Origin of the sequence: Pseudomonas marginalis (genome assembly GCF_008692035.1) — a bacterium.
GTDB lineage: Bacteria > Pseudomonadota > Gammaproteobacteria > Pseudomonadales > Pseudomonadaceae > Aquipseudomonas > Aquipseudomonas marginalis.
Window position 1 is genome coordinate 1,592,925 of the sequence record NZ_VTFG01000002.1, and the last position, 57,671, is coordinate 1,650,595.

The 57,671-nt window shown below is 62.8% G+C and carries 50 protein-coding genes (2 of these 50 cut by a window edge); 32 read left to right on the top strand and 18 right to left on the bottom strand.

The genetic code is table 11. From position 1 onward, the window contains the following. Window positions 1-581, top strand: the 3' end of a protein-coding gene (locus tag FX984_RS27635) for a heavy metal translocating P-type ATPase (RefSeq protein WP_146478247.1). The gene continues 1,621 nt to the left of window position 1, outside the view; only the last 581 of its 2,202 coding nucleotides appear in the window; its start codon lies beyond the left edge, outside the window; the stop codon is at window positions 579-581. Then, window positions 578-979, top strand: a complete 402-nt coding sequence (gene cueR, locus FX984_RS27640; protein ID WP_027607960.1) for a Cu(I)-responsive transcriptional regulator — start codon at window positions 578-580, stop codon at window positions 977-979. Before FX984_RS27635 ends, cueR begins: the two co-directional genes overlap by 4 nt. An 80-nt stretch (window positions 980-1,059) precedes the next feature. On the opposite strand, the gene FX984_RS27645 is transcribed toward cueR, so the two are convergent. After that, window positions 1,060-1,959: a PA4780 family RIO1-like protein kinase gene (locus FX984_RS27645; protein ID WP_027607961.1), complete on the bottom strand. Its 900-nt coding sequence runs from the start codon at window positions 1,957-1,959 to the stop codon at window positions 1,060-1,062. Between the two features lie 133 nt (window positions 1,960-2,092). Then, window positions 2,093-3,370: an acetyl-CoA C-acetyltransferase gene (locus FX984_RS27650; protein ID WP_027607962.1), complete on the bottom strand. Its 1,278-nt coding sequence runs from the start codon at window positions 3,368-3,370 to the stop codon at window positions 2,093-2,095. A 103-nt stretch (window positions 3,371-3,473) separates the two neighbouring features. Here FX984_RS27650 and FX984_RS27655 point away from each other — a divergent pair, with 103 nt between their 5' ends. Beyond that, window positions 3,474-4,817 (top strand): 3-oxoacyl-ACP reductase, encoded by a 1,344-nt coding sequence (locus FX984_RS27655; protein ID WP_027607963.1) that lies wholly within the window; start codon window positions 3,474-3,476, stop codon window positions 4,815-4,817. A 2-nt stretch (window positions 4,818-4,819) separates the two neighbouring features. Beyond that, a complete protein-coding gene (locus FX984_RS27660) occupies window positions 4,820-5,668 on the top strand; it encodes a MaoC family dehydratase (RefSeq protein WP_027607964.1) in 849 nt (282 codons plus the stop codon). A gap of 128 nt (window positions 5,669-5,796) precedes the next feature. Here FX984_RS27660 and FX984_RS32550 read toward each other — a convergent pair whose 3' ends face one another. After that, entirely contained in the window at window positions 5,797-5,970 is a 174-nt protein-coding gene (locus FX984_RS32550) for a hypothetical protein (protein WP_155954386.1), read from the bottom strand. Here FX984_RS32550 and FX984_RS27665 point away from each other — a divergent pair. After that, window positions 5,969-7,438, top strand: a complete 1,470-nt coding sequence (locus FX984_RS27665) for a collagen-like triple helix repeat-containing protein (RefSeq protein WP_146478249.1) — start codon at window positions 5,969-5,971, stop codon at window positions 7,436-7,438. The two genes, FX984_RS32550 and FX984_RS27665, sit on opposite strands and share 2 nt — an antisense overlap. A 185-nt stretch (window positions 7,439-7,623) precedes the next feature. Then, window positions 7,624-9,306: a ShlB/FhaC/HecB family hemolysin secretion/activation protein gene (locus FX984_RS27670; RefSeq protein WP_146478251.1), complete on the top strand. Its 1,683-nt coding sequence runs from the start codon at window positions 7,624-7,626 to the stop codon at window positions 9,304-9,306. A gap of 8 nt (window positions 9,307-9,314) precedes the next feature. On the opposite strand, the gene FX984_RS27675 is transcribed toward FX984_RS27670, so the two are convergent. Both FX984_RS27675 and FX984_RS27680 read right to left on the bottom strand, forming a co-directional pair. Continuing rightward, window positions 9,315-9,719 (bottom strand): response regulator, encoded by a 405-nt coding sequence (locus FX984_RS27675; protein WP_027607967.1) that lies wholly within the window; start codon window positions 9,717-9,719, stop codon window positions 9,315-9,317. A gap of 53 nt (window positions 9,720-9,772) precedes the next feature. Beyond that, window positions 9,773-9,970, bottom strand: coding sequence for a Flp family type IVb pilin (locus tag FX984_RS27680; protein ID WP_027607968.1), 198 nt, complete (start codon window positions 9,968-9,970; stop codon window positions 9,773-9,775). 319 nt (window positions 9,971-10,289) lie between these two features. Here FX984_RS27680 and cpaB point away from each other — a divergent pair, with 319 nt between their 5' ends. Genes cpaB through FX984_RS27720 form a run of 8 tightly spaced genes read left to right on the top strand, consistent with a single transcriptional unit; the run spans window position 10,290 to window position 17,688 of the window. After that, on the top strand, window positions 10,290-11,222 hold the full coding sequence (cpaB, locus tag FX984_RS27685) for a Flp pilus assembly protein CpaB (protein WP_027607969.1): 933 nt from the start codon (window positions 10,290-10,292) through the stop codon (window positions 11,220-11,222). 19 nt (window positions 11,223-11,241) lie between these two features. Then, the gene (locus tag FX984_RS27690) at window positions 11,242-12,459 is read left to right on the top strand and encodes a type II and III secretion system protein family protein (protein WP_146478253.1); all 1,218 of its coding nucleotides are present in this window, start codon (window positions 11,242-11,244) and stop codon (window positions 12,457-12,459) included. Further along, a complete protein-coding gene (locus FX984_RS27695) occupies window positions 12,456-13,649 on the top strand; it encodes a CpaE/TadZ family protein (RefSeq protein ID WP_092358917.1) in 1,194 nt (397 codons plus the stop codon). Before FX984_RS27690 ends, FX984_RS27695 begins: the two co-directional genes overlap by 4 nt. Then, complete coding sequence (locus tag FX984_RS27700) at window positions 13,646-14,914, top strand: TadA family conjugal transfer-associated ATPase (RefSeq protein ID WP_027607972.1); 1,269 nt, start codon at window positions 13,646-13,648, stop codon at window positions 14,912-14,914. The genes FX984_RS27695 and FX984_RS27700 overlap by 4 nt, the downstream gene beginning before the upstream one ends. A 10-nt stretch (window positions 14,915-14,924) precedes the next feature. Continuing rightward, window positions 14,925-15,806 (top strand): type II secretion system F family protein, encoded by an 882-nt coding sequence (locus FX984_RS27705; protein ID WP_027607973.1) that lies wholly within the window; start codon window positions 14,925-14,927, stop codon window positions 15,804-15,806. A 1-nt stretch (window position 15,807) separates the two neighbouring features. After that, on the top strand, window positions 15,808-16,695 hold the full coding sequence (locus tag FX984_RS27710) for a type II secretion system F family protein (protein WP_146478255.1): 888 nt from the start codon (window positions 15,808-15,810) through the stop codon (window positions 16,693-16,695). Window positions 16,696-16,706: 11 nt separating this feature from the next. Continuing rightward, on the top strand, window positions 16,707-17,417 hold the full coding sequence (locus FX984_RS27715; RefSeq protein ID WP_027607975.1) for a tetratricopeptide repeat protein: 711 nt from the start codon (window positions 16,707-16,709) through the stop codon (window positions 17,415-17,417). Between the two features lie 10 nt (window positions 17,418-17,427). Continuing rightward, the gene (locus FX984_RS27720; protein WP_027607976.1) at window positions 17,428-17,688 is read left to right on the top strand and encodes a DUF3613 domain-containing protein; all 261 of its coding nucleotides are present in this window, start codon (window positions 17,428-17,430) and stop codon (window positions 17,686-17,688) included. A 10-nt stretch (window positions 17,689-17,698) separates the two neighbouring features. Here the strand turns inward: FX984_RS27720 and FX984_RS27725 are convergent, their stop codons facing one another. Next, on the bottom strand, window positions 17,699-18,478 hold the full coding sequence (locus FX984_RS27725) for a response regulator transcription factor (protein WP_146478257.1): 780 nt from the start codon (window positions 18,476-18,478) through the stop codon (window positions 17,699-17,701). A 126-nt stretch (window positions 18,479-18,604) separates the two neighbouring features. After that, a complete protein-coding gene (locus FX984_RS27730; protein WP_027607978.1) occupies window positions 18,605-19,054 on the bottom strand; it encodes a prepilin peptidase in 450 nt (149 codons plus the stop codon). Between the two features lie 72 nt (window positions 19,055-19,126). On the opposite strand from FX984_RS27730, the gene FX984_RS27735 reads away from it, so the two are divergent. Then, entirely contained in the window at window positions 19,127-19,570 is a 444-nt protein-coding gene (locus FX984_RS27735; RefSeq protein WP_065925547.1) for a TadE/TadG family type IV pilus assembly protein, read from the top strand. After that, window positions 19,567-22,305 (top strand): PAS domain-containing sensor histidine kinase, encoded by a 2,739-nt coding sequence (locus FX984_RS27740; protein WP_092358928.1) that lies wholly within the window; start codon window positions 19,567-19,569, stop codon window positions 22,303-22,305. Before FX984_RS27735 ends, FX984_RS27740 begins: the two co-directional genes overlap by 4 nt. Here FX984_RS27740 and FX984_RS27745 read toward each other — a convergent pair. The 6 genes from FX984_RS27745 to pbpC form a co-directional block, all read right to left on the bottom strand. Then, window positions 22,290-24,239, bottom strand: coding sequence for a pilus assembly protein TadG-related protein (locus FX984_RS27745; RefSeq protein ID WP_146478259.1), 1,950 nt, complete (start codon window positions 24,237-24,239; stop codon window positions 22,290-22,292). The two genes, FX984_RS27740 and FX984_RS27745, sit on opposite strands and share 16 nt — an antisense overlap. Window positions 24,240-24,324: 85 nt before the next feature. Continuing rightward, window positions 24,325-24,882 carry a DUF4136 domain-containing protein gene (locus FX984_RS27750; protein ID WP_027607982.1) on the bottom strand — a complete coding sequence of 186 codons (558 nt, stop codon included), beginning with the start codon at window positions 24,880-24,882 and terminating at the stop codon, window positions 24,325-24,327. Between the two features lie 44 nt (window positions 24,883-24,926). Continuing rightward, entirely contained in the window at window positions 24,927-25,529 is a 603-nt protein-coding gene (locus FX984_RS27755) for a DUF4136 domain-containing protein (protein ID WP_027607983.1), read from the bottom strand. Between the two features lie 24 nt (window positions 25,530-25,553). Then, window positions 25,554-26,303 (bottom strand): methyltransferase, encoded by a 750-nt coding sequence (locus FX984_RS27760; protein WP_027607984.1) that lies wholly within the window; start codon window positions 26,301-26,303, stop codon window positions 25,554-25,556. Next, window positions 26,296-26,604, bottom strand: coding sequence for a MazG-like family protein (locus FX984_RS27765; RefSeq protein WP_027607985.1), 309 nt, complete (start codon window positions 26,602-26,604; stop codon window positions 26,296-26,298). The genes FX984_RS27760 and FX984_RS27765 overlap by 8 nt, the downstream gene beginning before the upstream one ends. Window positions 26,605-26,699: 95 nt before the next feature. Beyond that, window positions 26,700-29,030: a peptidoglycan glycosyltransferase PbpC gene (gene pbpC, locus FX984_RS27770; RefSeq protein WP_146478261.1), complete on the bottom strand. Its 2,331-nt coding sequence runs from the start codon at window positions 29,028-29,030 to the stop codon at window positions 26,700-26,702. A gap of 90 nt (window positions 29,031-29,120) precedes the next feature. Here pbpC and FX984_RS27775 point away from each other — a divergent pair, with 90 nt between their 5' ends. Further along, entirely contained in the window at window positions 29,121-29,414 is a 294-nt protein-coding gene (locus tag FX984_RS27775) for a hypothetical protein (RefSeq protein WP_027607987.1), read from the top strand. Between the two features lie 138 nt (window positions 29,415-29,552). On the opposite strand, the gene FX984_RS27780 is transcribed toward FX984_RS27775, so the two are convergent. Continuing rightward, complete coding sequence (locus tag FX984_RS27780) at window positions 29,553-34,448, bottom strand: alpha-2-macroglobulin (RefSeq protein WP_146478264.1); 4,896 nt, start codon at window positions 34,446-34,448, stop codon at window positions 29,553-29,555. Between the two features lie 213 nt (window positions 34,449-34,661). Between FX984_RS27780 and FX984_RS27785 the strand changes: the two genes are divergently transcribed. After that, complete coding sequence (locus tag FX984_RS27785) at window positions 34,662-36,011, top strand: MATE family efflux transporter (protein ID WP_027607989.1); 1,350 nt, start codon at window positions 34,662-34,664, stop codon at window positions 36,009-36,011. Between the two features lie 95 nt (window positions 36,012-36,106). Then, window positions 36,107-36,418 carry a hypothetical protein gene (locus tag FX984_RS27790; RefSeq protein ID WP_027607990.1) on the top strand — a complete coding sequence of 104 codons (312 nt, stop codon included), beginning with the start codon at window positions 36,107-36,109 and terminating at the stop codon, window positions 36,416-36,418. 52 nt (window positions 36,419-36,470) lie between these two features. Here the strand turns inward: FX984_RS27790 and speA are convergent, their stop codons facing one another. The 4 genes from speA to FX984_RS27810 all read right to left on the bottom strand — a co-directional run bounded on the left by speA (window position 36,471) and on the right by FX984_RS27810 (window position 40,597). Then, window positions 36,471-38,384 carry an arginine decarboxylase gene (gene speA, locus FX984_RS27795; protein ID WP_027607991.1) on the bottom strand — a complete coding sequence of 638 codons (1,914 nt, stop codon included), beginning with the start codon at window positions 38,382-38,384 and terminating at the stop codon, window positions 36,471-36,473. Between the two features lie 143 nt (window positions 38,385-38,527). Beyond that, window positions 38,528-38,899: a translation initiation factor Sui1 gene (locus FX984_RS27800; protein ID WP_027607992.1), complete on the bottom strand. Its 372-nt coding sequence runs from the start codon at window positions 38,897-38,899 to the stop codon at window positions 38,528-38,530. A gap of 181 nt (window positions 38,900-39,080) precedes the next feature. Then, on the bottom strand, window positions 39,081-39,617 hold the full coding sequence (locus FX984_RS27805; RefSeq protein WP_027607993.1) for an NUDIX hydrolase: 537 nt from the start codon (window positions 39,615-39,617) through the stop codon (window positions 39,081-39,083). Between the two features lie 2 nt (window positions 39,618-39,619). Beyond that, window positions 39,620-40,597 carry a DUF2333 family protein gene (locus FX984_RS27810; protein WP_370671257.1) on the bottom strand — a complete coding sequence of 326 codons (978 nt, stop codon included), beginning with the start codon at window positions 40,595-40,597 and terminating at the stop codon, window positions 39,620-39,622. Between the two features lie 389 nt (window positions 40,598-40,986). On the opposite strand from FX984_RS27810, the gene FX984_RS27815 reads away from it, so the two are divergent. The 13 genes from FX984_RS27815 to FX984_RS27880 form a co-directional block, all read left to right on the top strand. Beyond that, on the top strand, window positions 40,987-42,657 hold the full coding sequence (locus FX984_RS27815) for a response regulator (protein ID WP_027607995.1): 1,671 nt from the start codon (window positions 40,987-40,989) through the stop codon (window positions 42,655-42,657). A 53-nt stretch (window positions 42,658-42,710) separates the two neighbouring features. Beyond that, window positions 42,711-44,672, top strand: a complete 1,962-nt coding sequence (locus FX984_RS27820; protein WP_027607996.1) for a methyl-accepting chemotaxis protein — start codon at window positions 42,711-42,713, stop codon at window positions 44,670-44,672. 307 nt (window positions 44,673-44,979) lie between these two features. After that, a complete protein-coding gene (gene aroQ / locus FX984_RS27825; RefSeq protein WP_146478267.1) occupies window positions 44,980-45,435 on the top strand; it encodes a type II 3-dehydroquinate dehydratase in 456 nt (151 codons plus the stop codon). 24 nt (window positions 45,436-45,459) lie between these two features. Then, window positions 45,460-45,921, top strand: coding sequence for an acetyl-CoA carboxylase biotin carboxyl carrier protein (accB, locus tag FX984_RS27830; RefSeq protein WP_027607997.1), 462 nt, complete (start codon window positions 45,460-45,462; stop codon window positions 45,919-45,921). A gap of 17 nt (window positions 45,922-45,938) precedes the next feature. Next, window positions 45,939-47,300 carry an acetyl-CoA carboxylase biotin carboxylase subunit gene (gene accC, locus FX984_RS27835; protein WP_027607998.1) on the top strand — a complete coding sequence of 454 codons (1,362 nt, stop codon included), beginning with the start codon at window positions 45,939-45,941 and terminating at the stop codon, window positions 47,298-47,300. A gap of 281 nt (window positions 47,301-47,581) precedes the next feature. Beyond that, window positions 47,582-48,460 (top strand): 50S ribosomal protein L11 methyltransferase, encoded by an 879-nt coding sequence (prmA, locus tag FX984_RS27840; RefSeq protein WP_027607758.1) that lies wholly within the window; start codon window positions 47,582-47,584, stop codon window positions 48,458-48,460. Window positions 48,461-48,490: 30 nt separating this feature from the next. Continuing rightward, on the top strand, window positions 48,491-49,729 hold the full coding sequence (locus FX984_RS27845; protein ID WP_027607757.1) for a DUF3426 domain-containing protein: 1,239 nt from the start codon (window positions 48,491-48,493) through the stop codon (window positions 49,727-49,729). 185 nt (window positions 49,730-49,914) lie between these two features. After that, window positions 49,915-50,928, top strand: coding sequence for a tRNA dihydrouridine synthase DusB (gene dusB, locus FX984_RS27855; RefSeq protein ID WP_027607756.1), 1,014 nt, complete (start codon window positions 49,915-49,917; stop codon window positions 50,926-50,928). Further along, a complete protein-coding gene (gene fis, locus FX984_RS27860; RefSeq protein WP_002555375.1) occupies window positions 50,925-51,245 on the top strand; it encodes a DNA-binding transcriptional regulator Fis in 321 nt (106 codons plus the stop codon). Before dusB ends, fis begins: the two co-directional genes overlap by 4 nt. Window positions 51,246-51,326: 81 nt before the next feature. Further along, window positions 51,327-52,934 carry a bifunctional phosphoribosylaminoimidazolecarboxamide formyltransferase/IMP cyclohydrolase gene (gene purH / locus FX984_RS27865; protein WP_131696714.1) on the top strand — a complete coding sequence of 536 codons (1,608 nt, stop codon included), beginning with the start codon at window positions 51,327-51,329 and terminating at the stop codon, window positions 52,932-52,934. Between the two features lie 184 nt (window positions 52,935-53,118). Then, complete coding sequence (gene purD, locus FX984_RS27870; protein ID WP_027607754.1) at window positions 53,119-54,411, top strand: phosphoribosylamine--glycine ligase; 1,293 nt, start codon at window positions 53,119-53,121, stop codon at window positions 54,409-54,411. A gap of 102 nt (window positions 54,412-54,513) precedes the next feature. Continuing rightward, window positions 54,514-57,285, top strand: a complete 2,772-nt coding sequence (locus tag FX984_RS27875) for a hybrid sensor histidine kinase/response regulator (RefSeq protein ID WP_027607753.1) — start codon at window positions 54,514-54,516, stop codon at window positions 57,283-57,285. A 148-nt stretch (window positions 57,286-57,433) separates the two neighbouring features. Continuing rightward, window positions 57,434-57,671, top strand: partial view of a MarC family protein gene (locus FX984_RS27880; protein WP_003217330.1) — the 5' end (the start) only. Its footprint extends 359 nt past the window's final position; the window shows 238 of its 597 coding nt (coding positions 1-238); the start codon lies at window positions 57,434-57,436; its stop codon lies off the right edge, out of view.

Below are 57,671 nucleotides of genomic sequence, written 5' to 3' on the forward strand. Positions count from 1 at the left end.
GTGTGCTCGGGCTGTTTGCCTTTGGTGACACGCTCAAGCCTGGCGCGCTGGAAGCGGTGGCACAACTCAAGGCCCGACACATCGGCAGCCACTTGCTCACCGGCGATAATCGCGGCAGCGCCCGCGTCGTCGCCGAAGCGCTGGGCATCGATGACGTACACGCCGAAGTCCTGCCCGCCGATAAAGCCGCCACCGTCGCCGAACTGAAAAAAACCGGCGTGGTGGCCATGGTCGGCGACGGCATCAACGACGCCCCGGCCCTGGCTGCCGCCGACATCGGTATCGCCATGGGCGGTGGCACGGACGTGGCCATGCATGCCGCCGGTATCACCCTGATGCGCGGCGACCCACGCCTGGTCCCGGCCGCCCTGGAGATCAGCCGCAAGACCTACGCCAAAATCCGCCAGAACCTGTTCTGGGCCTTTGTGTATAACTTGATCGGCATTCCCCTGGCCGCATTCGGCCTGCTCAATCCGGTGCTTGCGGGTGCGGCCATGGCCTTGTCCAGCGTCAGTGTCGTGAGCAATGCCTTGCTGTTGAAAACTTGGAAACCCAAGGAATTGGAGGATCAACGCCCATGAACATCGGCCAAGCCGCCCGGCAAAGCGGGCTGAGCGCGAAGATGATTCGCTACTACGAATCCATCGGCCTGCTCAAGGCGGCCCATCGCACCGACAGCGGCTACCGCATCTACGGCACCGACGACCTGCACACCCTGGCGTTTATCAAACGCTCGCGGGACCTGGGGTTTTCATTGGAAGAGGTGGGCAAACTGCTGACCCTGTGGCAGGACCGGCAACGGGCCAGCGCCGATGTGAAAGCCCTGGCGCGCCAACATATCGATGAGCTGAACCAGAAGATCCTGGAGTTGGGGCAACTGCGCGATACGTTGCAGGACCTGGTGGAACACTGCCACGGGGATGACCGGCCGGATTGTCCGATTCTCAAGGAGTTGGCGTCGGGAAGCTGCTGCGCGTGAGGCTCTAACTGACTAACTACAAAACCAATGTGGGAGGGGGCTTGCCCCCTCCCACATTTTGATCCTCATCCAGCCACGGATCACTGCATCCAGGGCGGCGGCGGCGGTTCTTCCGACGCTTTGCTCGGTGGCGCATCATCCGCCGCCCGAATGGCCTGGCGCCGTTCTTCATCCAGCCGCGCCGCTTCGATCTCGCGGATCACACCGCCCACGTCCGCCAGCTCTTCCGGCTCGTCGAACTCGCCGGTCAATACGCTGGCCGGGTGCAAGGTGCCGGCTTCATAGAGCGCCCACATTTCCTTGGCGTACTTGGTCTTCTTCAACTCCGGGGCAAAACGCCCGAAGTAGGAAGCCATGTTGCCCACATCCCGCTCCAGCATGTTGAACGCGTGGTTGTTGCCCGCCGCATCCACTGCCTGGGGCAGGTCGATAATGACCGGGCCGGTCGGCGTGAGCAGTACGTTGAACTCGGACAGGTCACCGTGCACCAGGCCGGTACACAGCATCAGCACGATCTGGGAAATCAGGAAGGCGTGGTATTCACGCGCCTGGTCCGGCTCCAAGGTCACGTCATTCAGGCGTGGCGCGGCATCGCCGTACTCGTCGGCCACCAGTTCCATCAACAGCACGCCTTCGAGGAAGTCGTATGGCTTGGGCACGCGAACGCCCGCACCGGCCAGGCGGAACAACGCCGCTACTTCGGCGTTCTGCCAGGCATCTTCGGTTTCTTTCTTGCCGAATTTCGAGCCCTTGGCCATGGCCCGGGCCTGCCGGCTGTTACGGACCTTACGGCCTTCCTGGTATTCGGACGCTTGACGAAAACTTCGTTTGTTCGCCTCCTTGTAAACCTTGGCGCAACGCAATTCATTGCCGCAGCGCACCACATAAACAGCTGCTTCTTTACCACTCATGAGTGGGCGCAGCACTTCGTCGACCAGACCGTCTTCGATCAGGGGTTCAATGCGTTTAGGAGTCTTCATCAGCTTTTATTGTGGGTCCTTTATTACCAAATACGCGTATGGCACTCGTTATACGGCAATCGGCTCGCCGGTGGGAGGGGCTACCGACCTCTGACCACTCAAGAATGCATCCAATATGCCAATTTCGGCGAATTCACCGTTCGATGATCGCCGTCACGCCCTGGCCGCCGGCGGCGCAGATCGAAATCAGCCCGCGCCCCTTGCCCGCCGCGTCGAGCAACTTGGCTAGGTTGGCGACAATGCGCCCACCGGTGGCGGCAAACGGATGCCCGGCCGCCAGGGAACTGCCCTTGACGTTCAGGCGGCTGCGATCGATGGCCCCTAACGGTGCGTCCAGCCCGAGGCGCGTCTTGCAGTAATCCGCATCCTCCCAGGCCTTGAGCGTGCACAACACCTGGGCCGCGAAGGCTTCGTGGATCTCGTAGTAATCAAAGTCCTGCAGCGTCAGGCCGTTGCGCGCCAGCAAGCGGGGCACCGCATACACCGGCGCCATCAGCAGGCCTTCGGCACCGTTGACGAAATCCACCGCCGCCGCTTCGCCATCGCGCAGGTACGCCAGGATCGGCAAACCACGCGCCTGGGCCCACGCCTCGCTGCCCAACAGCACCAGGGATGCACCGTCGGTGAGCGGTGTGGAATTGCCGGCCGTGAGCGTGCCTTTTTCGCTGCGTTCGAACGCGGGCTTGAGCGCGGCGAGTTTCTCCAGGCTCAGGTCGGGACGCAGGTTGTTGTCGCGGGTCAGGCCCAGAAACGGCGTGAGCAGATCGTTATGCCAGCCTTCGGCATAGGCAGCGGCCATTTTCTGGTGACTCTCGAGGGCGAGTTGGTCCTGCTCGGCACGGGGAATCTGCCAGGTCTGTGCCATCAATTCGCAATGCTGGCCCATGGACAAACCGGTGCGCGGCTCGCCGTTACGCGGCAGCTCAGGCCTGAGGTGCTGGGGACGAAGTTGTAACAGGACTTTTAATTTATCCGCCATGGACTTGCTGCGATTGGCTTGCAGCAGGATCTTGCGCAGCCCTTCATTCACGCCGATAGGCGCGTCGGAGGTGGTATCCACCCCCCCGGCAATCCCGCATTCGATCTGGCCCAGGGCGATCTTGTTGGCCACCAGCAACGCCGCCTCGAGCCCCGTGCCGCACGCCTGCTGAATGTCATAGGCCGGGGTTTGCGGCGACAGGCGTGAACCCAGCACGCATTCACGGGTGAGGTTGAAGTCGCGGGAATGCTTGAGCACCGCGCCGGCGGCCACCTCACCCATGCGCAGGCCGTGCAGGTTGTAGCGTTCGATCAGGCCCTCCAGGGCCGCGGTCAGCATCGCCTGGTTGCTCGCCGTGGCGTAAGGGCCATTGGAGCGGGCGAAAGGAATGCGGTTACCGCCAATGATCGCTACACGGCGCAATTGAGTCATGGAAAGCTCCCTGTCGGTTGTGGTCTGGATAACTGAGCCTAGTCGAACGACTGCTACCCTGGGATGGTCAACCCTTTGAACCCCAGCCTTCGGAGAGCGTTCCATGTCTGACCGTTATATCGACTTCGCCAACTCAAGCCTCGGCCATCGCCTGGTCGCCGCCCTTGGCCTGCCGTCACCGGTACGCCTGGAACGCTGGCAAGCCGGGCGCCTGCGCCCGGTGGAAGGTGCGCTGTTACTGGGTGGTGGCGCGCTGGCAACGAACGTGAAAGCATTTGCCAACCGGCTCACCGACGCCATTTACACGTACGGCGCCGACACTTCGACCTGGATTCCCGGCCACGGCCCCAAGCTCAAGGCCGTGGTGTTCGATGCCAGCGACCTGCAACACACCGACCAGCTCAAGCAACTGCGTGAGTTTTTCCAACCGTTGCTGAAAAACCTGGATCACAGTGCACACCTGGTGATCCTCGGCCGCGCGCCGGAAAGCCTCAGCGACCCGTTCGCCGCCAGCGCCCAGCGCGCCCTCGAAGGTTTCAGCCGTTCTCTGGCCAAGGAACTGCGCAACGGCGGCGTGCTGCAATTGCTCTACGTCGGCGACGGTGCCGAAGACCAACTGGAAGGCGCGCTGCGCTTCTTCCTCTCACCGAAAAGCGCCTATATCTCCGGCCAGGTGATTCGCCTGAAGGCCTGTGCCACGCCCGTCGAAGACTGGACTCGCCCCCTCGCCGGGCGCAAGGCATTGGTCACCGGCGCAGCCCGTGGCATTGGCGCGTCCATCGCCGAAACCCTGGCCCGCGACGGCGCCGAAGTCATCCTGCTCGACGTGCCCCAGGCCAAGGCCGACCTCGAGGCCCTGGCCGCACGCCTGGGTGCGCGCACCGTGGTGCTGGATATCTGCGCCGAAGACGCCGCCGGCCAGTTGATCGAACACCTGCCCGACGGCCTCGACATCCTGGTGCACAACGCCGGGATCACCCGTGACAAGACCCTGGCCAACATGACCCCGGAATACTGGGACGCGGTGCTGGCGGTCAACCTCAATGCCCCGCAAGTGCTGACCAAGGCACTGCTGGACAGCGGTACCCTGCGCGACAATGCCCGTGTGGTGGTGCTGGCCTCCATCAGCGGCATCGCCGGCAACCGTGGGCAGACCAACTATGCCGCGAGCAAGGCCGGCTTGATCGGCCTGGTACAGGCATGGGCGCCGTTATTGGAAGAACGCGGGATCAGTATCAACGCCGTAGCCCCAGGCTTTATCGAAACCCAGATGACCGCGCATATTCCATTTGCACTGCGTGAAGCCGGGCGGCGCATGAGTTCCCTGGGCCAGGGCGGTTTGCCGCAGGACGTCGCCGAAGCCGTGGCCTGGCTGAGCCAGCCGGGTTCCGGTGCGGTCAGCGGGCAAGCGCTGCGGGTGTGTGGACAAAGTCTATTGGGAGCGTAAGCATGGATTGGCAAACCTTAGGCAGTACGCCGTTTCTGCCACCGTTGTATTGGCGGGCAGCGCTCAAGCGCAAGATCACCGGCAACACGCTGCCCGAACAAGGCCTGCGCTGTCGGGTAAGCGTCGACCCCAAGCAGGTGGCGGCGTACCGCCAGGTCTGCGGGTTTACCGAGAGCCCCATGCTGCCGGCGACCTATCCGCACATCCTGGCATTCGGTCTTCAGATGCAGTTGCTCACCGATAAGAAGTTTCCCTTCCCTCTGCTGGGATTGATTCACCTGAGTAACCGTATCCGCATCCATCGCCCACTGGGCGGAGTCAGCGAATTGTCCATCGGCGTGCACACGCAGAACCTCAGGCCCCACCCCAAGGGCGCAACCTTTGAAGTAGTCACCACGGTCGAAGATTCCCTCGGCCTGCTCTGGGAAGCCGAGAGCCGCATGCTGTGCCGGGGTGTAAAACTGCAAGGCGAAACGACGGACAATGCGCCACAGAGTCCCACCCAGGTCAACGACCTGACCCGCTGGAAAGCCCCCGCCGACATCGGTCGCCGCTACGCACGGGTGTCAGGAGACTACAACCCGATCCACCTCAGTGCGCTGACCGCCAAACTGTTCGGTTTCCCCCAGGCCATCGCCCACGGGCTATGGAACAAGGCGCACACCCTCGCCGCCTTGGGCGAGCACCTGCCTGCCGCCAATATAGAAATAGACGTGGAGTTCAGGAAGCCCGTGCGCCTGCCCAGTGACGTCAGGCTACTGGCCAGCGCCGCCGGTTCCAGCGGCGAATTCTTATTGAAAGGCGCGGGTGACATCGAGCATATGCTGGGCAAATGGCAGCCCATTGCATAAAAGCGACTGATAAATTGTATATATACACCCTAAGTGATAGCGGGCCTTTTCAGGCTCGCTTTTTATATGCAGGTTTTTGATTTTAAACATATATACAGCCAGAAACATCATGCCCTATACCTTTGGCATTAGTCGCTTAAACGGTACAACCCAGCCGTATATAAATCATTAATACCAAGTTGAGCATTGAGAGAAAGAGCGCCCGGGCCTGTTATAGCCACACGGACAAACGCATCGCTATCCGCAGAAATAGCCAGCGTTTGAGACAACTCAGGTTGTACAGGTGCAAGGAACTCAATCATGAAGACTCAAGTCATGTTCTGGAAAGCAAGTACCACGCTGGCACTGGCAATCGCACTCACACTCGGCGGTTGCAGCAGCGGTGGCGGCGGACATCACAGTGGGGGCTCTGCTTCCTCGGATACTGCCGCTGGCGGTGGCGGCAGCGGTGGTGGCGGTACAGACGGTGGCGGTACCGGCACAACCAGCACCCTGGTAACGGCCAGCGTGGCCGACACCCTCGGCGATACCGTGACCGACCTCGGCGGCACCGTCAGCAGCCTGGGCACAACCCTCGGCAGCCTGCCTATCGTGGGTGCAACTACGCGCAGCCTGGTGCGTGCCACCGGCAACGCCGTCAGCAGCATCGGCGACGGCCTGTCGGATGGCCTCGGTTCACTGGGTACCGACAGCAATGCACTGGGCAACACCGTCGCGGGCGTGGCCGACGGCGTCTCCGACCTCGGTGCAGGCGTGACCGCCACCGGCCAGAACGTCGCCACCTTGCTGGGGCACGTGCCGGTGGTCAGCGGCGCGGCACCGGTGGCAGGCAACGTCGTCGGCAAGCTCGGCAATGCCGTGACCATGCTCGGCGACACCCTCAGCACCGCCAGCACCACCGGCCCGCTGGGTTCGGCCACCCATACGCTTGGCGCAAACGTATTGGTCCCGGTGGTGTCGCTGGTGGAAAGCACCACCGGTAAAGTCGGCAGCACGACCGGCCTGGACAGTCCCGTGGGCGGCCTGCTGCAAAAGCTCGGCGATACCGTCGATAGCCTGGGCAATCAAGTCGCCGACACCGGTGGCAGCGGCAACCCGGCGACCGGCGCCGTGGGCGGCGTGCTCAATGGCGTGGGTACCGTGGTCGGCAAGGCCAGCGGCTATGTCGACGCCACGGGTAACAGTGGCGGCAGCAACCGCAGACCGGGCCTGGCGGAACTCATCGGCGGCGTGATAGCGGGTGCCGGCAGCGGCCTCAATGCCGGCAGTAGCAGCGGCCTGGTCAGCGCCACCGGCGTCACCGGCGTGAAGGCGGGCACTACCGTGGCATCCCTGGGCACCCTTCTGGGCGGCAGTGGCGTCCCCAACACCGCCGCAGGTGCCCCCATTGCCACGTTGACCAGCCAGGTCGGCGGCGCGTTGAACCCCGTCACCAGTGGCGTCACCCGCCTCACTCAAAACGTCGGCAATGCCACCGGCCTGGGCACTCCAATCAACGGCCTGGCCACCAACGCCGGCGGCGCCGTCAGCAGGCTGGGCAGCCAAATCACCGGCACCAACGCCAACCCGGTCATCAACGCCTTGGGGGGTACCGTCAACGCAGTGGGTGGCACCGTGGCCTCGGTCGGAGGATTGGTCAGCGGCGGCCCCAACACCGGTGGTGGTTTGCTCGGCGGCGGCCTGGCGGTGACGAGCTCCGCGGGTGCCAGCACCAGCACGAATGGCGGTGCCCTGGGCGGGCTGCTGGGTGGCCTGACCGGCAGAAAATGATTGCACCTGGCCGATTAGACGGCCTCACCTACAGCGCCTACGCTTGGTTGAGACGAGAGACCAGCTAAGTCTCTCGTCTTTTTTTCATGGGTCAATGATCGCCCCCTGAAAACACCCAGACCGCGCTCCTCGAGCCCGACGGGAACCTGCAAAACGCTGCAGCAGTTTTGACCATGGAGTGTCCTATGCGCGCTTTGACACCATTGTTACTGCTCACCCTCAGTGCTTCCGTCCACGCCGGCCCCCTGCCCAGTTTCCTGAATAGCAACGACACCGTCCGCAACCTGCCCGTGCCTAACCTGCCCGCCGACGCCTATCGACCGGCGCCCCCGCAGACCCGACTGCCCGCCCCTGATGCCAGCGCGGAGCAGCCGTTGCTGATGGACACCAAGGTGACCATTCGAAAGCTGCAGATCGACGGCGGCACGGTCTACCCGCTCAAGGACGTCGCCCAGGCATTCGAACCGCTGATCGGCCATGAGACCAACCTGGCGCAATTGATCGAAGCCACCCGCAGCATCACCCGCCGCTACCAGGAAGATGGCTACCTGCTGTCCTACGCGTTCCTGCCGGAACAGCGCTTCGACGGCGGTCTGGTGCATGTGGTGCTAGTCGAAGGCTATATCCGCGATTACCAGCTGCAAGGCGACATCGGCCCGGTTTCGTCCTACGTCGACAAACTCGCCGAAAAACTCAAGGCCGAACGTCCACTCACCCGTAAGACGTTCGAGCGTTACACGACACTGATGAGCGCCATCCCGGGCGTAACCTTGCAGGCCCAGGTACCGCCGCCCGCCACCACCGACGGCGGCACGCCGATGCACATCACCGCCAGCCGCAAACCCTTCACCACCAGCATGAGCCTCAACGAGGCCAGCCGAGGCGGCACGCAGGCGCTCCTCACCGGCACCGGCAACTCATGGACCTCCATGGGCGAACAACTGAGCCTCAGCGGCCTGTTCCCGCCCGGCGACGACAAAGAACATTACTACCGCGCAGCCTACAGCCAATTCATCAATGCCGAGGGCACCCAGCTCACGCTGGCGGGTGAACGCTACCGCGCCGACCCACGCACCAGCCTGCAACTGGGCGAAGGCCTGGAGCTCAAGCCACACCAGGAAATCGACCGCTACGCCATCGGCTTCAGCCACCCGCTGATCGCGTCGCCCAACGAGTCATTGAACCTGGGCGCGCGCTACTATGCCGTCGACCAGACTACGCGCTACAAGCTCGAAGGTTTCCCGCAACGCCTGGCGCTGCAAACAGACCTGCGCGCACTGGCGTTCGAAGGCGATTGGCGCAAGGCCGACACGACCCAGTTGCGCATCCTCAGCGCCGGTGTGTACCAAGGCATCAACGGCATGGGCGCCAAGACCCGCACAGACTTCGGCGGGCTCAAGCCGGACCTCGACTTCTTCCGCCTGCGCCTCTCCGGCGTGCAGAGCAACAGGCTCTTCGATAACTGGCAAGGTGTACTCTCCGGCGCACTCTACTGGAGCCACCACGACCTGCCCGACAGCGAGCGTGCCACCTTCGGCGGGCAGAATTTCGGCCGTGGCTACCCCGATGACCAGGGCTCCGGCGACAAAGGCTGGGGCGTGGCGTATGAGATCAACTACAGCTACAACCGTGCTGGCGAGTGGGTGCGGATCCTGCAGCCCTATATGGTGCTCGACCGCGCCAGGGCCTGGTTCAACGACCTGCCGGTCAAGGGCAGCGATATGTCATCGGCGGCCCTGGGCCTGCGTTTTGGCGACGCCAGGTACTACAACATTTCCGTGGAAGCGGCCAAGCCGATGGCAGATGTGGCGCGGGATAACTTCGACCGACGGCCGCGGTATACGCTGAGCTTCACTTATCAGCTGTGAATGAGCGCTTAATACCTGGAGTGAGAGAGAGGAAACAGGTTGTTGAGCGTATCGATCAGGCGCACCAGATAGATCGGCTTGCGGAACAGGTCCAGCACCTGCAGGCGCAGCATGTCGCTGACGTCATCCATCTCGGCATGGCCGGACATCACGATCACCGGCAGGTGCGAGCGCGAGGTGTGTTCGCGCAGGCGCTTGATCAAGGAAATGCCGCTTTCCTCAGGCATGCGCAGGTCGGTAATGACCAGGGCGATATCCGGATGCAGTGTCAATTCTTGCAAGGCGAAGGTCACGGAGGTGGCGGTAAAACAGACAAAGCCCTCGTGTTCGAGGGATTCGGCCAGCTCAACCAGAGCATCCTCTTCGTCGTCCACCAATAGTATTTGTTGGCGAGACAAAGAAGATGTGCTCATGGCCGTACCTGGAAGAATGGGGTAATTGGAGAATAGCTGCTGCAACTTGGCAGTCAGGTCGCCGTTGGCAGCTTGGTAGCGATCGACGTGAAAATTCCACTTATCTTGGTGCCCAGGCCGGTTCCGGCACCCACAATGACAAGGGCCACCAGCGCCACGATAATGGCGTATTCAATACCTGAAGCAGCCTCTTTGCGTTTGAAGAACAGTTGTGTTTGAACATATAACTTCAACATCAGGTCAAGGAACATACGACTTCTCCCTAATACGCCACTAAAAGCCAGTACGGCTCTAGCACGATGTTTGCGACGTGCAATTAGAGCATTGCCAACAAACCTCAGCCTCACAACTGTAAGAACTCATTAATCACAAAGTATTAGTCGTCGGCCCATGCCTGACTACCCGGCTGCAAATAGCGTTCAAATAAAATTTTATCCGTGACAAATGGCGTTTCGTCCTGGCTGAGCTACCTTCAAATAGCCAAATCGTTAGATGTTCATCACAGCCAGGTTGCGAATTAGTTCGTTTGGATTGACGAACAGGTAGTGCAACGGGAAAGGGAGAGCCGTCATGAACAGTCGCATCAGCATGGCCCTGGCCGCTGTGCTGCTAATCGGGGCATTGATTGCAGGGTACTGGGGGCTGGTGTTGAGCCGCCAACCGGAGCCCGTCGCAACACCTGTCATTTCTGCCGAAAAGCCCACTGCTGTCGTCGAAGACCAGACCCGCCAACCAGTGGTCGTACTGGCGCATGACGTCCCTGCCTTCGTTGCACTTACCGCTGCCGACCTGGTCGTGGAAAAACTCCGCACGGTGCCGGCCGGCAGCCTGACGCGGCTGGACCAGGCTATCGGCCGCCAACCACTGCGCGCACTGGGAGCAGGTACCTGGCTCAGCGAAGAAAGCTTCAGCGCCGGCGGCCCGCTTGCCCGCATGATTCGTCCCGATGAGCGCGCATTGGCCGTGGCCGTCGACGAGGTGATCGGCGCGGCAGGCCAACTGAGCCCCGGCGACTATGTGGATGTGCTGCTGTTCCTGCGCCAGGATGCTGGCAACGCGGAGCAGTCGGCACAAATCGTCCTTCCGGCCCTGCGCCTGCTCAGCGTCGGTGACCAATTGGGCCTGGCCAACGATGGCTTGCCGGCCGTGCCGCCCGCCACCACGCCCGAGGAGCGCGCCCAGGCTGCCCAGCGTCGCGCTGCTGCACGCACCGTGGTGCTAGCCGTGCCGGAGCCTCTATTGAGCCGCCTGATGCTGGCGTCGCAAGCCGGTACCTTGCGCCTGGCCGTGCGCAGTGCCGAGGAGCAACTGCTCAGCCAGTACTGGGCCGGGGAAAACGACGCTTCGGACAAACTGGCCAATGCCAATCGTGACCTCTACCAATTCACCCAGCTTGCCCTTGTGGGACCGCCCAAAAGCGTCGCGCAAATCAGCGGCGCACCTGCTGTACGCCGGGGCGTCGAGGTGATTCGCGGCGCGCAGGCCACTGAACAAACCCCGTGATTGAGCAAGGATGCCTTGAATGAGCCATCGCTACGCCCTCATGTTCACGCCAATTGCCTGGGCCTTGATGCTGACAAGCCTGCCAGCCGCCATGACCATGGCGGCACCCGGCAATTGCAGCGCCATGGGCCAGTTGCCTGCCGTGGTCGAGGTGGGCGAAGGCTTGCAACAGGAGCTGCAATCGCCGGTGCCAATCACCCGCCTGGCGATTGGCGACCCGAAGATCGCGGATGTGCGCGTCAATGGCGACCGTCAATTCCTGCTGACCGGCGTCGCCAGCGGCGCTACCAGCCTGATGGTGTGGACTGCCTGTACCAAGGCGCCGCGCCAGAGCATGGTGTTCGTCAAGGGCAAGGCCACGTCGGCACTGACCAGTTTGTCGCGGCCACCCTCCGAAGACCCATTGCTGCCCAGCCAGGTGCAGACGGATATACGCTTTGTAGAAGTCAGCCGCACCAAGCTCAAGGAAGCCAGCACCCAGTTCCTGGGGCTGGGCAACAATTTTTTCCTCGGCAGCCCCAACCTTCTCTCCCCGGCAGAAGGCGTGTTCAAACTGCCGGTGAGTGCCGAGTCTTTCAATGTCGGTTTTGGCGGCGGTCGGGTCAAAGCGATGATCAACGCCCTCGAGAGCAGCGGTTTTGCCTACACCCTGGCGCGTCCCAGCCTGGTAGCGCTGAGCGGCCAGAGCGCGACCTTCCTGGCCGGCGGTGAAGTACCTATACCCGTACCCAGCGCCGGCAGTGACACCATCTCCATCGAATACAAGGAATTCGGCATTCGCCTGACCCTCACGCCGACGGTGATTGATCGCAACCGCATCACCCTCAAGGTAGCGCCGGAGGTCAGCGAGCTGGACTACAGCAACGCCGTACAGATCCAGGGCATCCAGGTGCCGGCCCTGACCGTACGCCGCACCGACACCAGCGTGTCCCTGGCCGATGGCGAAAGCTTTGTGATCAGCGGCCTGATCAGCACCAACAACCGCTCCAGCATCAGCAAGTTTCCGGGGTTGGGCGATATCCCGGTCCTGGGTGCGTTTTTCCGCGACACCAATATCCGCCGCGAAGAAAAGGAGCTGCTGATGATCGTCACGCCGCACCTGGTGCAACCGCTGGCGGCCAACGCTCAGCTGCCTTCCTTGCCCGGCGAAAAACTGCGCAACTATGACCCCAACTGGTACCGCCTGTTTTTCCTCGAAAACGGTAATTTCGACCGCCGCAGTGGACTTTCCCAATGAGCGATAGCTTGAGCCAGACGTTCCTCGCCATCACTCGCAACACCATCGACCTGGAGTGGCTGCAGGGTGCCCTGGCGCCCCTTGGCCAAGTCGTGAGCGCTGGCACCGGCAGCCTGGACGAGCTGCTGGCGCTGGTCGACGTGACCTTTGCCAACCTGGTGTTCATCGGCCTGGACCGTGAAAACCTGGTGGCCCAGAGTGCGCTGATCGAAGGCGCCCTGGAGGCCAAGCCGATGCTCGCCGTGGTCGCCCTGGGCGACGGCATGGACAACCAGTTGGTACTCAACGCCATGCGGGCCGGCGCCCGGGATTTCGTCGCCTACGGCTCACGCTCCAGCGAAGTGGCCGGCCTGGTGCGCCGCTTGAGCAAGCGCCTGCCGACCGTCATCCCCAGTGCGCATTTGGGTGGCCTGACCGTTCTGTTTGGCACCCAAAGCAACGCCGACGGCGCGATGCTGGCGACCCACCTGGCCCTGGTGGTGCAAAAAAGCGGCCAGCAGACCCTGCTGCTGGATCTGGGCCTGCCACGCAGCGACAGCCTGGCGCTGCTGGGGCTGGAGAGCACCTTCAACTTCGGTGACGCGTTGCGGCATTTGCGCCGCCTCGATACCACGCTGATCAACAGCGCCTTTACCACAACCGTGGATGGCCTGCGCATCCTGGCGTATGCCACCGGCGACGAACCGCTGAAACTGACCAGCGCCGCCGAGCTGTACATGCTGCTCAGCGCACTGCGCCAGCACTTCCAGCACATCGTCGTGAACCTTACCGGGCAACCGGACAGCGACGCACTGCGCACCTTTGTCGGCCACTGCGACAAACTGCTGTGGTGCACCGACCAGAACGTACTGGACTGTCGCCGCAACCTCGCGGTGCTCAATCGCTGGCGCGACAAAGGCATGAAACTCGACCACGCCAGGCTGGTGGTCGACCGTTATATCAAGTCCTGCGTACCAGACACCGACACCCTGGAAAAAAGCTACGGCCTTGAGTGCATCGCCGTGCTGCCGCTGAGCGCCGAACTGCGCCTGAACGTAAAGAACCAGGGCCAGACCCTGTTTGCCCTGGCCCCACGTGAAGCGTTGAGCCTGGCCGTGCGCACCTTGGGCGAACGCCTGGCGAAACGCTCCGAGGGCTTGGAAAAACCATCAATGCGTTGGTTCGAACGCATCCTGGGGACAGTGCGATGAACGGCGAGAAACTCTTCGGCGGCCCGGCCCGCAGCGGCGGCAACACGGATCACGATGGCTTGAAGCTGGTGTTGCATCGCTACATCATCGACGCTATCGAGGAGTCGGGTAAGAACCTGCTTGAAGACACGCGCCAATCCCTGGCGCAATTTGTCGTCGACAAGGTGTCCGAGTACATCACGCGCATGCGCCTGGCGATCTCGCGCTATGAGATGGAACGCCTGGCCGAAGAGATCGTCGATGAACTTACCGGTTTCGGCCCGCTGGAGGTGCTGCTGCGCGACCCATCGGTCACCGAAATCCTGGTCAATGGGCCGCACCGGGTGTTTATCGAACGTGAGGGCCTGCTGCATCAGAGTGACCTGCGTTTTATCGACGACCACCACGTGGAGCGCGTGATGCAACGCATCCTCGCGCCATTGGGCCGGCGCCTGGACGAGTCCTCGCCGATGGTCGATGCACGCTTGCCTGACGGTAGCCGGGTCAACGCGATCATCCCGCCGATTGCCCTGGATGGGCCATGCCTGTCAATCCGCAAGTTCCGCAAGGACATGCTCAAGAGCAGCGACCTGGTTGCCATGCAGACCATCGACCAGAGTATCTTCGAGTTTTTCCAGGAAGCCGTCGGCAGGCGCTGCAATATCCTCATCAGCGGCGGCACCGGCACCGGCAAGACCACGTTGCTCAATATCCTCAGCCAGTTGATCAATCCCCACGAGCGTCTGGTGACCATCGAAGACGTTGCCGAATTGCAACTGGGGCATCCCCATGTGGTGCGCCTGGAAACCCGCCCGCCCAATGCCGAGGGCCACGGTGAGGTCAGGTCCAGCGACCTGATTCGCAACGCCCTGCGGATGCGCCCGGACCGTATCATCCTGGGGGAAATCCGTGGCGTGGAAGTGCTCGACGTAATGACGGCCATGAACACCGGCCACGACGGTTCCATGAGCACCGTGCACGCCAACAATGCCCAGGATGCGTTGCTGCGCCTGGAAACCCTGGTGGGCCTGACCGGCCGCGTGATCGCGGAAAAAACCCTGCGCCAGATGATCTGCGCCGCGCTGGATGTGGTGATCCAGCTGACGCGCATGCCCGATGGCCGTCGTTGCGTGAGCGAGGTGGTGGAAGTGGTCGGTGTGCGCGATGACGTGTATGTCACCAATACCCTGTTCCGGCTGGACCGGCGCACCGGTGTCGGTTTCCTGCGCGAAGCCATCAACCCGGCCGGCGATAAGTTGCGCCGCGAATCGGCCTTGCCGCTATAGGGAGCGCCTGATGACCGGACCTGTATTGCTGCTGGTTTGCCTGTTGCTGATCGGTCTGTCGTTCTGGCTGTTTCAGCATGGCCTGCGCAAGGCCCGGACCATTCGCGTGCTGGAGCGCCTCGGCGATGGCCAACCCGAGGCCCAGGAGCAGCCCGGCACCTGGACCGGCCTTGAGCGCATGTTTCTGCGCGCCGGGCTGGGCAAACCCAAGGAACGCCTCGGCCTGTGGCTGAGCGCGTGGGTGGTCGGCGCCCTGCTGGGCTACTTGGTCGCCGACTGGCTGGGCCTGGTGTTGATGGCCCTGGGCCCGCCCCTGGCATTGCGTGCGTATATCGCCTGGCGTTACCAGCAGCGGGTGCAACGCATGGTCGAGCAACTGCCGCAGCTGTTGGACCATAGCGTACGCAGCCTCAAATCCGGCCGCACCCTGGCCGACGCGGTATTGGGCGGTATCGAGAGTGTGGAAAACCCGCTCAAGCACGCCATGGGCCGCATGCAGCGCAACGTGCGCCTGGGGGTGAGCCTGCCGGATTCGGCCAGCGACTTCGCTGAATTCTACGAACAGGACGAGTTCCGCCTGTTCGCCCTTGGCCTGAAGGTCAACCACCGCTACGGCGGCAACGCCAGCGAACTGCTGGAAAACCTGATCAAGATGATCCGCGAGCGGGACCAGGGCGCCCGGCAACTCAAGGCGATGACGGGCGAGACCCGCATGACGGCCTACGTGCTGGGCGGTTTGCCGATCCTGATCGTGGGCTACTTCATCCTGGTCAACCCTGGCTACTTGATGACCATGTGGAACGACGACACGGGGCGCTCCCTGCTGTTCGGCGCACTGGCGATGGACCTGGCGGGCACCTTTGCCATGTGGCGCATGCTGAGGAGCGTGTGAGATGGCCCTGATGGTCAGCCTGTTGCTGGCGCTGGCCGCCATGGTCCTGGCGGGCGGGCAATGGCTCGAACATCGCCGTCGTGATCGCCGGGTCGTTGAGCGTTTGCAAGGGCGCAGCGCCAGCGATGACAAACTTGGCACGTTCATGCGCCAACTGGGCGCAAGCACGCTGGCCCAGCGCTCAGTCAGCCTGGATAACGAGACCCAGGTCCTGCTCAACCGGGTCGGTTGGCGCAAGGCCAGCCAGCGCTCGCTGTTTGCCGCTTTCCAGATCGGCGTGCCTGTCGCGGCGATGGGCCTGACCCTGCTCGGCCAGCAACTACTTTTCCCTCACGCCAGTCCCGCCTGGATTGCCCCGGCGGTCGCCCTGGGCATCGGCTACCTGCTGCCAAAACGCGTGCTCGCCGCTGCCGCCAAATTCCGCCAGCAGCGCATCGCCAAGGAAATCTCAACCTTCATTCCGCTGCTGCGCATCCTGTTCGAGTCGGGCATGGCGATTGAACAATCCTTGCGCGTGATGGCCAACGAAGCCCAGCGCTTGCTTCCAGACCTGACCCACGAATTGCGCCTGATCCTGGCGCGAGTCGACTCCGGCCTGGAACTGAGCGAAGAACTGGGCAAGACCGCGCGCATATTGGAGGTGGATGAGTTCACCGACACCTGCATCATCCTCCAGCAATTGATCCAGCAGGGGGGTGGCGCGATGAAATCCCTGCTGACGCTCAAGCAATTGCTCGACGACCGGCGCCTGACCCGCATGCAGGAATACATCTCGAAAATGTCGGCCAAAATGTCGGTGGTGATGATGGTGTTCCTGTTTCCCGCCTTGCTGATCGTGCTCGGCGGCCCCGCCTTTATCGGCATCGCCCGCGCCTTGAGCCAATTCTGAGGACCACCTTGATGAAACCACTGATTGCCGGCCTGACCCTGCTGATGCTCGGCGGATGCGCCACCGACGGCCACACCCCATGGGCCGCTCTGACCTCGCCGGGCAGTTGCGCCAAACCCAGTGCGGAGCAGGAACTGACGCTGAACCTGTCCGATGACCTGGCCAACGAGGGCAAGCTGCACGCCAGCCTGGCCAACCTGCAGAACCTGCCCGACAGCTTGCCCCAGGTGCGCCAGCGCCAGGCCCGTAACTTTCGCTTGCTGGGCCGCAGTGAGGCCGAACCCTTGTATCGCAGCCTGCTGGGTACTTGCATGACCGCCGAAGGCGAACATGGGCTGGGGCAACTGGCAGCGGCCAAGGGCGACCACCCACAGGCGATGGCTCACCTGCAAAGGGCCGCGCGCCTGGCGCCCACCGATGAAAAAATCCGCAATGACCTGGGCGTGGTGTACCTCAACCAATTGCGCCTGGAAGACGCACGCTTTGAGTTCATGACGGCTATCGAGCTCAAACAGGGCGACACGTTGGCTGCGGTCAACCTGGTGACCTTGCTGATTTATCAGGATGACTGGGGGCAAGCGGCCAGAGTGGTCAGCCAGCTGGGTTTGAACCCCGGCCAGGTCACCGAGGCACAGGCCCGCGCGGCCCGGCTCAAGCACTCAGCGAGGACCGCGCGCAACGTCGCGACGGCCGCCGATGCCCTGCCGGTGAGTATCAAGTAAGGAGTCGATGATGAAAGCCCATTACGTTGTGTGTCTGGCGCTGCTGCCATTGAGCGCCTCGGCTATTCCACCGGGGCCTTCGTCCCCGCAGCAGGCCGAAACGGAAAACTGGATGGCGTTGCAGGTCGATGGGCGGGCAGCCTCGCCGACACCGCAGAGCACCACCCCGGCGGAAAAGGAGCAGGCCTTGCAGCGTTGGCTGGACAGTCACAAGCACCCGATTCCGGAGTTCTTTGAAACCAAGTCGGAGGCGGGCGGCAAGAGCCAATGAACCCCGTGCGTCAGTGCGCACTCATCTGCTGGCGCATCGGCGAGTGGCTTGGCGACAACGCCAGCGCCAGCTGGGTGCGGTTGTGCATATGGGTCAGGCGCAACACCTGGGACACATACAGCTTGACGGTGTTTTCGGTGATGCCCAATTCGCAGGCGATCTGGTAATTGGTCTGGCCCTTGCCTACCAGCCACGCAACCTCCATCTGACGCGGTGACAACTGGTTGAAGATGGATGGAATCTGCGCCGGCCTGGCGTCTTGCCCGCCCTCGGCGTCAGCGTCCTGCAGCGGGCCGCGCCGTACCTTGTCGAGGTCCTGGTACAAGTCATTGATGGATTCGGAAAGGTACTGCAGTTTCTGGTTCAAGTGCCCCAGTTGCAGCTCCTTTTGCCGCTCTTCCAGCGCCGCTTCCTGGCGCTGCAGGCCCTCGAGCAACTCATCGAGGTTGATCGGCTTCTGGTAGTAATCCGAGATGCCCGCGCGCAGGGCCTTGATCACGTCCTGTTTGTCGGCACGCCCGGTGAGCATGATGGCCTCGAACGCACGCTGCTTGCCGGCGATCTTCTGCATCGACTGAACCAGCTCGATCCCATCCATGTCCGGCATGTGCAGGTCACACAACACCAGGCCGACCTCGACGTCCTCGCTGAAACGCTGCAAGGCCTGGCGGCTGGATTCACACGGGACGCAGTGGTAGCCACTGCTTTCGAGAAATTCGCAGAGTTCCTCCACGATCAGCGGTTGGTCATCGACCACCAGCACTTTTACAGCCGATTTCAGCTTGTTCACACGCGACTCCATGCCTGGCAAGCCAAAAGACTGACCTATCCGTTTGGACGAAGAATCCTATACATCCGTTCCATAAACGTAGACCTACTTTCCGACTCTGTACATAGCAATAGAGGCATTGTGCGACTAAAGGGTCCACACCCCATACAGCACAAAACCCGCGAATAAAAACGCGGCGAAAGGCTGCTTGGCAGGCGGGCCTTGTACCCGATCAGCAGCGCGCGGACCGAGCTGTTGACGAACGACCAACCAACCGACCAGGGTGATGGCGGCACCGATCAGCGACCACAACACATGATCCACCGTGGTGGCCAGGCCCAGCGCCGCGAGCAGCTTCACGTCGCCCGCACCGAAGCGGTCCAGCGCATAGCCCGGCAGGGTCAACAGCAGTGCCAGGGCAAACGCCAAGAGACCGGCGCTCGCTGGCGCGCCCAGCCAGGTGGCACCTGTGCACAACAGGTATAACAGCGCCAGCAACGCCACGCCCAGGGTCAAGCCATTGGCGATCTGTCGCCGGCGAATATCCTGCACCGCACAGACTCCCAGCCAGATCACTATCACTACGCCATGAATCACGTAAAAAACGTTCCTTTTCGCTGAATGATTCTATGCTGATATCGAGTCGTAGACGTCAGGGTAGACGCAGTCATGAAAACAGGCCTGCCGGCAAAGCAAAAAGGGGCTGCGGCGATCGAATTCGCCTTGGTCTTCGGGATCTTTTTTGCGGTGTTCTATGGCTTGATCAGCTTCAGCCTGCCGCTGCTGTTGATGCAGTCGTTCAACCAGGCAGCGGCCGAGGCCGTGCGCCAGGCCATGGCGGTAGACCCGGTAGCGGCAGGATCGGCCTACCCCACCCTTGTCACCCAGCGTGCGAAAGATGCGGTAGCGGCGCAATTGAGCTGGATCCCCGCCAACTTCCAGTTCCAGCCGTCCTTCATCAGCGCCACCTACACCGGCACCACGCTGACTGTCACGATCAAATACCCCTCCTCCAACCTCTACTCCGTATTCCCGGCGCTGGTGGTGCCAGGCATTGGCACTGTGCCGAACCTGCCGACCAACCTTTCGGCCAGCTCGAGTCTTCAGTTTTGACTGCGGGGAATAATTTCTTCGAGCGCCTGCGGGGCCGTGTCGGCACCCAGGCCTTCGAGGCACCCACTGTCCCTGCAGCAGGGCTGCGCGTGTTATTGGATCATCAAGGCCATGTGGTGGACATCCGCGGCACACTGCGTTCGCAACTCGCCATGCCCGTCGGGGGTGAAGCACGGCCGCTGCTGCGGGAGTTGCTGTGCGCCAGCAGCGCCTTGAGTATCGAAGGCAGCCCTGCCGACTGGCAACGCCATACCCTGGACCTGGACTTCAAGGGCTCTGCCGGCCAGGTCCTGCCCACCCGCGGCTGGGTCGAGCCGGAGGGCGACCGCTGGGTGCTGCACCTGCTGGACATCAGCGACTTGCTCGCCGGCCGCCACCTGGCTGAACAGCGCGAGCAGAACCACCAACTCGCCTGCAGGATGAGCGAACAGTTGCGAGTGTGCAGCCTGAGTCGCCTGCCCGAGACGTTCAACGAGCAACTGCGCAGCCTGGCCCAACGCTGGCGTATCCCCTGTGTGGCCCTGGCATTGCTCGATGAAACCAACCAGGGTTGGCGGATCTACAGCCAATACACCGCTCACGACGCCCCGGGCTTGTGGCAAACCGGCCAACATCTGGGGGCCAGCCTGGACAGTGTCAACGGCAACGCGCTCCTGAGCCTGGCCCACGGGCGCATTGACAACCCCCGCCTGCAGAGCATTTTCGGCGATATCGACGGTTTTCTGGTGCCCTACCGTGACAGCCAGGGCGTGGCGGCCTGGCTGCTCTGCGGTTTCTACGGCGGCGAACCGCACACCCGCGAACGTGACTGGCTGGACCTCACCGCCGCACTCGCCGCCCCGCTGCTGAGCCGCCTGCGCGAACAACGCAGCCATCAGCAACTGGAGCGCATGGAGGCCCTGCAAGAACTGCTCGGCACCGGCTGGTGGGAACTGCTGCCCGCCACCCAGGAGATCCAGCTCGCTCCCCAGTTGTTGCATAGCCTGGGCCAGGAACACGGCGCCACGCGCCAGGCACTGGCCCTGTGGCTGGAGCTGATCCACCCCGCTGATCGCCAGGAACTGCTCAGCCACCTGCAAGACCTGCAGGCACTGGACAAACCCCTGCTGACCAACGTGCGCCTGCCAGGCAGTGACGCGGACCACACGCCCATCTGGTATCGCGTGCAGGGCCAGGTACTGGGCGTGGGCGACAACCGGCGCTGGGTCGGTTTCATGCTCAACATCAGCGACATCAAGAACCAGCAACTGCAAGCCGCCGCCGCCCATGCACGCCTGGATAACCTGATCGCCAGTTCACCGGCGGTGATCTACGTGCAGCGCTACGTCGGCGGCGCACTGCACCCGGCGTTTTTCAGCGACAGCCTGTTGCCGCTGCTGGGCTGGAGCCTGGCCGATTGCAGCCACGACGGCCTGGCCTCGTTGATCCATCCCGAAGACCGTGAGTTGTACTTCCAACGCACCCGTCAATTACTACGCGAAGGGAATGTACGCAGCCGCTACCGGGTGCGCGACACCCGCGGCGACTACCATTGGCTGCTCGACGAGGCCAAGCTGCTGCGCGATGACCTGGGCCTGCCGGTGGAGGCCGTGGGGCTATGGCTCGATGTGACCGACGCGACCCTGGCCGCCGAACAGGTCAGGCAGAGCGAAGAGCGCTACCGCATCCTGGTGGAAGACTCGCCGGCAATGATCTGCCGTTATCGCCCGGACCTGACCCTGACGTTTGGCAACACGCCGCTGGCCAACTACCTGGAGTGCTTGCCCGCGCAACTGCCGGGGCGGCAATTGGACGCGTGGTTGTCGGATGAACAGCGCCAGGCATTTATCCAACGCATCCGCCGACTGACCCCCGAGTTTCCGGTGAGCACCGCCGAAATCAGCCTGCAGCTGCCCGGGCGCGAACATGCCTGGTGGGTATGGTCCGACCGTGGTGTGTTTGATGAACAAGGTCAACTGGTGGAAGTGCAAGCCGTGGGCCGCGACAACACCGAAGTGCGTCGCTCCCAGCAGCAACTGACCCAGAGCGCCAAGATGGCGACCCTCGGCGAAATGGCCACGGGCCTGGCCCATGAGATCAACCAGCCGCTGAACGTGATGCGCATGGCGATCGTCAATGTGCTCAAGCGCCTGGCCAACGGCGACGCGCAGATCGACTACCTCACCGAAAAACTCAAGCGCATCGACACCCAAGTGCAACGCGCGGCGAGGGTGGTGGACCATATGCGCGTGTTTGGCCGCCGTTCGGAAATCGAACAGCAACCGTTCGACCCAGTGCAAGCCGTGGAAGGGACCTTGTCGCTGCTGAGTGAAGGCCTGCGCGGCAAAGGCGTGGACCTGCGCATCACACCTGCGGACTTCAGGGTGCAGGTCAAAGGTCATGTCGACCAGCTTGAGCAGGTGTTGATCAACCTGATGGTCAACGCCCGCGATGCGCTATTGAGCCAGCGCGAAACAGCCGCGCAATCGCGCCCCTGGATTGCGCTGCACTGCGAGCACGACAGCCGGCATGTGCGCATCTGGGTCGAGGACAACGGGGGCGGCATCGACCCACGATTATTGGAGAGGATTTTCGAGCCGTTTTTTACCACCAAGCCGATTGGGGTGGGGACCGGCCTGGGGCTGTCGGTAAGCTACGGGATCGTGGAAAACATGGGTGGGCGCTTGAGCGTGATCAATGGCGAGGACGGCGCACGGTTTTGTGTGGAACTGCCGGTGGTTCAGATCACCAGGTAGGCGCGGCCCATCTGACACGTCAGGTTGGCGCCGACTTCGGCGTTGCCCAGGTTGATGCCCAGGGCCGAGAGCAGCGTGTTGACAATGGGGTCGAGCAGCGGTGACAGGACGTCCTGGACAAGGGTGACCACCGCGCTGGTGATGGTAGCCAGGGCCGTCGTAACCGTGCCGTTCGCCGCACCGGGTGTGCTGCCGCTGGGCGGTACGTAGGTAGCCTGCAGGCCGCTCAGGGTTGCTCCCAGGCTATTGACGATATTGGCGGTGCCGGGTGGACTTTTGTAGGTCGGCACGGCATTCATATCGGCGACCGGTAAGAACAGCAACGAGCTGGTCTGCGCCGCCACGGTAGACAACGCCTTCACATTCAAACCACCGCCTACACCCGCTGTACGCGTGCCACATATCTGCGACAGCACAATGCAGTAGCGCTGGCCAAAATCGATCAGCCTGACCGGCTGCACGGTGACTGGCGCCGATGACGAAAACGCGGTGGCAGGGTCGACATAGCCCAAGCCCAGGGTGGCCATGACGGTGGTGGCCTGCACCGTTAGCGACTTTGTGGCCGGCGTGGCACAGCTGTAGTCCGTGACTTGACTCTGCGCACTGGCCGCCTCGATGTAGATGGACAGTGATTGTGTGATATCCACGTCGGTGACGTTACACGCCACCAGGCACAACACGCCGCCCACCACTGCCGGGATATTCAGGTTCAACAGGCCGCCGACCACCTTCGACACCGGTGTCGCCAACCCGGTCAGGATTGATGAAACCCCCGACACCAGCTTGATGATCGGCGCATCCACCGTAACCAATGTGCGCACTTGCGCGGTTCGGACAACAATCTGATCCGTCTGCGGGTTATTCAGAAGCCCCGCCTTGGCCTTCGCCGGATTACCGATGGCCGACAATTGCGGCGGCTCGATGACTTTGGTCTGGATCGAGACATTGCCCACCAGGGGAATATTCACCTGAGCGGCCGCACTCACCGCACCCTTGCTATTGGACAGCTGCGCCACGGCCTCCAGCAATTGAAACAACTGCACGTTGGTATTCAGCGCCGCGGCCGGTGTTCCGCTGGCAACCTTCAGCAGGTCTGCGACTTTCAGCAGCTGGGTATTGGGCGCGATGGCTTTCAATGAAATCACATCGTTGATGACCGCCGTCGCCACCGCTCCGTTTTTTTGCAGCACCTTTACCGCGGCATCGATCAGCTGGTTGGCGGATACGGCGGTGTTGAGCAGCGCATCGTAGTCACCCGCCGTCACGTTCAGCTCAATCGCCAACTGGTCCAGGTAGCCGAGCAGGTTGAGGTTCGTCGCCAGCAAGCCATTCCAGCCCGCCGCCGTCAGCGACAGGCTGCCGCCCAACAGGTTGCCAATGACCATGTTCAATAGCGGGGACTTCGCCGAATCCACCGTCGCCAGGCTGCTGCGAATCGTCAGTTGCGCCACTGGCGGCGCGTACGCGGCCACGGCGCTGGCAGCCAGGGTCATCTGGGTGGACGCCGGCGTACCGCTGAACATATTCCAGATACCCGTGGCGACGCTGGTTACTACGCTGCGCGTCGCCACTACCCGAATGGCCTCGTTTTTGCTGGCGTCGGCGCTGAATACGCGGATGTTGCCGGCATTGGTCGTCAATGTGCCGCAGGTCACGGCCAGGCCACGACTGCTGTCGCCGGCAACCACGGTGAAGCCATTGCGCGCGGCGTTCTGCACGGCATAGTCGTTGGCGCTGGTGGTCGGGCTGCACAGGCCACCACGCCCGGCGGCCTCCAGGGCGGCGGTGTCGGCAATGGACTGCAGCTTGCGCTTTTCCAGGTAGAGGCGGCCGCTGTCCACCGCCAGCAGCAGGAACACCAGCGCTAACGCCAGGGTGCCCGCTGCCATCAAGCCAATCGCACCACGCTGCCTGCAACCGAGTCGGGGAGACATCAGGCACTCCTTAGCGCTTACTCTCCGTGTTGCCGTGGAGTGTAGACAAGGCTTGGCAGGTGCGCCTGCCGGTCGCTACAAACGGTCAGTGCGGTGGGTAGCTGGAGAGGATCCGGGTCACCGTCGTGCGAATCGCGTTATTACGATCCTGGGGGTTGGGCGTGCTGCTCATCATCTGTTCATCACTGCCGCGCCACACCAGCTTGCCGTCCTTGCCGTCGAGCAGGTCGATCTGGATGGTCGCCACCTTGTAGGTGATGTTGCGTGTTTCGTTGTACATCGGCCCGCCCCAATAGCCGTTCCACGGGCCACCCCAGGCGCCGCCATAGTTGGTGGTGACTTGTTGCTGGCGGTCTTCGACGATCAGGTAGGCCTGCACGTTCAGGTCAGCCCGGGTGCCTGCGGCTGCCGGGCGCAGGCCGCGCTGGTCAAGCTGTTCACCCACGGCCTGGCGGATGCGTTGTTCGGTGAGGTCGCTCTTGATCCGCGGATCATCGGGGCGGTATTGCAGCGCCGGGTCTTTCCAGGCCCAGTTGCGGTAGGCGCCGAAGTCGCGGCTGGCATCAAAATCGTGGTTGACCTGGCTGGTCTGGCAACCGCCCAGCAGCACAACAAAAGCTAGCGTAGCGATACGACGAAACATGGTTGATCTCCAACAAGGGACCGGGCTTTAGATGAGAATAGCGGTTAACTCGGAGGATAGGCGGTCATCGCCTTTTGCACGGCCTGGCGCAACGCATCCGCGCGCTCGCTGAGGCTGCCCTGGCTGCCGGTTTCCGCGCTGGCACTCCACACCGGCTGGCCGCTGCGGGCGTCGAACAGATTAACCCGCACCACCACCACTTGAACTTCATAGGTGCGCACGATCGGCACCGAGTTGTACATGCCGTAGCCCGGGCCGTAGCGGTTATAGCCGCCGTATCCGTAGCCGTAATCGTCCTGGACCTGCTTGAGACGCTTCTCCAGGCGTACATCGGCGCTCACCAGCAGGTCCGCCGGGCGGTTGTCGTGCAAGGGCCGCAGGCCGCGCTGGTCGAGGGCACCGCTGACCGCTTCGGCGACTTGCGCCGAATCCGCCCAGGCCGTGCCCGCCGGCAACTGGCCGTTGCGCCAGGCCCAATTGCGGTAGGCGCCATAGTCGCGCACCGGCGCCGGGTAGGCGCTGGCGTCGAAGGTCGTGGCCGCCTGCGCGGGCGCCGGTGGCATGGGCGCAGAAGCCGCCACATAAGGGTTGGGGCTGGAGCAGGCGCCCAGCCCGAGGGATAACAGGATCAAACAGAGACGACGCATTTCGACCTCCGCAGACTGGGCCGCTTATACCGGACGGCAGATCCAGTGCAAATAACGCCCAAGTCCGGCAAAGCTTGGGTGACGACGGTGAGCGAGCTCCATCTCTACAAGGTCCTTCAAGTCGGCGCGGGCCTGGAATTCCACCGGCATATAGTCGTGGAATACCCGCACGCCACTTTGGCTTTCGACCTGCCAAAGCCCTTCGAGTTGCGCCGCCAGCTCGCGCGGGTCGAGGGGCTGTTGCGGGGTCAGGCTCTGCTTTTCGCCGGCCATGTCATTCTTGCGCATCTTGCGGAAATGGCCTTTGAGCAGGTTGCGATAAATCAGCGCATCGCGGTTGTAGAACGCCAGCGACAGCCAGCCACCGGGCAGCGTCAGCTGATGCAGCACCGGCAGGATCCCGTGGGGTTCGGCCAGCCATTCCAGCACGGCGTGGCAAAGCACCAGGTCGTAGGGCTCGGTGAGCTGGCCGAGCAAGTCTTGCCACGGCGCGTGGATAAAGGTGGCGTCCTGCCCGGCCTCGGCGAAGCGTTGGCGCGCGCCCTCGAGCATCGGCTCGGCGGGTTCGGCCAGGGTCACCTGATGGCCGCGTTCGGCCAGCCACAGCGACATATGCCCCAGGCCCGCGCCGATATCCAGCACGCGTAACGGGCGCTCCGGCAGGGCCTCAGCCAGGTCGGCCTGGAGCACTGCCAGGCGAATCGCGCCTTTTGCACCGCCGTAGATTTTCTCGGCGAAGCGCGTGGCCAACTGGTCGAAATGCCGGTCACTCATGGGCAAACCGCCGCTCGCTGTCGGCCAGTTTGGCGCGCACCACCTCGTTCATGTCCAGGCCCAGCTCGCTGCACAGCAACAGCAGGTACAGCACGATATCGCCCACTTCCTGGCCGGCGTGGGCAAGTTTGTCGGCGGGTAACTGGCGGGACTGGTCTTCGCTGAGCCACTGGAAGATTTCCACCAGTTCGGCCATTTCCACGCTGGCGGCCATGGCCAGGTTCTTCGGGCTGTGGAATGGCTTCCAGTCGTTGGTATCGCGGATGCGGTGCAGGCGTTCGGTGAGGTGTTCGAGGTTCATGGGGGGCTCCTGAATGGGTATAGCTTCAGGGGGATGGAGAGTGAAGGCAAGTGAATAGCGGTGGTGCGACGATTCGACTTGCCGCTGATGAGGCCCTAATCCACCACGCTGAATTCGAGCCGGGCGGTCTGGCCGGCTTCGTCGAGGACGCTGAGTTGGTAGCGGCCCAAGCGCTCGAAACTGGCATTGATGCTGTCCTGGTTGGCGCTGTCGCCCAGGGGGGCGCCGTTGAGAAACCACCAGCGCCGGCCGCTGCCGCCCAGGGCGGAAAGCTTGAGGCGCAGGGTTTGCTGGCTGGCGGCGGGCAGGCGCAGTTGGTCGCCTTCGCGCACGCCGACAATCGACAGCGGCGAAGACGCCGCCAGCGCCGGTGGCGGGCAATCGGGGTCGGCGGCGGGAATCCGCGCTTCACGGCGCTCGATCCTGGGCAACCATGGCTCCAGGGGCGCGGGCCACAAGGCGATATTTTTAGACACCGCGCCAGGGCAATGGGCATCCACCCTCAAGCCCTTGGCGTTGACCCAGACGCTTTCCATCAAGCCCACGCTCAACGGCTGATCCAGCGCCTGCAAGGTCGGCGGCGTGGTGTTGTCCAGGGTCCAGGCAAAGCGCTGGCGGCGGCAATTCGGATCGCTGCGGTTCATGGGCTGGCCCAGCGGCCAACAAATCGCCGCCACGCCGACATTGGTCGGCACCGCCACCACCTGCGCGCTGATGCCGCGCTGGCTGTCGCGATTGGTCAGCACGTCATGCACCTGCAACATCAGCGGCGCCGCCGAGGCCAAACCGAACTGCCCCGGCACCGGCGTGCCGTCCGGGCGACCGATCCACACACCGATCAAATAGCGCGGCCCCACGCCAATCGCCCAGGCATCGCGAAAACCGTAGCTGGTCCCGGTTTTCCAGGCCAGGACCGGGCGCTGCACCAGCTCGGCACGCGGGTCGCGATCAGGCCGCGCCTGGCCACTGAGGATGCGCCGAACAATCCAGGCGGACCCTGGCGACAGCAAGGGCCGTTCTCTCAGCGTATCGTCCGGCTGCAATCGAAGGGTGGCGCTCCTGCCGTTGCGGGCGAAGGCGCTGTAGCCGCTGACCAGATCCTCCAGGCGGCTGCCCGCGCCGCCGAGGATCAGCGCCAGGTTGGGCTCGGCCAACGCCGGCAGGGCCAATGGCACGCCGCCGATGCGCATCTGCGCGGCAAACCGCTTGGGCCCGTACGCTTCCAGCAACTGCACCGCCGGCAGGTTCAGCGAACTGGACAGCGCCGTGCTCGCCGGCACTGCGCCGGTAAAGCCCATGGAAAAGTTGCCCGGGCGATAATCACCATAACGCCGGGGCACATCCTGCAGCAGCGATTCGGAGTGAATCAGGCCCTCGTCCAGGGCCATGCCATACAGGAACGGCTTCAAGGTAGAGCCCGGCGAACGCAGCGCGCTGATCATGTCCACATGGCCAAAGCGCTTAGCGTCGTTGATGTCCACTGACCCCAGGTAAGCGCGCACGGCCATGTTTTCTTCTTCCACCACCAGGATCGCGGCCGAGGTGTATTCCGGCAACCGCGCACGCCAGCCCAGCAACAGGTCTTCAAGACGGCGCTGCAGGGCGGCATCCAGCGTGGTGCGAATCAGCGGCGGGCTGTCCGGACGGTTAAGGCGGCGGGCAAGCAGCGGCGCCAGGCTCGGCTCCAGGCGCGGGGCGAGCAGCAACGGCTCCTCCAGCGCTTCGTCGACGGCGGCTTGTGGCCACACCTGGAACTCGGCGAGGCGGCGCAGTACTTTGTCGCGGGCCTCCTGGGCGCGCTGCGGGTGGCGATCCGGGCGCAGGCGGCTCGGCGCCTGGGGCAATACCGCGAGCAAAGCGGCTTCGGCGTGGGTCAGTTGCGCCGGGGATTTACCCAGGTACGCCCAACTGGCGGCCGCCACGCCCTGCAACGTGCCGCCGAACGGTGCGCGGTTCAGGTACAGGTTGAGAATCTGTTCCTTGGACAGGTGCCACTCCAACTGCGCCGTGCGCCACAGTTGCCGCAACTTGCCGTGGAAGGTCCGCGAGTGAGGATCCAGCAGACGCGCCACCTGCATCGACAACGTACTGCCACCCGACACCACCCGCGCGCCCGTCAGGTTCTGCCACATCGCCCGCACCAGCGCCAACGGGTTAACACCGGGATGCTGATAAAACCAGCGGTCTTCGTAGGTGAGCAGTGCATCGAGGTAATACGGCGACACTTCGCTGGTTTGCACCGGATAACGCCACACGCCGTTGGCATCGGCAAACCGCCATAACGGCGTGCCATCCTCGGCCAGCACCACCCGCGCCAGGTCGTCCCTGGGCAACGGCAACGGCCAGATACGATCGGCCAGCCACAGCAGGGCAATCATCAAGACCAGGCTCGCCAGGGTCCAGCGGACAAGTAAACGCAAATTCAAGCGGGCAAACCTCTATGCTTGTAGGGAACTAGCCTGTTGCAATAACAACCAAAGGCACAGATACGCCCACCTTCTTATCAGGACACACATATGCAGGTAGAAAGCTTTTTCGAATGGTTGGGCCAGGCGCTCGGTTCCGTCATCCGCTTTATCGTCGACGGGCTCAGCGGATTGTTCGGAGCCTTGACCCACGCCGGCGGCAACTTTGTCGAAGGCCTGTCACGCACATTGGGCATGGACACCTCGATCATCAGCATCCTCACCCTGATCGTCGGCCTGCTGTTTCTGTACTCAGCCGTACGCGCCTTCATGCGCGCTTCGATTATCTTCGGGGTGATCTGGCTGATACTTGGCCTGTGGCTGCTCAGTTGGGTCGTGCACTAAACCCAAGAACACCCAGCCACTGTAGGAGCGAGCTTGCTCGCGAAGGACGTCAACGATAACGCTGACATCCTGAATAAACGCGGTGCCCTTGCGTTCTTCGCGGGCAAGCCCGCTCCTACAGTGATCAACCGTCAAATTTCAGCGTCCCTTGATCACCAGGTCCGCCGGCGTCTCCCCCACTGCCTGCCAGTTCGGCCGGTACATCGACTCCACCTGCGGCGGCGGCACGCGGTAAGTGCCCGGTGTCACGGCACGGGCCAGGTACAGCAAGTGCGTGGTGCCATCGCCGTCAAGGTTGATGGCCGCCACGTAACGGTCATCACGAAACTCCTGATGCTTGAGCGCCGCGTTCTGCATCGACCCGCGCCATTCCTTCACCTGGCTGCTGGCGTTTTCCAGGCTGGCGGCACTTTGGGCCAGGTTCTGGTTTTCCAGCTCCAGGCCCGCCGGCAATAGGTCGACCACCAAGGCATCCGGCACGCGCTGCCTGGCGCTCACCGCCAGGTGCACCAGCACCAGGTCGCCGCTATTGAGGTTGCGCAGGTTCAGCGGTTGGCCATTCATGCCCAGGTATTCCCGGCGGATGCTCAGGTTGTCGCCACCCGGTGCCGGTGGCACCTGGGGATAACCCGAGATCGTCAGTTGCTGGTAGACCGGCACATCGCCCTGATTGGTCAGGTTCAGATCGCCAGAAAGCAGCTTGCCTTCCAGGTCCAGCGTCGACTGTTGATTGTTCAGCTCATGTTCCCCACCGCTGCCATTGAGCAGGACCTTCCAGGCCGACTCGGGCTGGGCAAACCCCAGGCGCCCGGCCAGGAACAGCGAGTTGCGCTCCTGGGTCGACAGGTACGGGCTGGCCGCCAATTGGTCCGACAGGCTAAACAAACGCTCCTCACGCTTGCCCTTGGCCAAGTCGTTTTCTTCCAGCAACGCCAGGATCATCGCCTGATCGCGCAGCGGGCTGCCGTAGTCACCCAGCCATTCCTTGGCGCTGCGTTGCGCCGCCAGGCCGGCCAGCAAGGCTTGATCCGCACGGGGCTGGTCACCCATCTTCTGTAATGCGATGGACAACTGCACCAACGGCAACCCGGAACGCGCGTCGCTGCGCCGCTCGAAGATACTGCGCAATGCGCCCAACGGCGCCTGCTGACTGCGCGCCAGTACCATGCCGGCGTAGGCCTGCACGGCAAAGCGCGTGTGGTCGGCGTTGTCGCTGTAGTCGACTTCGATCAGGTTACGCTCCTGCACATAACGCAGCAGGCGCTCGCTGGCTTTCTTCAGCGCTTCGGGCGGTACCGCAAAGCCCTGGTCACGGGCACGCAACAGGAAGTCGGTGACATAAGCCGTCAGCCAATATTCCTCTTCGCCATCGGCGCCCCACAAACCGAAGCTGCCGTTATAGCGCTGCATGCCCAGCAGGCGCTCGATGCCCAGCTCGATCTTGCGTTTGCGCTCAGCATCCGGCTCGCCCTTGATGCTCAAGCGTTTGAGCAGCGCGTCGTCGGCGTACAGCGACGGGTACAGACCACTGGCGGTCTGCTCCAGGCACCCATAAGGATAGGCCTTGAGCGCCGAGATCTGCGCGCCCAGGTTCAGCGGCGGCCGGCTTGACAGGCTCAGCAGCGCCTCACGCCCAGAAGCATCGAATTGATCCAATGCGCCGGCGGGCAGGCTCCACGGCTCGCCCTTGAGCACCGCGCGGTAATGCTTGAGCAACGCCGGGTAGGCCGGGCGCACACCCAGGGTCCATTCGCGGCTGAACGGCGGCAGGTTCTCACCGGGCAGGTCCAGGCCATTGACCGTGACCTTCACCTTGCCTTGACCCAAGCCACCCCAGGCTTTCACCGGGATACGCAGGGTAGTGCGCTGGCCTTGCTTGAGCTCGACGGCTTGAGCGCCCGTGTTGACCAGCTCCAACTGCCCTTCGGCACTCAGTTGCACATCCAGTTTCTGCGCCTTGCCCGACAGGTTGGACAGGTCCAGGGCCAACGTCGTCTGGTCACCGCCGGCGAGGAAGCGCGGGGCCGACAGCTCGGCGATCAGCGGCGCGGCGATCACGGTCTTGCCTTCGGCCATGCCGTAGCGGTCGTCGCTCCAGGCCTGGGCCATCAGGCGCAGTTCGCCGTTGAAGTCGGGGATGTTGACGCTGACTTCACCCTCGCCCTGCTCATTCAAGGTCACCGGCGCGCTTTGCAGGGCGACGATGGTCACACTGGTGTCCGGACGCTTGCCGCCCTTGGCCAGCGCGGCGTCGCCGCCAAAGGCCAGGCTGGCCAGGCGGCCCTGCCCGGCTTCGATCAACTGGCCGTAGATATCGAACTGGTCCACGCCATAGGCCTTGCGGCCGAACAGGCTGGAGTACGGGTCCGGCGTCGGGTATTCGGTGATATTGAGGATGCCCACGTCCACCGCCGCCACCAGCACGTGCACCTGTTTCGGCACGCTGCCATCGGCGTTTTTGGCGGCGATGTTCACCGTCAGCGGTTGTTTGGGGCGCATTTTTTCCGGCGCGGTCAGGGTCACGCCAAGCTTGCGCTGGGTGCGATCCAGCGGCAGATGCAGCAGGCCTACCGCGCGCTTGGGGGTGATATTGGCTTTGCGCTCGCCGGGACGAACCACCAGGGCGCTGACGTACAGGTCATGGCGCGACCATTTCGGATCAAGCTTCACGGCAAAGCTTTTGCCTTCGGCCGGCACGTCGATTTCCTGCCACCACAGCGGCCCTTCGGCGGACTCCACCAGCAGGTAGCCTTTACCGGCAGCCGGCGGCGTGACCGTGACGTTGGCGGTATCGCCGTCGCCATAGGCGGGTTTATCCAGCGCCAGCTTGACCTGATCGGGCCGTACGGCGCCGCCTTCGGTGTTGTCCTGGGCCTGGTAGCCGGCCCAGAAGCGCAGGCTGCTGACCAGGCCGGTCTGCGGGTCTTCGACCTCGACGCGGTACGGCCCCCACTCCACCTGGAAGCTGACCTTGGCGGTATCGCCGGCCTTGATGTTCAGGGTCTGTTCGTCGAGGTTGAGGAATTTTTCGTTGTAGTGATAGCTCCAGCCATCGCTGTCGGAGTAGTTCCAGTAGTAGTCACGGCGCTCGCGTACCAGGCGGACCTTGAGGTCTTGCGCGGCGAGTTTCTGCCCGTCCTGGTTGGCCAGCAGCACTTCGAATTCCGCCGGGCCGTCGCCATTGGTTTCCTTGCCGTCAAACAGGCCACGCAGGCCCGGCAGTTGCTCGGCGGGCCAGATCGGCTGCACCAGGCGCCGGGTGATCGGCCGCCCGCCCGACTCGTGCAGGCTGGCCTGCACGATCAGTTGCAGGGGGGATTTGGCCTCGGCCCATTTGCTTTCCAGGGTCAGTTCTTCCTGGCCCTTGGCGTCGAGCACGCTTTCGTCCAGCTCGAAGTCCTGGCTCAGTTCCTCTTCGGTGACGGATCCGAATTGATAGCCCGGCAGCGACTTGACCGCTTCGCGCAACGGTCGCACATAGACTTGCCCGCTGACGCGGTTGCCCGACGCCGGCGAACCATAGAGGTAGCGACCGTTGACCTTGATCACCGGGTTATCCGCCGGGCTCAATGCCGTGTCGCTGCCCTTGAGTTCCAGCGCCAGGCGCTCGGGCAGGAAGTCTTCGACGAGGAATTCATACAGCTGCGGCTTGCCATCACCCAGGTCGAACACCAACTGCCAGCGCCCGGTCGGCGCTTCGCCGGCCAGCTGCAGTTGATATTGATAGAGGCCAGAGGCATCGGCATCCCAGACGAACTTGCGGCTCACCTGTTCATCCGGGCGACGCACTTCGACGCTCACCGGCTGCGGCTTGACCGCGTTGCCGTCCTTGTCCCGCAGCAGGGCGTTGAGCAGCACGGTTTCGCCGGGGCGATACAGGTCGCGCGGGCCGAACACAAAGAACTGCAACGGATGGGAAGGTTGGCCGCCGATATCGAACTCGGCCAGATCCAGCGCGGCACTGTCCAGGCGCAGCAGACTGGTCTGCTCGCCCTGCTTGGCCAGCAGCACCTGGGCCTTTTTCGGCAACGGCAACTCAGCGTGGCCGCCCTTTTCGGTCTTGCCCTGGCCCAGCACACGGCCGTCGGCATCGAGCACTTCAAGGTCGACGCCATCCAACGCCTTGCCACCTTCCAGCGCCTGGGTAAACACATCCAGGCGATTGGCGTAGCGGTGCACCGACAGGCCGATATCGCTCAAGGTAAACAGCGTGGCCGGTTGCGAATAGTTGTAGGTGCCCGAAGCGCGCATCACCGCCAGGTACACGCCCGGTTGCTGCAATTGCTTGAGGCCGGCGATCGGCAGCAGCAGGGTTTCACGGGTATTGCGCGCCGGGTTCAGGTCGAAACGGCCGCCGTAGACCAGGTCGGCCAGCGGCAGCAGTTCGCGGGATTCATAACTTTGCAGGCTGGTATTGCGCCCCCACTGCGCCAGGAACGACGGCAGGGATTCGGGTTTGATACGGAAGAATTCAACGTCGATCTTGTCGACGTTCAATGCGATCACCGGCAGGCCTTCGGCCAGGCGCGTCGGCAACAATGTGCCACGGCTGGCGAAGCCGACGGTGGCTTGCAGGTCACGGGTTTCCAGGCGCGCGATGTACTCGGCGGCGAGCGTGTTGGCGTTGACCGCCTTCACCCCGGCATCCACCGTCAGCACCAGTTTGCGCTGGGGTTCCAGGTGACGCAGGCGCAGCTCCATGAGGTTATCGGACAGCTCCCAGGCGCCATCGACCTTGCCGGACTTGCTGTCGACCAGATGGAGTTTGTCGGCAAACTTCTGCTCCGGATCCAACGGAATGGAAAAACTCACCGACAAGGTGCTGGCGCCGTCCAACTGCACCTCGGATACGTCCACCACACTCAACTCACGCCCGGCATAACGCTGCTTGAGCGCCGCCACATCCACCGCGGCCTTGGCCGGTTTCGGCGCCGTCGCCACGGTGGGCGCAGGCGGTGCTGCCGGTTTATCGGAAGAATCGCAGGCGCTCAGCAGGGCCAGCGCGCAGGCCAGGAACAATCCTTTGTTAAGCATGGGGCACTCGTAGTCAGAGGGAACCGAGGGGTGAACTATATATCAGCGCCGGCCAAGCCGATGTGGCGCTGGTCACATTGACCGACGGAGGGTGAGTTGGTTCTCAACGGTCTCAAGTCCCAGCCAAATCCCACAGGCATAGGGCTCCATTCCACATTGGCCCTGTTGCGCTGCCAATGGACGGTTACAATGCCGCTCCCCCAAGGAGCCTGCATGTCCACCTTACTGACCGACTGGCGCGACCGCCCTACCCATCGCCGCGTATGGGCTTTGGCCGCGCCGATGATTCTTTCGAACATCTCCGTGCCGATGGTGGCACTGGTCGACAGCATGGTCATCGGCCACCTGCCCCACGCTCACCAGCTGGGCGCCGTGGCCGTCGGTGCCAGCTTGTATACCTTCCTCGCCTGGGCCATGGGTTTTCTGCGCATGGGTTCCACCGGTTTCGCCGCCCAGGCCGCCGGGCGCAAGGATGGTGCGGCACTGCGACAGATCCTGCTGCAAGGTTTGCTGCTGGCGCTGGGGTTGGCGATGTTGCTGGGGACCGTCGGCATTCCGCTGAGCCATCTGGCCCTGGAATGGATGCAACCGTCCCCCGAACTCAACCAATTGACCCGCGAGTTCTTCCACACCCGCCTGTTCGGCCTGCCCGCCGCCCTGGCCAGCTACGCGCTGGTGGGTTGGTTTCTCGGCACGCAAAACGCCCGGGCGCCATTGGCAATCCTGTTGACCACCAACCTGGTGAACATCGCCCTGAACCTGTGGTTCGTATTGGGCCTGGACTGGGGCGTGGTCGGCTCGGCCCGCGCATCGGTGATCGCCGAATGGACCGGCGCCCTCCTCGGCCTGGCCCTCACGCAAAAAGCCCTGCGCGCCTACCCCGGGCATATCGCCTGGGCTGCGTTGAAACGGTGGCAAAGCTGGCGCCCGTTGCTGGCGGTGAACCGCGACATCTTTATCCGCAGCCTGGCGCTGCAGTCGGTGTTTTTCATGATCACGGTACAAGGCGCACGCCTGGGCGATGCCACCGTGGCGGCCAACGCGCTGTTGCTCAACGGCCTGCTGCTGACCGCTCATGCGCTGGACGGCTTGGCCCACGCCGTCGAGGCGCTGTGCGGACACGCCATTGGCGCCCGTGACCGCCCGGCCCTGCGCCGTTCGCTGGTGGTTGCCGGCGGTTGGTCGCTGATCGCCAGTCTGGGGTTTGCCCTGCTGTTCACCCTCGCCGGCCACCTGTTTATTGCCATGCAGACCGATATCCCCAGCGTGCGCGAAACCGCCGATCTCTACCTGCCGTACCTGGCGGTACTGCCGTTGATTGCGGTGTGGAGTTATCTGTTGGATGGGTTGTTTATCGGCGCTACGCGCGCCAAGGAAATGCGCAATGGCATGTTGCTGACGGTGCTGATGGTGTTGCCCTTTGCCTGGGCACTGCAAGGCCTGGGCAACCACGGGCTGTGGATGACATTCCTGCTGTTCATGGCCTTGCGCAGCCTGACCCTGGGGGTCATTGCCTGGCGGCTCAAGCAGCGGGGGGAGTGGTTCGGTGCCCGTGCCGACTGAACCTACCTGTTAGTTCTGACAGGTTACAGACCGACATTCCGGGCGTTGAATGGCCATGGGTAAAACCCATCCCATAGATTCAAGGAGAGTCGGATATGAACATCACGAAAGCACTGTGGATCGCTACGGCTTGCACACTGGCGAGCATCGCGGGATGCAGCAATGGGCAAGGGCCGAACACTACCGAGGACAGACTGCGAGTTACAAACAGTAGCCAGTCCAATCTGACACTCATCCAGGGAACCGAGCGACACGCCCTCGCTCCAGGTGCAAATATTGAACTGCCCTTTAACAGCCAAAATGTCACGGTGGCGCCCACCACCACCGGTGCCGACAAACTTGACCGGGTTGTCTTTCAGTTCAACCCAGGCCAATGCTCGGTCAAGCTCTGCCTGGTCACGTACTGAACCACCCACCGATACGACGCGCGGGTATCCCCGCGCATCGTTCAACCCAGCATCAGGACGACAGGTAGGACGAACGCGTCAGGCCCAGACGCAAGGCGTCGAGGAACTGCGTACGCTCACTGGCACTGATCTTCGCGCTGGCGCACTTGTCACGGTAGTGAGTCATCAACTCCTCCGGCGACAAGTGCACATAGCGCAGCATGTCTTCGATGGTGTCGTGGGTCTCGATGCCGGCGCTGTACACCGAACCGTCTTCGCGCTGGTAGATGTTCACCGAGTCGGTGTCACCGAACAGGTTGTGCATGTCGCCAAGGATTTCCTGGTAGGCGCCGACCAGGAAGATGCCCAGCAGGTAGTCTTCGCCTTCATTCAAGGCGTGCACCGGCAGGCTGGTCTCGATGCTCTGCTCGTCGACGTACTGCTTGATCTTGCCGTCGGAGTCGCAGGTCAGGTCTTGCAGCACGGCGCGGCGCAGCGGCTCTTCGTCGAGACGGTGCAGCGGCAGGATCGGCAGTACCTGGCCGATGGCCCAGGTGTCCGGCAGGCTCTGGAACACCGAGAAGTTGCAGATGTACTTGTCGGCCAGCTTGTCGTTGAGTTCGTCCAGCACCTGGCGATGCGAGCGCTGGCGGGCTTTCAACGAGTTGTGCAGGCGGCGGCACACGGCGAAGTAGCACTGTTCGGCCAGGGCTTTCTCGGCCAGGGTCAGTTTGCCGTCGGCATACTGGGTGGCCACATCGCTCATGTAGTGAGTGGCGCGCCAGTAGGTTTCGGTGACCATTTCGATATCGGTCGGGCCGAGCAGGTCCACCAGCCATTGCACGGTCTCGGGCAGGCTTTCCTTGTTTTCGATGACCGGGATTTCGTCGTTATGCTTCTCGACGTCGGTGACCTGCACCACCAGCATGGCGTGGTGGGCGGTCAGGGAGCGGCCGCTTTCGGAGAAGATATTCGGGTGCGGCAGGCTCTGGGCGTCGCAGAATTCCTTGAGCATGCCCACGACCACACCGGCGTAGTCGTCCATGTCGTAGTTGATCGAGCTGGCGTTACGCGAGTGGGTACCGTCGTAGTCCACGCCCAGGCCGCCGCCCACGTCGATGTGGTCCACCGGCAGGCCGAGGTTGCGCAGTTCGCCGTAGTAACGAATGGCTTCCTTGAACCCATGCTGGTAGTCGGCCAGGTTGGCGATCTGCGAACCCATGTGGAAGTGCAGCAGGCGGATGCCCTGGTCCAGGCCCGCCGCGCGGAAGCGCTCGACCACCGACAGCAGCTGCGCCGCCGACAACCCGAACTTGGACTTCTCGCCACCGGTGTCCGCCCACTTGCTTGACGCCAGGGACGACAGGCGCACGCGCAGGCCCACCTGTGGCTTGACCTTGAGGCTGGCGGCCTCTTCGATCACCAGTTCAACCTCGGATTCTTTCTCGATCACGATAAATACGTTGTGGCCGAGCTTCTGGCCCATCAGTGCCAGGCGGATGAACTCGCGGTCCTTGTAACCGTTGCAGACGATGGTGCCGCCCTTCGGCGCCAGGGCCAGCACGGCCAGCAGCTCAGGCTTGGAGCCGGCTTCGAGGCCGATGGAAACGTTCTGGGTGGCGATGATGTTCTCGATCACCGCCTCCTGCTGGTTCACCTTGATCGGGTACAGCGCGGTGTACTTGCTCTGGTACTCCAGGCGCTCGATGTTGGCATCGAAAGCGCCGGTCAGCTGGCGTACACGGTCTTGCAGGATGTCGGGAAAACGCACCAGCAGCGGCAGGGAAAGGCCGCTCTTGCGCAGCTCGTCCACTTGCTCGTAGAGGTCGACGGGTGTGCTGTTCGGGCCGTTCGGACGGACTTCAACGCGACCGGCATCATTGATCGCGAAATACCCGGCCCCCCAATGGCGAATCCCGTAAACACTGCGGCTGTCCGCAACTGTCCATTGGCTGCCATCGTCTTTGCGTGTGCGTCGTACGGACATCGAAGTCCCCTATAAATGAAGGCGAAGGCGCCGCCTCGCGTTCGAGGCTGGCGCAGTCTAAAGAATGAAAATGACGATTTGCCTGTAAGCAAGGTAGACCCCACTCGCAGGACAGAGTTTAGACACAGGTTGGGAAGAGGCTCTCAGCCGCCGGACTTCTTGGCCTTGTAACCCAGCCTGATCAGCTCGGCCAACAGCAGTTCGACGTGATCGCCCTGGATCTCGATGACACCGTCTTTCAACGCGCCACCGGTGCCACAGCGCTTTTTCAGCGTGGTGGCCAGTGCCTTGAGCGGCTCTTCGGCCAACGGCACGCCGGTGATGGTGGTCACCGTCTTGCCGCCACGGCCTTTGCTTTCGCGGCGCACGCGGGCAATACCGTCGCCTTCGGGGATCAGGGTCTGTTTGCAGGTACACGAATCCACGGGCTGACGACAGTCCGGGCAGTGTCGACCTGCGTCGGTGGAAAATACCAGGCCGCCGAGGGCGGCGAAGGATGCGGCTTTTTTGGCCACCGGCAATCCTCTCGGGAGGACAAAGACTGATCGGCCTCCGCTAAGGGACGACCGACCGCGAAGCCCCACTCAGGCAGGGGCAGCGCTACCGACCCGCCAAGGCGGTTCGGGTGAAAAGTCGCGCAGTGTAACGGCAAAAAGCCCACTTGCTAAGAGCCAAATGGCGCCAATTTATGCAGCTTTAGCGACGTGAGGCCAGATAGCGCCGCAAGCCCTCCTGGGCGTCCGGGCAGTAAGGCTTGTGCTCGGCTTCCTGCAGGACCGTTTCCACGGGCAAAAAGCGCGCTTCCATGACTTCTTCAGGCTGCAGGCGCAATGGCCCATCCCAGGTCGCCGAGTAGGATTTGCACCAGAGCCGGCTGTTGCCATCCTCAAAGTAGAAATGGTCATGCTCGGTCAGTTCCACCCCGCCGACACCCAGTTCCTCTTCCAGCTCGCGGGCCGCCGATAACGCGTAGGACTCGCCCGCCGCGACCATCCCGCCCGCCGCCGTATCCCAGAAACCCGGGTACAGGGCCTTGCTCAGGGTGCGCCGATGCACGCACAGCTCACCCTTGGAATTGAACAGGAAGATAAAGGTGCAACGGCCGATCAGGCCGCGCTGGCGCAAATCGGACCTGACGAGGTGGCCGAGCAGGTTGTCCCGCTCGTCGACCCAGCAGATCAGTTCGGCATCAGAGGCCGCACGGTGCGCGGCCTCGTTTTGAGCTGTGTCCATCATCAACCCTGGTTGAGCAGTTGACGCAAATCGATCACCGCCGCGTTGGCCCGGGAAATGTAGTTGGCCATGACCAGCGAATGGTTAGCCAACACGCCGAAACCGCTGCCGTTGAGGATCATCGGGCTCCAGACCGGCTCTTGCGAAGCCTCCAGCTCACGAATGATCTGGCGCACGCTGACGGTGGCGTTTTTCTTGGCCAGCACGTCGGCAAAGTCGACTTCGATGGCACGCAACAGGTGGGACAGCGCCCAGGCCTGGCCACGGGCCTCGTAGAACACGTTATCGATCTGCATCCATGGGGTTTCCACCACTTCTTCGTCGACCTGCGGCACTTCACCTGGCGCCAGGGCCTCGGTTTTCAGTGCGGTGTTCAATTTGACCCGACCCACGCTGGCCGACAGGCGTTGCGACAGCGAGCCCAGGCGGGTCGCCACATCGCCCAGCCAGTTGTTCAGGTTGTCGGCACGGGCATAGAACAAGGCGCCACGCTGGTTCGGGTCGGACAGGCGCGCTTCATAGCGGTTCAGGGAGTTGATGCCTTCCTGGTACTCCGACTCACTGGACGGCAGCACCCAGCTCTTGTTGTCGAAGTTGAAACGCGGCTCGGCCTTGGCCAGATCGGCGTCTTCGGCCGACTGCGACTGGGAGCGGGCGAAGTCTTTACGCAAGGCGCGGGTCAGGTCGCGCACCTGCACCAGCACGCCGTATTCCCAGCTGGGCATGTTGTCCATCCACAGGCCCGGCGGGAAACGGTCGTTGGAAATATAGCCACCGGGCTTGTTCAGCAACGTGCCGACTACGGTCTTGAGGGTTTCGACGGTGGTATAGCCCACCACCATCTGCTTGCCTTCCTTCTCGGCGGCAAGCTGCGCATTCTGCTGGACCGGGAACAGCGCCGGCTCTTCGCTCCAGTACCAGCCCAGGGCGCCGGTGACCAACAGATACAGGCCGAGCACGCTGAGCACGGCTCGGCTCATCAGCAGGGTACGAAAATAGCTGCGGTTGGCCGACTTGGGCTCAGGGGCAGGGCCTTTGGCACTGCCCGCACGGTTTTTCCAGTCCAGCATGGCGATATCCTTTCAATCACTTGAGTTCATGCACTTGAATTGAGGGCGTGCGTTCAAACACTCCGACCACAACCCTACCCCATCGTGCCCGCCCATGCGGGGCTTTTCACCAAACGTGCATACGGCAGGCATTCGACTATAAAGGATGCACGCTTTTTAAGCTGCGCGACCGTCAGGTCACCAACTGAATATCAGGGACACGCAGTTAATTGACATATGACACTCATCCCATTGGAAAGAGGTGCTAGCATAGAGCCATCAGTTCGACCTCAGCATGCACCCTCACTAGTAGTCAGGATATGACCGAGCCAGAAGACCCCAGCCGTGAGCGTCTCAAGCAGCATTTTGCCCAGCGGGTAATTCATCAGGCACGTCAAATTCTTGAGATCTGGCAGCGCCTGCAACGCAGCGAATGGTCAGGCGCCGACCTCTCCGAACTCAGCGAGGCCAACCTGCGCCTGCAGCGCTTTGCCGAGCGCTTCGAACAACCCGAACACGGCCAACTCGCCCGGCACATCGGCGAATCGCTCAAGGCCGTCGACGAAAACCGCGGGCGCCTGAGCAGCCACCTGATCACCGAACTCAACCGCTTGATGCAGCGCCTGTCCCGCACCGGCCTGCGCCAGGGCGACCAGCTGGAACAAACCTTCCTGCCGCCGATGCGCAAGCCGATCTACGTGATGCTGGCCGATCACGACCGCGCCGAGCGCCTGGCCAAGCAGCTGGAATTCTTTGGCATGAGCGCCCAATCCCTGGACAGCGTCGCGGCGTTTCGCGCGTCCCTGGCCGAGCGCCTGCCGTCGGCGATCGTGATGGACGTGGATTTCTGCGGCACCGGCCTGGGCCTCAAGCTCGCCGCCGAAGCCCAGGAAGGCCTGGAGCATAAGCTGCCGCTGTTGTTTTTCAGCCTGCACGAAACCGACACCCCCACTCGCCTCGCCGCCGTGCGCGCCGGCGGCCAGGAATTCCTCACCGGCACGCTGGAAGCCTCCAGCCTGCTGGAAAAGATCGAAGTGCTGACCTGCGTCGCCCAGTACGAACCGTACAAAGTGCTGATCATCGATGACTCGCGGGCCCAGGCGCTGCACACCGAGCGTCTGCTCAACAGTGCCGGCATCGTCACCCGTACCTTGATCGAACCGATCCAGGCCATGGCCGAACTGGCAGACTTCCAGCCCGACCTGATCATCCTCGACATGTACATGCCGGCCTGTACCGGCACCGAACTGGCCAAGGTCATTCGCCACAATGACCGTTACGTCAGTGTGCCGATCATCTACCTGTCGGCCGAAGACGACCTGGACAAGCAGCTGGACGCCATGAGCGAAGGCGGCGACGACTTCCTCACCAAACCGATCAAGCCGCGCCACCTGATCACCACGGTGCGCAACCGCGCCGCCCGTGCGCGCAACCTCAAGGCGCGGATGGTGCGCGACAGCCTGACCGGGTTGTACAACCACACCCATATCCTGCAATTGCTTGAAGACTGCAGTTTCCGCGCGCGCCGCGAGAACAAACCGTTGAGCTTTGCCATGCTCGACATCGATCACTTCAAGCGGGTCAATGACAGCCATGGCCACCCCATGGGCGACCGCGTGATCAAGAGCCTGGCGCTGTTTCTCAAGCAACGCCTGCGCAAGACCGATTACATCGGCCGCTACGGCGGTGAAGAATTCGCCATCGTGATGCCCGACACCGACCTGGACTCGGCCTGCAAGGTACTGGATGAAATTCGTGGGCGCTTTGCCGAGATTCACTACCCGGCGCAGCCGCAGGATTTGTGGTGCACCTTCAGCGCCGGGGTGGTGGAGCTGTGTGACGGCTCCGACAGCCTGATGATGGCCGCCCAGGCCGACGAGGCGCTGTACCGCGCCAAGGACGCCGGGCGTAACCGCGTGCAAGCGGCACGCACGTCAAAGCAAAGTGCCACCTTTTCACCAGAATCCACTGATTCCGTCATAACCCTGTAATGAAAACGCAATAACTTCAGGCACTTACCTTTTGCTGTCGGTTGATACCCCGCATGCGCCTGAAGCTGCTGACCAATCTCAATACCCTCCTGCTGGTGGCCGTGTGCCTGGCACTTGGAGCGACGCTGTGGTGGTCGCAACGAGCGCTGGAACGGCCTTATTTGCTGATGGAACGCTACCTCGGTCTGTCACAGGCCTTCCAGAACCAGGCCGCGCGCAATATCGACGACTACCTGGGCAGCGGTGATGCATTGCGCTTGAGCAGCGCCAGCCAGAGCCTGGAAAGCCTGTTGCAGCACCTGGATGAACTGCCCGCCGACCTCGCACAGAACCTGCGCCCCAGCCTTGTGGACCTGGACACCTTCAGCAAGACCGACCTGCTGGCGGCCGGAAAGTTGGCCGGCGACCCGCAAGCCTTGTTGCTGCAAGCCGAGCGGGAGCTGGGCGCCAACCTGGAGCAGTTGAGCCAATACGCCATGGGCGTCAACAGCGCCGAAGCCGCGCGCTACCTGCCACCGCTGCTGGCGGCCTCACTGCACCTGGACAAGCTGTCCCTGGCCCGCGACAAACTGGTGAGCAGCGGCCGCGCGGAACTGGCGGACGATGTGGAACGCGAAGTCGGCAATATGCGCAGCCAGGCCGACCTGCTGGAGCAACTGCCATTACTCGGGGTAAAGGCCAGCGCAGAATCCAACACCGATGACTTTTCGGCCTTGATGGGCCTGGAAAACAGCGCAAAAGCCGAAGCCCAGGACACCGGCGTCGACCTCAAGCGCGAACTCAACGGCCTGCTGGCCCGCTACCCCGCCGAACTCCAGCGCACCCGCACGCAGATCCAGCAGCGTGCCGACCTGGCCGCCGCCACCCACTTGAAAATCGCCGCCGTTCAGCAGGCCATCGCCGGCCTGGAGCCGGTGGTGCGTGCGCAACACGGCAAGATCCAGGGCGAAGTGCGCCTGATGCAAGGCGTGATGATCGGCCTGATTCTGCTGATCGCCCTGCTGATCGACACCCTGCAGCGGCGCCTGGCGCGGGTGCTGACCAACCTGGCCCCGGCCTTGTCGATCTGGGGCGAGGGCAACTTCAGCCAACCGATCACCTTGGGCAAGACCAACCGCGAACTGCGCGACATCGAAGCGTCCCTCAACCGTTTACGCGCCTACCTGGTGGATCTGGTGGGTACCATCCGTGGCAATGCCGAAGAAGTGGCCGGCAGCAGCCGCGCCCTGGCCGAGCTGAGCAGTGGCCTGCACGACGGCGCCGAACGCCAGGCCGGGGATACTGCGCAGATTCGTGATTCCCTGGGCGAACTGGAAGCCACCATCCAGCAAGTCGCCGGTGATGCCAGCCAGGCGGCCGGCGCCAGTCGCAGCGCGGGCCAGGCGGTCGAGCAAGGCCAGCGCGTGATCGGCCTGAGCCTGACCGGCCTGCACGCGCTGGTGGGTGAAGTGCAGCAAAATGCGCAGATGATCGAGAAACTTGCCGAGGAGTCCGCCACCATTGGCGGCGTATTGACCGTGATTCGCTCGATTGCCGACCAGACCAACCTGCTGGCGCTCAACGCCGCCATCGAAGCCGCACGCGCCGGTGAAGCCGGACGCGGTTTTGCCGTGGTCGCCGACGAAGTGCGCACCCTGGCCCAACGCACCGCTGGCGCCACCGCCGAAATCCAGGGCCTGATCACCGGCCTGCAAACCGCTGCGCACCAATCGGTGCAGGGCATGCGCGCCCAGGTTGAACACGCCGAGGCTACCGCCCAGCAAGCCCAGGCGGCGGATGGCGCGCTGGATGAAATCGTCGGCGCGATCCAGACCATTTCCGACACCGCCGTGCGGATTGCCGATGTAACGGCGCAGCAAAGTGGCGCCGTGAGTGAGATTCGCGACAACAGCGAGCGGATTCATCAGTTGGGTGAGGATAATTTGCTGCGCATCGGCCAGGGCCGCAGCCAGGGTGAGCATTTGCTGGTGCTGGGTGGGCAGCTCAATACGGCTGTGCAGGCGTTCCGTGTCTGACCCGCCCCATGAAGATCCAAAATCAAATGAAGATCAAAATGTGGGAGGGGGCTTGCCCCCGATAGCGGTGGATCAGTTACAGATGTCGATACTGACACACTGCAATCGGGAGCAAGCCCCCTCCCACATTTGATCTCCACAGTATTCAAGGGCGTATTACCAATGACCGGATCCCAGCCACCAGTCACAAATTTTGCGCAATCCTCGCTAATCGTGCCGCCTACTGCATAGAACTGGACAGTCACAAAGGCTTTGCGGCATAGTCGCCGGGTTCTGCCTTGCCCACATCAATAACAAGGAACAGCCGATGGCGACCTTACTGGTTCTTCACGGACCCAACCTGAACCTGCTCGGCACCCGTGAACCGGACGTCTACGGGGCAGTGACCCTCGATCAGATCAACCTTGACCTGGAACGACGGGCACGTGAAGCCGGCCACCATTTGCTCTACCTGCAAAGCAATGCCGAGTATGAATTGATTGATCGCATCCATGCTGCCCGTGGCGAAGGCGTGGACTTTATCCTGATCAATCCCGCCGCTTTTACGCACACAAGTGTTGCATTACGTGACGCGCTGCTGGCGGTGAGCATCCCATTCATCGAAGTGCATTTATCGAACGTGCACAAACGCGAACCTTTCCGCCATCACTCCTACTTCTCCGACGTTGCGGTAGGAGTGATCTGCGGCCTTGGCGCCAGCGGTTACCGACTGGCCCTGGAGGCCGCCCTGGAACAGCTTGAAGAACAGGCCAAGCGCCCCTGACCGACCCTTGGGAGTTGATGATTCATGGATATCCGTAAAGTTAAGAAACTGATCGAACTGCTGGAAGAATCCGGTATCGACGAGCTGGAAATCAAGGAAGGCGAAGAGTCCGTACGGATCAGCCGCCACAGCAAGACCCCGGCCCAACAGTTCTACGCACCACAGATGCAGGCACCGGCACCAGCTGCTGCTCCGGCCGCCGCGCCTGCTGCCGCCGCCGCACCTGCCGCACCGGCAGCCCCTGCGCTGAACGGTTTCGTGGTCAAGTCGCCAATGGTCGGTACGTTCTACCGCACCCCGGCACCGACCTCGCCAGCCTTCGTTGAAGTGGGCAAGACCGTGAAAGTGGGCGACACCATCTGCATCGTTGAAGCGATGAAGATGATGAACCACATCACGGCCGAAAAAGCCGGCGTCATCGAATCCATCCTGGTAGAAAACGGTCAGCCGGTTGAGTACGACCAGCCGCTGTTCACCATCGTTTGAACCGCGGAGCGCCTTCGATGTTGAAACCTGCGAAGAAACTGCAAAAAGTCCTGATCGCCAACCGCGGCGAGATCGCGCTGCGTATCCTGCGCGCCTGTAAGGAAGAGGGCATCAAGACCGTCGCTGTTTACTCGACGGCCGATACCGAATTGATGCACGTGAAACTGGCGGACGAGAGCATCTGCATCGGCCCGCCACTGGCCACGAACTCGTACCTGAAAGTCTCGAACATCATCGCCGCCGCTGAAGTGACCGGCGCTGATGGCATCCACCCGGGCTACGGCTTCCTCGCGGAAAACGCCGATTTCGCCGAACAGGTGGAAAAATCCGGGTTTGCCTTCATCGGCCCGAAAGCCGAAACCATTCGCCTGATGGGCGACAAGGTCTCGGCCAAGGACGCCATGATCGCGGCCGGCGTGCCAACCGTTCCGGGCTCCGACGGCCCACTGCCTGAAGACGAGGAAACCGCACTGCGCATTGGTCGCGAAGTCGGCTACCCGGTGATCATCAAGGCCGCCGGTGGCGGTGGTGGTCGCGGCATGCGCGTGGTGCACAAGGAAGAAGAACTGATCGAAGCGGCCAAGCAGACTCGCTCCGAAGCGGCTGCCTGGTTCGGCAACCCGATGGTCTACCTGGAGAAGTACCTGACCAACCCACGTCACGTGGAAGTGCAGGTACTGTCCGACGGCCAGGGCCACGCCATCCACCTGGGCGACCGCGATTGCTCGCTGCAACGTCGTCACCAGAAGGTGTTGGAAGAAGCCCCGGCACCGGGCCTGGATGAAAAAGCGCGTCAGGAAGTCCTGGCTCGCTGCGTCAAGGCGTGCATCGACATCAACTACCGTGGCGCCGGTACCTTTGAGTTCCTCTACGAGAACGGCCGTTTCTACTTCATCGAGATGAACACTCGTGTGCAGGTAGAGCACCCGGTGTCGGAGATGGTCACCGGTATCGACATCGTCAAGGAGATGCTCAGCATCGCCGCCGGCAACGTGCTGTCCTTCACCCAGGACGACGTGAAGATCCACGGTCACTCCCTGGAGTGCCGGATCAACGCCGAAGACCCGAAGACCTTTATCCCAAGCCCTGGCCTGGTCAAGCATTTCCACGCGCCCGGCGGCAACGGCGTACGTGTGGATTCGCACCTGTACAGCGGTTACAAGGTTCCGTCCAACTACGACTCGCTGATCGGCAAGCTGATCACCTGGGGCGCGACCCGCGACGAGGCCATGGCCCGTATGCGCAATGCCCTGGACGAAATCGTGGTCGACGGCATCAAGACCAACATCCCGCTGCACCGGGACCTGGTTCGCGATGAAGGCTTCTGCGAGGGTGGTGTGAACATTCACTACCTGGAACACAAGCTGGCCAACCAGTAAGTGCTCCACCCAACAAAGCCGCCTTCGGGCGGCTTTGTTGTTTGTGGGCCCTCTACTTTTTTGAAGATGTACACCGTCAAAATGTGGGAGGGGGCTTGCCCCCGATGGCGGTGGATCAGTTACAGATGCTGAGACTGACACACTGCAATCGGGGGCAAGCCCCCTCCCACATTTGACCGGCGTGCAGTCAGTAGTGTCGTCTTCTGCCCGCCGCTCGCGTAAACTTGCGCGCTTTCGCAGCCTACCCCGCTGCACACTCATTTTTTTCAAAGGTGCCCGCCATGCCTTGGCTGCAAGTCCGTCTCGCCATCAGCCCAGAACAAGCCGAAACCTACGAAGACGCGTTCCTCGAAGTGGGCGCCGTCTCGGTGACCTTCATGGACGCCGAAGACCAGCCGATCTTCGAACCCGAGCTGAATACCACCCCGCTGTGGTCCCACACCCATCTGCTGGCCCTGTTCGAAGACGGCACCGACGCCGCCGCCGTACTGGCCCATATGGAATTGCTCACCGGCAGCCCGTTGCCCGAGCATCACAGCGAAATCATCGAAGACCAGGACTGGGAACGCAGCTGGATGGACAACTTCCAGCCGATGCGCTTCGGCCAGCGCCTGTGGATCGTGCCGAGCTGGCATGCCGCCCCGGAGCCGAACGCGGTCAACCTGCTGCTGGATCCGGGCCTGGCATTCGGCACCGGCACCCACCCCACCACCGCGTTGTGCCTGGAGTGGCTGGACGGCCAGGACCTGACGGACAGCCACGTGCTGGATTTCGGCTGCGGCTCGGGGATCCTGGCGATTGCCGCCCTGTTGCTGGGCGCCAAGGAAGCCGTGGGCACCGACATCGACGTGCAGGCCCTGGAAGCGTCCCGGGATAACGCCGGGCGCAACAACATTCCTGAAGGCAAATTCCCGCTCTACCTGCCGCAGGATTTGCCCCAGGTGCAGGCCGACGTGCTGGTCGCCAATATCCTCGCCGGCCCGCTGGTGTCCCTGGCGCCGCAACTGTCGAGCCTGGTCAAGCCGGGCGGGCGCCTGGCGCTGTCGGGCATCCTCGCCGAGCAGGGCGAAGATGTCGCCGCCGCCTACGCCAAGGATTTCGAGTTGGATCCGATCGCTAACCGTGATGGCTGGGTACGCATCAGCGGACGTCGGCGCTAGAATGAGCGCTTGCCTGAATCGGATGGCCGCATGACCGACAGTTTCGTCACCCAGTGCCCGCATTGCCAAACCCGCTTTCGCGTCAACCACGCCCAATTGAGCGTGGCTCGCGGCGTGGTTCGCTGCGGCTCGTGCCTGCAAGTCTTCAACGCTGCCCGCCAGCTGCTGGAGCAGCGCGCCCAGGCGCCTGCGCCGGAGCAGCCGACCACGATCGAGCCCGTGCGCGAAGCCGCGCCTGAGCCACAGCGGGCAATCAGCCAGAAGCAATGGAGCGCCGAAGAGCTGGACCTGGACAACCTGGACCTGGACCAGGAACTGGCCAAGCTGGAACGCCGCGAGATTCAGCACACACTGCCCGTGGGCGCGGAACGCCGCCAGCCCGGTGCCGACCGTCGGCAGAAAGAAGACGCCCTCAGCGCCAGCCGCGAAACCGTCAAGGCCGAAGAAGAAAAATGGGCCGCCAGCCTGTTCAGCGAACCGCCTGAAGAACGCGCCTCCGCCGCCGAAGACGAACCTGAACCGACCAAAGCCACTGCGACCCGGCAGCGCACCGAGCCCTCCATGTCGTTGCACCTCGACGATGAGCCCGCGCTGCGCTCAACCCCGGAAGATGAACACATCGACCCTCCGTTCACGCCCCTGACAGCGGCAGCGGATGAAGCGGAGCCCGAAGAGCGCGCGCAACCCCGTCGCAAGCGCCCACGCCCCGAGGCCGGCGTCCATGACGACCTGCTCCAGGACCTGGAAGACGACCCTCTGCACCTGTACGCGCAAAAACGCCCGCAGGGCCTGGGCCGTCGCCTGATCTGGATGCTGCTGGTACTGATCGCCGCCGCCGGCCTGGCCGCGCAGTACATTGCCTATCAGTTCGACGATCTGGCCCGCCAGGACGCTTACCGCCCGTGGTTCCAGCAACTGTGCCCGACACTGGGCTGCACGGTGCCGTCGCGGGTCGATATCGCCCATATCAAGAGCAGTAACCTGGTGGTACGCAGCCACCCGGAGTTCGCCGGGGCGCTGGTGGTGGATGCGATCATCTATAACCGCGCGACGTTCTCCCAGCCCTTTCCGCTGCTGGAACTGCGTTTCGCCGACCTCAACGGCAACCTGATTGCCAGTCGTCGCTTCAAGCCCGCCGAATACCTGAGCGGCGAATTGGCCGGGGTGAGCGAAATGCCATCACAGACCCCGATCCATATCTCCCTGGATATCCTCGATCCGGGCAATAAAGCCGTGAATTACAGCCTGAGCTTCCACTCGCCCGAGTGAATCGGCCTACACACCGTCGCTTGACGGTGGAGTATTGACTGGGCCCCGCCCATCCAAACCGGCGGCGATAAAGAAATAACTGTTCAGATTTTATCCAATTCAGCCTTTATCCAGTCATCGAGAGCGGGTATCATGCCAACCCTTTTTCGAACTCTAATGATCCGGCCCCACAACAGGGAAGTCCTATGTCGGCGGTACGCATCGGCCCATATACATTGCAGAATGGCTTGATTCTCGCCCCGATGGCGGGCGTCACCGACCAGCCCTTTCGTCAGCTGTGCAAGCGTTTGGGCGCGGGTCTAGTAGTCTCGGAAATGGTCACCAGCGACATGAGCTTGTGGAACACCCGCAAATCGCGGATGCGCATGATCCACGAAGGTGATCCCGAGCCCCGCTCGGTCCAGATCGCCGGCGGTGATGCGCAGATGCTGGCGGATGCAGCCCGGGCCAACGTGGAGTTGGGCGCACAGATCATCGATATCAACATGGGCTGCCCGGCCAAGAAGGTCTGCAACAAGGCCGCCGGTTCCGCGCTGTTGAAAGATGAGCAGTTGGTTGCCGAGATCCTGCAGGCCGTTGTTGCCGCAGTGGATGTGCCGGTGACCCTGAAGATTCGTACCGGTTGGGACCGGGACAACAAGAACGGCCTGACGGTGGCGAAGATCGCCGAACAGGCAGGCATTACAGCGCTGGCGGTGCATGGTCGCACCCGCGCCGACCTTTACACCGGTGAAGCCGAGTACGACACCATCGCCGCGATCAAGCAGGCGGTGTCGATGCCGGTATTTGCCAATGGCGACATCGACTCGGCCGAAAAAGCCCGGCGCGTGCTGCACGCCACCGGTGCCGATGGTGTGTTGATTGGCCGGGCCGCCCAGGGGCGGCCGTGGATTTTTCGTGAGGTCGAGCATTTCCTGCGTACGGGTGAAGTCCTGCCGGCGCCGGAACTGGTCGAGGTGGAACGTATTCTGCTAGAGCATCTGGCTGCACTTCACACCTTCTATGGAGAGGTGATGGGCGTGCGTATTGCTCGCAAGCATGTGGGTTGGTATCTCGCAACCCTGCCAGGCGCCAGGGAGTTTCGCGCCGGGTTCAATCGTTTGGATGAAACGCAAGCACAGGTCACCGCCGTTCGTGAGTTTTTTGCCGAACGAGACAAGAGCCTGAGAGCAGGGGACGGAGAATGGGTGGCCGCATGACGATGATGACCGAGACTTTAGTGAGTGGAACAACACCCGTGAGCGACAACGTCAATTTGAAACAGCACCTCAACACGCCGAGCGAAGAAGGCCAGACCCTTCGCGGGAGTGTCGAGAAGGCGCTGCATAATTATTTCGCCCACCTTGAGGGCGCTTCCGTCACGGACGTGTACAACCTGGTGCTCTCCGAAGTCGAGGCGCCCCTGCTCGAAAGCGTGATGAACTACGTCAAGGGCAACCAGACCAAAGCCAGTGAGCTGCTGGGCCTCAACCGTGGCACCTTGCGCAAAAAGCTCAAGCAATACGATTTGCTGTAAGCATTCAATCAAACCAGAAAGGCGCCCGCGTAAAACCGGTCGCCTTTTTTGCTGACTCCTTTGCTTTTGATGGAAATTGAAATGACCGACCAGACTACCCGCCTGCCGATCCGCCGCGCCTTGATCAGTGTCTCCGACAAGACCGGGATCCTCGAATTTGCCCGGGAGCTGGAAGCCCTGGGCGTGGAAATCCTCTCCACGGGCGGGACCTTCAAGCTGCTGCAGGACAACGGCGTGGCCGCAGTGGAAGTGGCGGACTACACCGGCTTCGCAGAAATGATGGACGGTCGCGTCAAGACCCTGCACCCGAAAATCCACGGCGGCATCCTCGGCCGTCGCGGCATCGACGACGCCATCATGACCGAGCACGGCATCAAGCCGATCGACCTGGTGGCCGTCAACCTCTACCCGTTCGAAGCCACCATCAACAAGCCGGGCTGCGACCTGCCGACCGCCATCGAAAACATCGATATCGGCGGCCCGACCATGGTTCGCTCGGCGGCCAAGAACCACAAAGACGTGGCCATCGTGGTCAACGCCGGCGACTACGCCCAGGTGCTGGAAAGTTTGAAAGCCGGCGGCCTGACCTACGCCCAGCGGTTCGACCTGATGCTCAAGGCGTTCGAACACACCGCCGCCTATGACGGCATGATCGCCAACTACATGGGCACCGTGAACCAGGCCGCCGAAACCCTGAGCACAGAAGGCCGCAGCCAGTTCCCGCGCACCTTCAACAGCCAGTTCATCAAGGCCCAGGAAATGCGCTACGGCGAGAACCCGCACCAGAGCGCGGCGTTCTACGTGGAAGCCAAGCCTGCCGAAGTGGGCATCGCCACTGCGACCCAACTGCAAGGCAAAGAACTGTCCTACAACAACGTGGCCGACACCGACGCCGCGCTGGAATGCGTGAAGAGCTTCGTCAAGCCGGCCTGCGTGATCGTCAAGCACGCCAACCCGTGCGGCGTGGCCGTGAGCCCGGACGCTGAAGGTGGCATTCGCCAGGCGTACGAACTGGCCTACGCCACCGACACCGAATCCGCGTTCGGCGGCATCATCGCGTTCAACCGTGAACTGGATGCAGAGACGGCCAAGGCCATCGTCGAGCGTCAGTTCGTCGAAGTGATCATCGCCCCTTCCGTGAGCGAAGAAGCCCGCGCCATCGTGGCGGCCAAAGCCAACGTGCGCCTGCTGGCCTGCGGCGAGTGGTCGGCTGAACGTGCCGCTGCCTGGGACTACAAGCGCGTCAACGGCGGCCTGCTGGTACAGAGCCGCGACATCGGCATGATCGGCAGCGCAGACCTCAAGGTAGTGACCAAGCGCGCCCCGACCGAGCAAGAGATCAACGACCTGATCTTCGCCTGGAAAGTGGCCAAGTACGTTAAATCCAACGCCATCGTCTACGCCAAGAACCGCCAGACCATCGGTGTCGGCGCTGGCCAGATGAGCCGCGTGAACTCGGCGCGTATCGCCGCGATCAAGGCCGAGCACGCCGGTTTGCAGGTGGCCGGCTCGGTGATGGCATCGGATGCATTCTTCCCGTTCCGTGATGGCCTGGACAACGCCGCGAAAGCCGGCGTGACTGCCGTGATCCAACCGGGCGGCTCGATGCGTGATGCCGAGGTGATCGCCGCTGCCGATGAAGCCGGCATTGCCATGGTCTTCACCGGCATGCGCCACTTCCGTCACTGATCCAACTCGAGCGAAATGTGGCAGCCGGTTTTGTGGCGAGGGAGCTTGCTCCCGCTGGGGTGCGAAGCGCCCCCAAAAGCGGGCTCCAGCTGCGCTGTCGAACGGGAGCAAGCGCCCTCGCCACAAGAGTCCGGCTCCACATTAAAGCGCTCGTGCAGCGCCTACAGAATTTGAGGTTTTTGAAATGAATGTTTTGATCATTGGCAGCGGTGGCCGTGAACACGCCCTGGCCTGGAAAGTTGCCCAGGACCCACGGGTCCAGAAAGTCTTCGTCGCCCCCGGCAACGCCGGTACCGCCATCGAAGCCAAGTGCGAAAACGTCGCCATCGACGTACTGGCCCTTGAGCAACTGGCCGACTTCGCCGAGAAAAACGTCTCCCTGACCATCGTCGGTCCGGAAGTGCCATTGGTTGCCGGTGTCGTAGACCTGTTCCGCAGCCGCGGCCTGGATTGCTTCGGCCCAACCGCCGGCGCGGCCCAGCTGGAAGGCTCGAAAGCCTTCACCAAGGATTTCCTGGCGCGCCACAAGATCCCGACGGCCGACTACCAGAACTTCACCGAGATCGAGCCCGCCCTGGCCTACCTGCGTGAAAAAGGCGCGCCGATCGTGATCAAGGCCGACGGCCTGGCCGCCGGTAAAGGCGTGATCGTCGCCATGACCCTGCAGGAAGCCGAAGACGCCGTGCGTGACATGCTCGCCGGTAACGCCTTTGGTGACGCGGGTTCGCGCGTCGTCATCGAGGAATTCCTCGACGGCGAAGAAGCCAGCTTTATCGTGATGGTCGACGGCAAGAACGTGCTGCCGATGGCCACCAGCCAGGACCACAAACGCGTCGGCGACGCCGACACTGGCCCGAACACCGGCGGCATGGGTGCCTACTCCCCTGCCCCGGTGGTGACCGCCGAGGTGCACCAGCGCGTGATGGACCTGGTGATCTGGCCGACCGTGCGTGGCATGGCCGATGAAGGCAATGTGTACACCGGTTTCCTCTACGCCGGCCTGATGATCGACAAAGCCGGCAACCCGAAAGTCATCGAGTTCAACTGCCGCTTCGGCGACCCGGAAACCCAACCGGTGATGCTGCGCCTGCAATCGAGCCTGGTGCTGCTGGTGGAAGCCGCGCTGGCCCAGGCCCTGGACAAGGTTGAAGCGCAGTGGGATCCACGTCCGAGCGTCGGCATTGTGCTGGCCGCCGGTGGTTACCCGGCCGACTACGCCAAGGGCGATGTGATTGAAGGCCTGGACGCGGCTGCTACCCTGGAAGGCAAGGTGTTCCATGCGGGCACCGCGCTCAAGGACGGCAAGGTCGTGACCGCCGGAGGCCGTGTGCTGTGCGCCACCGCCATGGGTGCCAGCGTCGACGCCGCACAGCAACAGGCGTACAAGCTGGCTGCAAAAATCGACTGGAAAGGCTGCTTCTACCGCACGGACATCGGCTACCGCGCCATTGCCCGTGAACGTGGCGAAAGCCTGTAACGCTAGCTATCCGTTCGGTTAGGCAAGGGCTTCTGGCCCTTGCCGTATACAGGCCTCCCCGCGCATAGTTAACCGTGCATCAACCTACGAAGGGATTTCGCCGTGCGCTGGCTCAGGATCGCCATAGGTTTCACTGTCAGTCTGCTGACGCTGCTCTGCCTGTTCCCGGCCCAGGCCGCCGCGCAAGGCAGTGGCTGGGCAGTATTGCTTGATGAACAGGCCGACCTGCAGCTGAGCGACATCCGCTCCTCGCGCTACACCAATCAATTCAGCCCCATCGAACTGGACCGCATTACCGCCGCGGAACCGGACGGTGCGTTGTGGGTACGTTTCAAGCTGCAACCCGGCAAGCACGAGCAGGTGCTGCGGGTATTCGCCCCGGACCTGGCGCACCTGAGCCTCTATGTGCTGGACGGCGACACCCTGATCGAGCAACAAAGCAGCGGTAACCGCCAGCCCCAGGCGGAACGCCCGCTGCCCAGCAACGATTTCATGCTGCCGATGCCCCAGAGCCAACAGACCCTCGACGTCTACCTGCGCCTGGTTTCCGAGCACGAACTGCGCCCCTATATCACCCTGGAACCGGCCGTGCTGGCCGCCGCCGACCAGACCCAGACATTGATCTACGGCCTGCTGTTCGGCTGCCTGCTGATGCTGATCCTGCACAACCTCACGCGCTTCGCTTACCACCGCTCGCGCAGCAGCCTGTGGCTGGCGGCCTGCGAACTGCTGCTGATGCTCAGCCTGGCGCTGCTGCTCAACCTGGTAGGCCCATGGCTGCCGAACTGGCACGCGGTCCAGACCCCGGGCGCCTACCTGGCCCTGCTGCTGACCGCGCCCTGCGGGCTGATGTTTGCCTATCGCTTCTTCATGCCCCTGGGTCCGCACCCGCTGAACAAGCTGTTGATGGCCGACATCCTGTTTATCGTGCTGTGCGGCCTGCTGCTGTTGTTCGTCAGTACCCTGCCGCTGAACATCATCACCTACGCGCTGGTGGCCCTGGCGGGCCTGAGCATGCTGTTTGTCTCGGCGTATCACTGGCAGAAAGGCTATCGCCCGGCGCGCTTGTTCGTGGCGGGCATGGTGGTGTTCAACATTGGTACGCTGATCATTCTCCCGGCGTTGCTGGGGCTGACGATGGTGTCGCCCCAGGGTTTGATCGTCACATTGCTGGCCTTCATCTGCCTGAGCGGCCTGTTGATGAGCCTGGCCCTGGGCGAGCGCCAGCGTGCGATTGTCGAGGCCCGCTTCAGCCTCAGCCGCGACCTGGCCGCCAGCAATGCCGAGATCGCCGCCAAGGCCGAATTCCTGGCCAAGATCAGCCACGAAATCCGCACCCCCATGAACGGCGTGCTGGGCATGACCGAACTGCTGCTGGGCACGCCACTGTCGGTGAAGCAGCGCGACTACGTACAAACCATCCACAGCGCCGGTAACGAGCTGCTGACATTGATCAACGAGATCCTCGACATCTCCAAGCTCGAATCCGGGCAGATCGAGCTGGATGACGTGCAATTCGACCTCAATGCGCTGATCGAAGACTGCCTGAGCATCTTCCGCGCCAAGGCCGAGCAGCAGAACGTCGAGTTGATCAGCTTCATCCAGCCCCAGGTACCCCGCGTCATCAGCGGCGATCCGACCCGCCTGCGCCAGGCGCTGCTGAGCCTGCTGGAAAACGCCCTGCACAAAACCGACGAAGGCGAAGTGCTGATCGTCGTCGCCCTGGACGACCGCAGCACCAAGCCGCGCCTGCGCATTGCCGTGCAGGACAGCGGCCTGCCAATGGAAGCCGCTGAACGCGAGGCCCTGCTGCACAGCGAGCTGCACAGCAAGAACTTCCTCTCGGCCACCCGCTTGAGCGGCCACCTGGGCCTGGTGATCGCGCGCCAGTTGATCCTGTTGATGAACGGTGAGTTCGGCATCAAGAGCGGCAGCCATCAGGGCAGCACGCTATGGCTGACGCTGCCGCTGGACCCGGAACGCCTGGAACACCCCACCTCCGACCTCGACGGCCCGCTCAAAGGCGCGCGCGTGCTGGTGGTGGACGACAACGATACGTGCCGCAAAGTGCTGGTGCAGCAATGCTCGGCCTGGGGCCTGAATGTCAGCGCCGTGCCGTCGGGTAAAGAGGCCTTGGCGTTGCTGCGGACCAAGGCGCACCTGCGCGATTACTTCGATGTGGTGCTGCTGGACCAGAACATGCCCGGCATGACCGGCATGCAACTGGCGGCGAAGATCAAGGAAGACCCGAGCCTGAACCACGACATCCTGCTGATCATGCTCACCGGCATCAGCAATGCGCCGAGCAAGATCATCGCGCGTAACTGCGGGATCAAGCGCATCCTCGCCAAGCCGGTTGCCGGTTACACCCTCAAGACCACCCTGGCCGACGAGTTGACCCAACGCAGCAAAGGTGGCGTGCAGCCCCGTCCGCCCCTCAGCGTCCCGGCGGCGGTGACCGTGCCCAGCGACTTCAGGATCCTGGTGGCCGAAGACAACAGCATCTCCACCAAAGTGATTCGCGGCATGCTCGGCAAGCTCAACCTCGACCCGGATACCGCCAGCAACGGTGAGGAAGCCCTCGAGGCGATGAAGGCCCAGCGTTATGACCTGGTGTTGATGGACTGTGAGATGCCGGTTCTCGATGGTTTCTCGGCCACCCAGCAACTGCGGGCGTGGGAAGTCAGCCACCAGCGCATTCGTACCCCCGTGGTAGCGCTCACGGCGCATATCCTCTCGGAGCACAAAGAGCGCGCACGCCAGGCGGGGATGGACGGGCACATGGCCAAGCCGGTGGAGTTATCACAATTGCGTGAGTTGGTGGAGTTCTGGGTGGCGCAGCGTCAACAACGGCCTGAACACGCCCCGTCCTGACTTTAAATGCAATTCCAATCTGGGTAGGGGCTTGCTTCAGTCAAGAGCGAACACTGTAACTGACTGGAATTAGGGCGAGCCCCCTCCCACATTTGATCTCTGGCGCCTGATAGACTCTCCACACTTTCCCCGCCCGCGAGCCCCCCCCATGCTCCACGTGTTATTCAGCGTTTACCTGAAGATGCTGGTGCTCTACAGCCCGTTCTTCGTGCTGTCCTGCTTTATCAGCCTGACCCGTGGTTATTCGAGTAAAGAGCGGCGGCGCCTGGCCTGGAAAGTAGCGCTGGCGACCCTGGTGTCCAGCGTGTTGCTCTACCTGTTCGGCCGGGTGATCTTCAGCGTGTTCGGCATCACCGTGGATGCCTTTCGCATCGGCGCCGGCAGTG

What these genes read in the sequence shown, in the direction of transcription:
- cueR (WP_027607960.1), top strand. Translation starts at nt 578, where the DNA reads ATGAACATCGGCCAAGCCGCCCGGCAAAGCGGGCTGAGCGCGAAGATG.
- FX984_RS27645 (WP_027607961.1), bottom strand. Translation starts at nt 1,959, where the DNA reads ATGAAGACTCCTAAACGCATTGAACCCCTGATCGAAGACGGTCTGGTC.
- FX984_RS27650 (WP_027607962.1), bottom strand. Translation starts at nt 3,370, where the DNA reads ATGACTCAATTGCGCCGTGTAGCGATCATTGGCGGTAACCGCATTCCT.
- FX984_RS27655 (WP_027607963.1), top strand. Translation starts at nt 3,474, where the DNA reads ATGTCTGACCGTTATATCGACTTCGCCAACTCAAGCCTCGGCCATCGC.
- FX984_RS27660 (WP_027607964.1), top strand. Translation starts at nt 4,820, where the DNA reads ATGGATTGGCAAACCTTAGGCAGTACGCCGTTTCTGCCACCGTTGTAT.
- FX984_RS27665 (WP_146478249.1), top strand. Translation starts at nt 5,969, where the DNA reads ATGAAGACTCAAGTCATGTTCTGGAAAGCAAGTACCACGCTGGCACTG.
- FX984_RS32550 (WP_155954386.1), bottom strand. Translation starts at nt 5,970, where the DNA reads ATGATTGAGTTCCTTGCACCTGTACAACCTGAGTTGTCTCAAACGCTG.
- FX984_RS27670 (WP_146478251.1), top strand. Translation starts at nt 7,624, where the DNA reads ATGCGCGCTTTGACACCATTGTTACTGCTCACCCTCAGTGCTTCCGTC.
- FX984_RS27675 (WP_027607967.1), bottom strand. Translation starts at nt 9,719, where the DNA reads ATGAGCACATCTTCTTTGTCTCGCCAACAAATACTATTGGTGGACGAC.
- FX984_RS27680 (WP_027607968.1), bottom strand. Translation starts at nt 9,970, where the DNA reads ATGTTCCTTGACCTGATGTTGAAGTTATATGTTCAAACACAACTGTTC.
- cpaB (WP_027607969.1), top strand. Translation starts at nt 10,290, where the DNA reads ATGAACAGTCGCATCAGCATGGCCCTGGCCGCTGTGCTGCTAATCGGG.
- FX984_RS27690 (WP_146478253.1), top strand. Translation starts at nt 11,242, where the DNA reads ATGAGCCATCGCTACGCCCTCATGTTCACGCCAATTGCCTGGGCCTTG.
- FX984_RS27695 (WP_092358917.1), top strand. Translation starts at nt 12,456, where the DNA reads ATGAGCGATAGCTTGAGCCAGACGTTCCTCGCCATCACTCGCAACACC.
- FX984_RS27700 (WP_027607972.1), top strand. Translation starts at nt 13,646, where the DNA reads ATGAACGGCGAGAAACTCTTCGGCGGCCCGGCCCGCAGCGGCGGCAAC.
- FX984_RS27705 (WP_027607973.1), top strand. Translation starts at nt 14,925, where the DNA reads ATGACCGGACCTGTATTGCTGCTGGTTTGCCTGTTGCTGATCGGTCTG.
- FX984_RS27710 (WP_146478255.1), top strand. Translation starts at nt 15,808, where the DNA reads ATGGCCCTGATGGTCAGCCTGTTGCTGGCGCTGGCCGCCATGGTCCTG.
- FX984_RS27715 (WP_027607975.1), top strand. Translation starts at nt 16,707, where the DNA reads ATGAAACCACTGATTGCCGGCCTGACCCTGCTGATGCTCGGCGGATGC.
- FX984_RS27720 (WP_027607976.1), top strand. Translation starts at nt 17,428, where the DNA reads ATGAAAGCCCATTACGTTGTGTGTCTGGCGCTGCTGCCATTGAGCGCC.
- FX984_RS27735 (WP_065925547.1), top strand. Translation starts at nt 19,127, where the DNA reads ATGAAAACAGGCCTGCCGGCAAAGCAAAAAGGGGCTGCGGCGATCGAA.
- FX984_RS27745 (WP_146478259.1), bottom strand. Translation starts at nt 24,239, where the DNA reads ATGTCTCCCCGACTCGGTTGCAGGCAGCGTGGTGCGATTGGCTTGATG.
- FX984_RS27750 (WP_027607982.1), bottom strand. Translation starts at nt 24,882, where the DNA reads ATGTTTCGTCGTATCGCTACGCTAGCTTTTGTTGTGCTGCTGGGCGGT.
- FX984_RS27755 (WP_027607983.1), bottom strand. Translation starts at nt 25,529, where the DNA reads ATGCGTCGTCTCTGTTTGATCCTGTTATCCCTCGGGCTGGGCGCCTGC.
- FX984_RS27760 (WP_027607984.1), bottom strand. Translation starts at nt 26,303, where the DNA reads ATGAGTGACCGGCATTTCGACCAGTTGGCCACGCGCTTCGCCGAGAAA.
- FX984_RS27765 (WP_027607985.1), bottom strand. Translation starts at nt 26,604, where the DNA reads ATGAACCTCGAACACCTCACCGAACGCCTGCACCGCATCCGCGATACC.
- FX984_RS27775 (WP_027607987.1), top strand. Translation starts at nt 29,121, where the DNA reads ATGCAGGTAGAAAGCTTTTTCGAATGGTTGGGCCAGGCGCTCGGTTCC.
- FX984_RS27780 (WP_146478264.1), bottom strand. Translation starts at nt 34,448, where the DNA reads ATGCTTAACAAAGGATTGTTCCTGGCCTGCGCGCTGGCCCTGCTGAGC.
- FX984_RS27785 (WP_027607989.1), top strand. Translation starts at nt 34,662, where the DNA reads ATGTCCACCTTACTGACCGACTGGCGCGACCGCCCTACCCATCGCCGC.
- FX984_RS27790 (WP_027607990.1), top strand. Translation starts at nt 36,107, where the DNA reads ATGAACATCACGAAAGCACTGTGGATCGCTACGGCTTGCACACTGGCG.
- speA (WP_027607991.1), bottom strand. Translation starts at nt 38,384, where the DNA reads ATGTCCGTACGACGCACACGCAAAGACGATGGCAGCCAATGGACAGTT.
- FX984_RS27805 (WP_027607993.1), bottom strand. Translation starts at nt 39,617, where the DNA reads ATGGACACAGCTCAAAACGAGGCCGCGCACCGTGCGGCCTCTGATGCC.
- FX984_RS27810 (WP_370671257.1), bottom strand. Translation starts at nt 40,597, where the DNA reads ATGAGCCGAGCCGTGCTCAGCGTGCTCGGCCTGTATCTGTTGGTCACC.
- FX984_RS27815 (WP_027607995.1), top strand. Translation starts at nt 40,987, where the DNA reads ATGACCGAGCCAGAAGACCCCAGCCGTGAGCGTCTCAAGCAGCATTTT.
- FX984_RS27820 (WP_027607996.1), top strand. Translation starts at nt 42,711, where the DNA reads ATGCGCCTGAAGCTGCTGACCAATCTCAATACCCTCCTGCTGGTGGCC.
- aroQ (WP_146478267.1), top strand. Translation starts at nt 44,980, where the DNA reads ATGGCGACCTTACTGGTTCTTCACGGACCCAACCTGAACCTGCTCGGC.
- accB (WP_027607997.1), top strand. Translation starts at nt 45,460, where the DNA reads ATGGATATCCGTAAAGTTAAGAAACTGATCGAACTGCTGGAAGAATCC.
- accC (WP_027607998.1), top strand. Translation starts at nt 45,939, where the DNA reads ATGTTGAAACCTGCGAAGAAACTGCAAAAAGTCCTGATCGCCAACCGC.
- prmA (WP_027607758.1), top strand. Translation starts at nt 47,582, where the DNA reads ATGCCTTGGCTGCAAGTCCGTCTCGCCATCAGCCCAGAACAAGCCGAA.
- FX984_RS27845 (WP_027607757.1), top strand. Translation starts at nt 48,491, where the DNA reads ATGACCGACAGTTTCGTCACCCAGTGCCCGCATTGCCAAACCCGCTTT.
- dusB (WP_027607756.1), top strand. Translation starts at nt 49,915, where the DNA reads ATGTCGGCGGTACGCATCGGCCCATATACATTGCAGAATGGCTTGATT.
- fis (WP_002555375.1), top strand. Translation starts at nt 50,925, where the DNA reads ATGACGATGATGACCGAGACTTTAGTGAGTGGAACAACACCCGTGAGC.
- purH (WP_131696714.1), top strand. Translation starts at nt 51,327, where the DNA reads ATGACCGACCAGACTACCCGCCTGCCGATCCGCCGCGCCTTGATCAGT.
- purD (WP_027607754.1), top strand. Translation starts at nt 53,119, where the DNA reads ATGAATGTTTTGATCATTGGCAGCGGTGGCCGTGAACACGCCCTGGCC.